Here is a 50,739-nt window from a genome sequence, read left to right on the forward strand (position 1 = left end):
AGTTCCGGGTCGATGACGTCGGAGCCCTTGAGCCACGCGTTCGTGGGCGCGTGCACGACGATCGGCCGGCGACGTTCGAGCACCGGTGCCGTCGACGCCAACGCGTCCACGTCGACGGCGAACGGCAGCCAAGTGGCCGACGGTACGAAGTCCGGCAGGTCCGGCGAGGCGACCCACACCGGCCCGTCGAACTCAGCGACCTTGGCCAGAGTCTGGTCGACGTTGCGCTGCAGCCGCCGGGTCTCGGGCCGGTCGGCGTCGGCGAACACCGAGTAGGGGAACAGATCCCGGTGGCGCTTGGGATCGCGAGCCTCCGAACCGTGCAGGATCAGCCCGACCTGAACACCGGCCTCCCGCAGCATCGCCGCCTCGCCGAGGAAGCCCGTCCCGTTGATCAGCCCCGCGATCGGCCGTGCCGCCTCGACGAGCACGTGTGTGGACTCCGCCACCAGCCGGCGCGCCCGATCGACCTGCCACCCCGGGTCCGAACGGTACCGCTGCTCGGAGACCATCTCGTCGGCCGGGAACACGCGCTCCCCCACCATCAGCGCACTCGCGCCGGCACCCGGAATGTGGCGTTCGACCGCACGCGCCCAGTGATAGCCCTGTCCGGCCATGTTGGTCGGCCCGATCACCACCTGCGGCCCGGAAGCCGTTGGCGCCGTCCTGGGAGCGCTCGGCTGCGCCGCCTCAGGCGATTCAGCGCCGGGAAAGCCGAGCTCGGTGTACACCTGCCGCAACGTCACGGCCTGTCGTTCCCACGAGAACTGCGCCCGCAACTGCGGGTCGGCCACTGCGTCGCGGTAGGGCTTCGGGTCGGCGAGCACCCTGCGCAGCGTCGCCGCCAGGTCCGAGGCGTCACCGGAGGTGAAGGACTCGCCGATGCCGTGCTCGCGCACGAACGAGCCCAGTTGGCGCAGGTTCGTCACCACCAACGGCAGGCCGGCGTGGATGTACTCGAACAACTTGTTGGGCAGCGCCATCTCGTGGTTGGCGAAACCGCCGACCATCGGGTGGACGCCCACGTCGGCGGAGCGCAGGAACGCGACCACGCGGTCGGGGCCCACGGGATCGACAAAGTGCACGCGGCCGGACACCTCGAGCTCGACGGCGCGGCTGCGCAATTGGCGCGCGAACCACGTGTCGCGGTGCGGCACACACACGACGGCCAGATGAACACCGGGGAGTTCGCGTAACGCCTCGATCGCCAGGTGCACCCCGCGCACCTGGGTGAGCCCGCCAGAGTACACCGCCAGTGGCACGTCCGGGGCCAGCCCGGCTGCGCTGCGCACCGACTCGCCTCCGGCATCGGCATCGTGCCGCGCCGGGGCGTTGAGCACGACGCTCGGCTGGGCAGGCAGCGCGTAGCGCTCGGCGATGGCCTCGGCCAGCGCGGGCCCGACGGTGATGACGCGGTCGGCGTCGCGAATGTACTCCGCCTCCAGATCCGCCCATCCGGCCAGGTAGCGCGGGGTCCGACTGCCGTAGGCGGCCAGTCCCGCGACGTACTCGTGCGCGTCGTAGACCACGCGCACGTCGCGCCCGTCGTTGCGGGCCCGGCGGGCCGCCCGGACGGCAACGCCCAGCACATGCATGTCGTGCGCGTGGATCACGTCGGGCTGCAGGGCGTCGAGAACCGGCGCGAAGGCGATGTTGTAGTCGTCGATGTCCGGGTGGATGCGGCGCCAGCTGGCCAGCCAGGTCACCCGGCCGATACGGCGGTCGAAGGCGTTCCACAGCCGGTCGCGTAGCCGGTAGGCCCGGCGCCCGAGCGCGTAGCGCAGCCTGATCCCGGCGCCGATGGCCCGCCAGCGCAGCCACCGCACCCGGCGCCAAGCCGCCCCCGCGGCGCCGCCCCGCCCGGCGTCGTCGGCGATCTCGGCCCGCCGTTCCCGGACCCGGGCCTGCCGCGCGAGGCGAACCCGGTCGTCGGGATAGCCCAGCCACGGCAGCGTGAAACGCCGCCGCGCCTGCCGGCGCCGGGCGTGCTCGTCGCGCAGCCGGAACGCGACCGGCACCCGCACCACGAACGCTGCGCCCAGCACGCCCGAGCGTGGCGCCCGGTCCGAACGCACACCGAGCACCACCACGTCCAGCCCGGCGTCGGCCAACGCGAGCGCTTCCTTGGTGACCCTGGAATCGGCGACGACGTCGTTGGCGACCATCATCACCACGCGGCGACGCGGGCCGGCGCCCGGCGATCCGGTCACGACGACGCCGTCGGCCGGCCGATCACCACGCGGGTCACGTCGGCCCACCGGCCGGGGTCGGTGACGTCCCGCCCGTCGACGAGCACTTTCGCGCCGGGCAGGTCTCCTGCCGAGATCTCGGCGTATTCGGGGTGGTCGGCCTGCACGACGGCCACGTCGGCGGGTTCGCCGAGGTGATAGGGCTCGAAGCCGAATTCGCGCAGTTCGTCGTCGGAGTACAGCGGGTCGTGCACGAGCACCTCGGCACCGGCTGCTCGCAGCGCGGCCACGGTCGGGAAGACACCGGAGAACGCGGTCTCTTTGACCTTGCCGCGATACGCCGCGCCCAGCACGACGACGCGGGCCCCGGCCAGAGACCCGTACGCCGCCTCGACCAGCCCGACGGTGTAGGCCGGCATGGCGGCGTTCGCCTCGCGAGCGGCCCGAACCACGCTGGCGTCGGGGTCGGTCCACAGATACAGCCGCGGATACACCGGGATGCAGTGCCCGCCGACGGCGATCCCCGGCCGGTGGATGTGACTGTACGGCTGCGAGTTCGACGCCTCGATGACCTGGTGGACGTCGATGCCGTGGGCGGCGGCGAACCGGGCGAACTGGTTGGCCAGCCCGATGTTGACGTCGCGGTAGGTGGTCTCGGCCAGCTTCGCCATCTCGGCGGCCTCGGCGCTGCCCAGATCCCAGACGCCGTTGCCGCGCTCGAGGTCCGGACGCTGGTCGAATTCGAGCACCGCCTCGTAGAACTCGCGGGCTCGGGCGGCACCTGCGGGCGACAGCGCTCCGATCAGCTTGGGATAGCGCCGCAGGTCGGCGAAGACCCGCCCGGTGAGCACACGTTCGGGCGAGAAGGCGAGGTGGAAGTCTTCACCCTCGGTGAGCCCGGAGATCTCCTCGATCAGCGGCTTCCACCGAGTGCGAGTGGTGCCGACCGGCAGTGTCGTCTCATAGGAGATCAACGTCCCCGGGGTGAGATGTTCGGCCAGCGAGCGGGTGGCGGTGTCCATCCAGGTGAAGTCCGGCTGCCAGGTGTCGTCGTCGACGAACAGCGGCACCACGATCACGACGCCGTCCGCACCCGGGATGGCCTCGGCGTAGTCGGTGGTCGCCCGCAGCCGCCCGGCCCGCACGGCCGCGCCGAGCTTCGTCGCCAGGTCCGCCTCGCCGGGAAACGGCTCGGCACCGGCATTGACCAGGTCGACGACGCGGCGGTCGATGTCGACGCCCACGACGTCGTGACCACGATCAGCGAACTGCACGGCCAGGGGCAGCCCGATCTTGCCGAGGGCGACGACGGCTACTCTCACGGTGACCTCAAACTCAACAGACGTCGGGGGCGCAAACCGACGTATAGGCTACCGGCGGCGGTCCGCGCCACTGACCCCGCCGGACATCCGATCCCCGCACGTCAAGGACGGCTCATTCATGAAGGTGCTCAGCATCGTCGGTGCACGGCCGCAGTTCGTCAAGCTCGCTCCGATCGCCGAGGCGTTCACGGCCACGTCGCACAGTCACGTCATCGTCCACACCGGCCAGCACTATGACGCGAAGATGTCCGACGTGTTCTTCGCCGACCTGCGGATCCCGGCGCCTGACGTGCACCTCGGCATCGGCTCGGGCAGCCACGGCGTCCAGACCGGCTCCATGCTCGCCGCGTTGGACGGCGTGCTCGACGAGCACCGCCCGGATTGGGTGCTCGTCTACGGCGACACCAACTCCACCCTGGCCGGCGCGCTGGCCGCGGTGAAGCTGCACCTGCCGCTGGCCCACCTGGAAGCGGGCCTTCGCTCGTTCAACCGCGCCATGCCCGAGGAGCACAACCGGGTGCTGACCGATCACGCCGCCGATCTGCTGCTCACGCCGACCCAGCTCGGCATGGACAACCTGGCTCGCGAAGGCCTCGCCGAGCGCGCCGTGCGCGTCGGCGACGTCATGACCGACGTGTGCTTCCGGGTCCGCGACGCCGTCCGGAACGAACCGCCCGCGCTGCCTGACGGCGTGCGCGCCGGCGACTACATCGTCTCGACGGTCCACCGGGCGGAGAACACGGACGACCCGGACCGGCTGCGGGCGATCATCGAGGCTCTCGCCGGCCTCGACCGTCCGGTCGTGCTGCTCGCGCATCCGCGGCTGGTCGCTCGCTGCCACGAGTTCGGTATCAAGCTCGAGCGCCCGGACAGCTCCCTGCACACCGCCGAGCCGTTGCCGTATCCAGGCATGGTCGCGGCGGTACTGCACTCGGCCGGGGTCGTGACGGACTCCGGCGGGCTGCAGAAGGAGGCGTACCTGCTCGGCCGGCCGTGTACGACGGTGCGCACCGAGACCGAGTGGGTCGAGACGCTCGAGGGCGGCTGGAACGTGCTCGCCGAACCGGACGGGCTCGCCGCCGCCGTGCGCCGCCCGGCCCCCACGCACCCACAAGGCGCGCCATACGGCGACGGTCAGGCCGCTACGCACGTGGTCGACGTCCTGACCCGCTGACGGGCGGACACGCCGGCACTCCAAGCCGGCTGAGCCGGCCCGGCCCGGCCGGCTCAGTCGGCGGCGATGTCGACCGTGCGGCCTTCGGCCGCCGAACGCAGGACGGCATCGGCCACGACGACGGTGGCGAAGCCTTGCTGCATGGTCACTATCTCGCTGCTCTTGCCGAGTACCGCGTCACGCAGCGCTTCGTGCTCGGTGCGCAGCGGCTCCGGCTTGGTGATGGCGTAGGTGATGACGTCGCCCTCGCTCACACCGCGGAACTGGGCGACATCGTCCCAGACGGTGGGCACCGAACCGTTGGCGTAGAAGGTCAGGTCGGCGTGCAACGTGTCGGCGACGAACGTGCCCCGCTCACCGGTCACGATCGTCACCCGCTCTTTCATCGGTGACAGCCAGTTGACCAGGTGGCTGGTCACCACGCCGTTGGCCAGCTGGCCGGTGACGGCGACCAGGTCCTCGTGCTCGCGCCCGCTCTTGTGGACCGTGCGCGCCGACACGCTGGCATACGACGAGTCGAGCACCCAGGCGGTGAGGTCGATGTCGTGCGTGGCGAGGTCCTTGACGACCCCGACGTCGGCGATGCGCGCCGGGAACGGGCCCTGGCGTCGCGTGATGATCTGATAGACGTCGCCGAGCTCGCCGTTGGCCAGGCGCGCCCGCAGATTCTGCAGCGCCGGGTTGTACCGCTCGATGTGGCCGACAGCACCCACCAGTTGCGCGGAGGCGAAGGCCTCGGCCAGCTTGCTGGCGCCGTAGGTGTCCTGGGCCAGAGGCTTCTCCACCAACGTGTGGATGCCGGCGGCCGCCAGCGCCAGCCCCTGGTCCTCGTGGAAGGCCGTGGGGGTGGCGATCACGCAGTAGTCCAACCCGGCCGCGATCAACGCGTCGATGTCGGGCAGCACCTCGAGGTCGCCCGCCGCCCCGTGCACGTCACCGTACGGATCGGCGACGGCGACGAGGTCGACGCCGTCAAGGGCGCGCAACACCCGGGCGTGATGCCGGCCCATCATGCCCAGCCCGATGAGACCGGCTCGCAGGTTCGCCATCACGCACCGGCCTTGGCGACGGTGTTGACCGCGGTGACCACGCGTTCGAGGTCGGCCGAGCTCAGCGACGGATGTACCGGCAGCGAGACGACCTCGGCCGCTGCCCGCTCGGTCTGCGGCAGGTCGACGGTCCGCGCGTACGAGGGCAGCCGGTGTACCGGCGTCGGGTAGTAGACCCCGCAGCCGACGCCGTGCTCGTCGCGCAAGGCAGCGACGAAGGCGTCGCGCTCGGCCGGAACACGGATCGTGTACTGGTGGTACACGTGGGTGGCGTCGGCCGCCACGGGCGGTATGCCCACGCCGGCCAGCTCGGCGTCGTAATAGGCGGCATTGGCCTGCCGCTGCTTGGTCCAGCCGGCCAGCTTCGTCAGCTGTACCCGGCCGATGGCCGCGTGCAGGTCGGTCATCCGGTTGTTCACCCCGACCAGCTCGTTCTGGTATTGGGTGGCCATCCCCTGGTTCCGCAGCAGCCGCAGCCGGCGTTCGATGCCGTCGTCGCCGGTGCTCACCATTCCGCCCTCGCCGGCGGTCATGTTCTTCGTCGGATAGAGGCTGAACATCGCGATGTCGCCGAACGTGCCCACCGGCGCGCCGTGCCAGGTGGCACCGTGAGCTTGCGCGGCGTCCTCGAAGATCCGCAGGCTGTGGCGTTCCGCCAGGGCAGCGAGGGCATCCATGTCGGCCGGGTGACCGTAGAGATGGACCGGGACGATGCCGGTGGTCGCCGCGGTGACGGCGGCCTCGACGGCCTCGGGGTCCAGACAGAAGTGGTCGGGCTCGATGTCGGCGAACACCGGGGTGGCGCCAGTCAGCGCGACCGCGTTCGCCGTGGCCGCGAACGTGAACGACGGCACGATCACCTCGTCGCCAGGGCCGACGCCGGCCGCGAGCAACCCCAGGTGCAGGCCCGACGTGCCGGAGTTCACCGCCACGCAGCGACGTCCGCCGACCACCGCGTCGGCGAACTCCTGCTCGAACGCCGCCACTTCGGGACCCTGAGCAAGCATGCCGCTGCGCAGGACCCGGTCGACGGCGGCGCGCTCCTCGTCACCGATGATCGGCCGGGCGGCCGGGATCGGAGGCCGTCTCATGTGTCCTCCCCGGGTTGCGGCACCCGGCGTAGTCGTCCGGCGTCGTCTTCGACGTAATGCTCGTCCGTCCGCGGGCAGCGCCACCGGCCGGCGCCGGCCTCCTGCAACGGCACGCCGGCCCGGCCGACCCACTTCACCCGGCGGGCGGGGTTGCCCACCACGAGGGCATAGTCGTCGACGTCACGCACCACCACCGCCCCCGCGGCCACCATCGCCCACCGGCCCACCGTCACCGGCGCCACGCACACCGCACGCGCGCCGATCGAACACCCTTCGCGCAACGTGACTCCCACGGCATCCCAGTCCGCCGCACTCTTCACGCTGCCGTCAGGGTTGACCGCCCGCGGGAACGTGTCGTTGGTGAGCACCGCCCCCGGACCCACGAACACGCCGTCCTCCAGCTTGGCCGGTTCGTAGACCAGCGCGTAGTTCTGGATCTTGCAGTTGTCGCCCAGCACCACCCCGGTGCCGATGTAGGCGCCCCGCCCGATCACGCAGTCGCGGCCCAGCATCGCGTCGCCTCGCACCTGGGCCAGGTGCCAGACCGTCGAACCCGGGCCGATCTTCGCGCCCGGATCAACGTCGGCACTGGCCATGACGCGGACATTCACGTGCAACGCCTCCCCGACTACGTGGTCAGACCGCGAGCGGCGCGGTCGGCAACCGGCACAGCCTAGCGGTCATCGTCACGCGGGCGCCGCTGCGACGCAGACCCGTTAGGTGATCGTTGTCCGAACCGCGGGCCGTCGCCCGGCCGGTCAGGTCTTCGTCGACTCGTTCTTCCAGTGCCGCGACGACGAATGCCGGGTACCGAACACCTGCTCCACACGGTCGGCGTCGTAGGGCTCGCCCAGCCACTCGAACAGCCCCTGCACCACGGAGCGGTCCTTGACGTAGTCGTCGTAGTGGACGTGGTAGCCGCGATCGCCCCGGCGCCCGACGGTGTCCTTGAGCCGCTCTTCGATCTTCACCAGGTCTTCGCCGGCCTTCGGATTCTTCCGGTACCAGCTGCTCTGGGTCACGTCCTCGTGGTTCCGGGTGTTCAGGATGTACCGGCAGCCGGGGAAGACCTGGTCGATGAAGTCGAGGTACTCCACCGGCTGGGCCATCCACCAGCGGATCTCCTTGAACCCGGACACCCGGGTGTCCGGTTCGGGACGCAGGAGACTGTCGATGACCAGCTGGCGCATCCTGGCCAGGGCGACGTCCTGGGGGTATTCGTCGATGCCGAACCACGGGTGAGTACCGGCCATCGGCTCGGGCGTCGCGTTCGCCGCGGCGGACGTGGTGACCTTGGTCTGGTACTGGAACAGGTCGTACAGAACCCCGGCGTTCTCACCGCGCAGGCAGTACCCGGGAATCGAGTTCAGCAGCCCCATCAGCAACGTCGAACCGGACCGGCCATAGGTCACGACGAAGATGAAGCCCAGATCCTCGCGGAGCGGTCCCGGCTCGTGCGCGGCCAACCGCAGCGCATCACGCTCGTGCGTGGCCCGGTCGAGCTGCCCGCGCAGCTGCTCGTTGTCCTGTTGCAGCTCGTCGACGCGGCTACGCAGGCTGGCGTTCTCGTCAAGGAGCTGTCGACGTCGCTGTCCGAACATAGCGAGGCAGTATAGGCACGCACGTCAGCGCCCACGTCAGCGCCGGGACCGCGGCGCCGGTGCGCCAGGTGATGCGGCCGTGGACAAGAACCCGTTCAACGCTGCCGCGGACGCCCGTCCGTCGTGCACCGCGCGCACGAAGGCCGGTCCGGCCGCCGCGTGGGCACGGGCCCGGTCGCGGTCGTCGAGGAGGCTCTCGACCACGCGAGCGAACGTGGCGGTGTCGGCTTCCACGATCGGCACCTCGACGCCGGTGCTGCGGCGCACATGGGTACGCACGTGCACACCGACATAGGACACGACCGTCCGGCCGGCCGCCATCGCCTCACAGGCCGCGACGCCGTACAACCCCATCCGCAACTGGTCGACCACGATGTCGGCCTCGGCGAGCACCGCCGGCATCTCGGCGGATGCGATGCCGGAGACCCGGCGGTAGTCCACGACGCCACGTTCGGCCAGCCGCGTGAGCTCGGCGTCGACGACGTCGCTGCCCTTGAGCCACGGATTCGACGGGACGTGCACGACCACCGGCCGGGCACGAGTCAGCACCGGGTTTTCACTTCGCCACCGCTGCGGGTCCACGACAACCGGCAACCACACCGCCCGCGGCGCGTCGAGCAGCAGGTCGGGCGTGGAGACGAACACGGTGCCGTCGAACTGGTCGATGATCGTCGCGAACCGCTCAGCCTGGCGTTGGAGTTTCGCGGTGAGCTCGCCGCCGGCCCGGAACGGCGAGTCGGGCTCTCGCTCGGCGTGCCGGCTGGGCACCCGCACGTCGGAGCCGTGCGCCACGAGTGCGGCGGCCAGGCCGTTGCGGCGTAACACCGCCAGGTCACCGCGGCAGTCGTCGCCGTGGCGTGGGCCGAACACCGGCCGCGAGGCCTCCACCAGGACGTGGGTGAACGAACCGAGCACGTACCGTTCCTGGCTGCGTTGCCAGTACGGGTGCCGGTACATCCGCTTCGGCACGTGATAATCGGCCGGAAAGCCGAATCCGCCACCCTCGACGGCCATGGCCACGGCAGCGAGATCACCGAGCTGAGCCTCGCCGGCCCGGGCCCACGCCCAGCCTTGGCCGGCGAAATTCGCCGGAGCGATCAGCAGGCGCCGCGACGCCGCAGGCACCGGCGGGAACACCGGCTCAGGACGCAGCCGGCGCACCGGCGCCGACACCCGGATCGCGGCCCGCCGCAGCGCCCGCAACGAGGGTTTCGCCGACTCCGGAATCGCCTTCGACACGCCTTGGCGCCACCCCACGGCCGCGGCCCTCCCCTCCATCGGTCGTCGACGTCGATGCCCGACGGCACGGCGCCGCAACGATGGCCTAGCCTACGAACACCGATGAACCAGCACACCGAACGCCTCGCCGGGGGCGCCACACCCGGGGCAGGGCACACCGGCCGTCCGCACCTGCTCTACGTGGCCTGGGGGTTCCCGCCATGCCGCAGCGGCGGGGTCTATCGGGCGCTGGCCACCGCCAACCGCTTCGCCGCGCGCGGCTGGCGCGTCACGGTCATCACCGCGCAACGTGAGACGTTCATCCGCTACACCGGCGCCGACACCTCGCTGGAGCAACGCATCGACCCCTCCATCCGGGTCGTCCGGTTGCCGTTCTCGTGGCCGGTGCTGGAGCCGGACCTGCGCCGCTGGTCCCGGTTGCGGATCCAGCGACCGGGGTTGTGGGCCAAGGCGCGTGCCCGGCGCGATCAGGTCCCGTTCCCGGAGATCGGCTACGGCCCATGGCGCCGTCCGCTCGAGGCCGCGGCCGAGCGCATCCACCGGGACGATCCGGTCGACCTGGTCCTGAGCACGGCGAACCCGCACGTGGCGTTCACCGCCGGCTACCGGCTGCATCGACGCCACGGCGTGCCGTACGTCATGGACTACCGCGACGCCTGGCTGCTCGACGTGTTCAGCGGCGAGCGCCTGCACAGGCCCAACAGCCGAGCGGCACGGTGGGAACGCCGGCTGATCGAGTCCGCGCACGAGGTGTGGTTCGTCAACGACCCCATCCGGGACTGGCATCGCCGGCTCTATGCGCGCCACGCCGACCGGATGCACACCGTCGCCAACGGCTTCGACCCCGAGTTCACCGACGCCTACCTGCCGCGTGAGCGTCCCAGCGCCGAGCCGTTGACGTTCGGCTACATCGGCACGGTGACGACCAAGGTGCCGCTGGCGCCGTTCGTGGCGGGCTGGCGCACGGCGCACGAGCGTGACCCTCGGGTGCGTACCGCAACAGCTGCCATCCACGGCTATCTGGGCTTCTATGCCACGCCCCGCCCGGACCTGCTGAAGCTGGTCGAAGAAGCAGCGGACACCGGTGTGTCCTACGAGGGCCCGGCCGGTAAGTCCGACATCGGCGCCGTCTACGACTCGTTCGACGTCTTGCTGCTGATCTTGGGCGCCGGGGCGTACGTCACCAGCGGCAAGGTCTTCGAGTACATCGCCACCGGGTTGCCCATCGTGTCGGTGCACGATCCCGGCAACGCCACGTCGCAGGTTCTGCAGGGCTATCCGCTGTGGTTCCCGGCAGCGAGCCTGGAACCCGGCGACATCGCCGACGCGCTCAGTCGTGCCGCGGCCGCAGCGGTCAGTGCCGGCGGCGAGGTGCGTGACCAAGCGCGCCGGTTCGCCGCGACGTACAGCCGGCCCGGCCAGCTCGACCCGCGGATCGACGCGCTCGCTGCCGCGGTCGACCGGCTCGGGGTCGCGTCGTGAACGTGTTGCTGCTCGTCACCGGACGAGCGCTACCGGTCTCCGTCGTCGACGACGCCCGGCGCGAACTGGCCGATGATTCCCTGGTCGTCGATGTCGTCACCTGGCTGCCGCCGGTGGAGGCGCTCGACGAGGCTGTCGGCACGTGCGTGGTCATCGGTCCGGTCCGCGCCGTGCCCACCAGCGGTGGCACGTCGCCGCCCGTCAGTCGGACCGCGCCCGGCCCGAGCACGCCGACGGCGCAAGCCGCCCCCGCCCGATCACCGTGGGTGCGCACGTTGCGCCGGCCGTTCGGCCGGGCTCGCCGACGCATCGGCCGGACCGTTCGGCGGCTGGTCGTCGGTGGGGTGTCCCGGCAGTTCTGGACGCGGATCCGGCGCGACGGCGAGGCTTCGGCCGTGGCGGCACGTGCCGACGTGATCGTGGCCATGGACACCGGTGCGATACGCGCCGGGTGGCACTTGGCCCGGCGGCATCCGGCCGCAGTCGTCACGCTCGGACTCGCCGCGGCCGCGCGCGAGGTGGAACAGCGCGGCTGAGGTGTCAGTTCGTCCGATCGCTGTCCCCGTGGACCAAGGCCACGATCTCAGCTGCGAGCTCGTCATAGGGGCTCGGCCCGTTGTGCTGGTTCCGGGCCCACTCCAAGGCCGCGCCGCGCAGGGGGTCGAGGCCACTCGGGTCGGCCGACCAGCGGCGCAACAGCGCGGCCACGTCGTCCACCGAGTCGACGACGACTCCAGCGCCGGACTCCTCGATCAGCTTGGCCTGTTTGGGCAGTCGCGTCGACACCGCGGGCATCCCGCTGGCGATGTACTCGGACAACTTCGTCGGCATCGCTTCGAGGAAAGCCGGCGTGATGTGCAGGAGGACGAAACCCACCCAGGAGCCGGCCGCCAGCTGCCAAGCCCGCTCCGGCGGCTGGCGCCCGTGCAGCCGGACCCGGCCGTCGACGTCCGGGCGACTCAATCGCGCCCGCAGGGCCGCCACGTCGGGACCGGCCACCGGGCCGATGAGGTCGAGCGACCAGTCCGGCGCCGCGGCGATCGCCTCGACCATGTCGAACAGGCCGCGACTGGTGCGCAGGTCGCCGACGTACACCGCCCGCGGCTCCCGGTCGCGCGGCACTCCGACCGTCAACAGGTCGACATCCGGCTTGTTCTCCACGACCACCCGTCGCCGTGCCGTGGTCGGCGGGATGTGCTGGTCGGCCACCGACGTCAGGTCGGCACCCGCGGCGAGCCTGGTGCTCAACTGGGCGACGAGGTTGGCACCGGCACCGAGCGGTCCTTTCGCCCATTCGCGGTCGTCGAGCAGGCGGGTGTAGTCCTCGTGTACGTCCACCACGACCTTGCGCCGGCGCAGCACGCAGGCGAGGCGGGCCATCGGGACGAGGTCGGGGTCGACGGTCATGACGACCCGCGCACGGCTGCGCCAGGGCAGCGTCAGCGCGCGGGCCAGTCGAGCGAACAGACCGCGGCGAGGCACCGTGAACGCTCGCGCTCTGGCCGGTGCACCGGCGGGATCCCCGAGGCCGAACAGCTCGACTGCGAGCCCGGAGCGCGCCAACGCCGCGACGATCTTGTGCAGACGGGCATCGGCGACGTCATGGGCAGTCGAGATGATCGCGACGTCGGCCCTCGGGCTGTGCACGGCGCTACAGGTCCTCCAGACTGAAGGCGTCCTCGCCGACCTTGAGGAACTTGTTGTAGGCGACCACGACCTCGCGTGGCTCACCCTTCATCATCAGACGTCCCTTGTGCAGCCACACCACGGTGTCGCAGAGGTCCTGGACACTCTTGAGCGCATGGCTGACGAGGAACATCGTGCGTGCGGTGGTGACCAGTTCCTTCATCTTGGCCGCCGCCTTCTGCTTGAACGTCGCGTCGCCGGCTGAGAGCGCTTCGTCGATCAGCAGGATGTCCGGATCCATGTGCACGGCCACCGAGAACGCCAGCCGCCCGTGCATACCCGAGGAGTACGTGCGCATCGGCAGGTCGATGAACTCACCCAGGTCGGCGAAGCCGGCGATCTCTTCGTAGCGGTGTTCGATCTCCTTGCGGCTCAGCCCGGCGGCCAGGCCGCCCAGGACGATGTTCTCGCGGCCGGACAGTTGCGGGTTGAAGCCCACGCCGAGAGCCAGCAGGGTGCTGACGCGCCCGTTGACCTGGATCCGGCCCTCGGTGGGCGGCAGGATGCCCGCGATCATCCGCATCAGCGTGGACTTGCCGGCCCCGTTCGCGCCGATGACACCGACTGCGGACCCGTGTGGAACCTCGAACGACACGTTCTGGATCGCTTCGACCTGTTTGACCGCACGCTCGCCACGGCCCAGCCGCACGAGAGCCGACTTGAACGTCGGCACGCGCTCGAAGGTCGTGCGGTAAGTCAACGAGACATTCTCGACCTGAACTGCCATTTCCGCAGGGTCGGTGGTGGTCACGCTGCTCACCTCAGAGACGGACGACAAACTCGCGCTCCCTCGACATGAAGAAAATAGCTCCGATCACGAGAACGGGTATGGCCCACGCCGCGGCACCGATCCACATGCCCAGCGGCGGAACCTCGCCGCGGACAAGCGTCTCTCCCCATCCTCCCAGGATGGAGAACAGCGGGTTGGCATACATGATTTCGCCGACATCGCCGAACTTGCTCTCCAGCCGGCCGATCCCCACCTCCGGGAACCAGAGCACCGGCGACATGTACAGCCAGATCCGCACCATGTACGGCAGGAAGCTGGCCGCGTCGCGGAAGTACACCTGGATCGTGGCGAAGATCATCCCCATGCCCGCGCCGAACAAGGTCAGCATGAGCAGGAAGTACGGCGCCAGCAGCATCGCCCAGTGCAGCCGCTGCCCGAAGGTGAAGTGGAGCACGAAGTACACCAGGAGCGTCGGCAGGAAGCGGAAGAACGCCGTGCGCAGCGCCGCCAGCGGCAACAGCAGCCGCGGGAAGGACATGTTCAGCAGCAGCTTGCCGCCACCGACGACGCTGGAGGCTCCGGTCTGCAGCGCACCGGAGAAGTAGAAGAACGCGAACAGCCCGCCGACCAGGTGGACGAAGAAGTCCGGACCCGCATTGCCGCCGCGCAGGATGAACACCAGCGTGAAGTACACACACGCCAGCAGCAGCGGGTTCAGCACCAGCCAGATCTGGCCGAACACCGTGTTGGTGTTGGCCGCGCGCATCGACGCCCGCGACATCTCCGCGGCGAACTGGCGACGCTCCCACAAGGCCCGGAAGTACGGGCGGAGCCGGGGTAGGCCCTTCCGGTGCGGCTCGTAGACGTGCACCGACGAGGTGAAGTCCTCGTCGAGGCGAGTGGCGTTCATGGACGGAATGCCTTTCTGGCGCTGCTGTGTTCGACGCACGGCAGGTGCGCTGGTCGCCTGGTGAGTCTGGTCAAGGGTAGACGACCCGCCGACGACGTCTCGCACCAGCGCGGCGCTGCTTGCTTGTGCCCCCTCACCGTGACTCCAGGCCGGCGTAGACCTCGGTGAGGACCTGCGCGTCGCGCTCCCAGGACAGCGCGGGACGCGCCTTGTGGACGGCGGAGACGTGCTCGCCGTACTCCCGAACAACTGAGCGTACCGCGTCGGCCAGGGAGTTCGGATCTCCCGGCCGGTACAGCCGGCCGAGCCCGTGTCGGAGCACGACCCGGTGCAGCTCCGGGAGGTTGGCCGCCACCACGGGTACCCCGGCCCGCACGGCGTGGAAGAGCTTGTTGGGCAAGGCCAGCCGGTGGTTGTCGCAGGTGTCGGTCAACGTGACGATGGCGATGCCCAGTTCCTGGTACAACTCGTCGACGCTGTTCAGCGACATCGGCGGGACGATCTCCACCCCGGTGTGGTCGAAGCGGTACGCGGGATCGCCAGGTCCGGCCAGCACGGTCCGCAGCGGTCGTAGGCTCGCCGCGGCGCCGACGACGGCTTCGAGATCGCGGCCCGGGCCGATCCGCCCGGCGTAGGCCACCCCAGCCGGGCTGGGCGACAACGGCGGCGGTACGCGGCCGGCGAGCGGGAAAGTGTTACGCACCACGGTGACCTCGGACACGCCCCGGCGGCGCAACCGGTCGGCGATACCGTCGCTCACCGTGAGCACGGCCTGCGCCCGGGCGGCCAGTTGTGCTTCCTTCCGGCGCCCGCGCCACGACCGCAGCGGGGTGGGCCGTCCGGGCAGGCCGCGATCGAACCACAGTTCATGGCTGTCGTACACCAGCTGCGCCGACCATCGCTCGGCCAGCTCGGCGCTGAGGGCCAAGGTGTTGTAGTCGTGGGCGTGCACGACGTCGAACGGGCCGCTGCCGGCCAGCGCTTGGCCGGCTTCGGTACGCCAGGTGCGTTCGGTCCGCTCACGATGCTCCGGCAGCAGGAACCACCGGGCGCCGCGCAGCGCGCGTCCCTTCAACCCGCCTGCGGCGAAGGACGGGACGGATGGGGGCGCGGCCGGACCTGAGTTCGCCGCCCGCGGTGCATCGGTGCGCGGCGAGGCTGCCGTCGCCGACGCCGCAACGGCGCTTCGCGGCTTCATGCCGCGCGAGCGGGCCACCGAGCCCACGGTCACCCCGCCTCCAGGGTCGAAGTCGTCGGGCACGTCACGCCCGAACACGTGGACGTCGTGCCCGGCTTTTCGCAGTGCGGCAGCCTCGCGCAGGACGCGCGAGTCGCCGGCCACGGGCGACTGCACCAGCATGAGAACTTTCACCGCGGCGCATGCTCCAGCGCTTCGGGAGATCGGGCGCCCTGCCGCGGACGCACACCGATGATGAACCCCGTGCCCCACGTCAGGTGCATGGTCGCCAGCACCCCCGGGAGCCAGGCTCGGGCTCGCGGCGGCAGTCCGCGCCCGCCGCTCAACCCGGCAACCAGCACGCCTGCGGCATAGCCGGCCGGGGCCAGCCATCCGATCGCCAGCCAGCCTGGGGCCCCTACGGCGGCGGCCAATCCCGCTAGTGTCCCCCCGGCGACACCTGCGGTGACCACCGGTGCGGCCAGGTAGCGCGGGCTCGCGGTCTCCGGGTAACGCCGGACCACCTCGCGACGCCATTGCCCGGTCTTGAGGAACTGGCGGGCCAGGGACCGTAGGTCCGGACGCGGCCGGTAGCGCACCGACAACTCCGGTGTGAACCACACGGTCTCGCCCGCAGCCCGGATGCGGTGATTGAGCTCCCAGTCCTGGGCGCGCTGAAAGTGCTCGTCGAAGCCCCCGAGCTTGTCCAGCACCTCGCGCCGGAAGACGCCGAGGTAGACGGTATCGGCGGGCCCGGCCTCCCCACCGATGTGAAAGCGCCCGCCGCCCAGGCCGAATCGGGAGGTGTAGGCGCGCGCGACGGCCTGTTCGAAGTCGGTCTGCCCTTCGGCGTGCATGATGCCGCCGACGTTGGCCGCGCCAGTCTGTTCCAGGACCTGTACGGCGGTTCGGATGTAGCCCTCGCACAGCACGCCGTGGCCGTCGACGCGGACGATGATGTTGTGCCGCGCCGCCGCGAGTGCGGCGTTGAGGCCGGCCGGGGTGCGCCCGGCGGGGTTGTCGACCAGCCGGACCCGGGGATCTTCGGCCGCCAGACCGCGCGCGATCTCGTTGGTGCGGTCTCTGGACGGGCCGAGTGCGAGGACGAGCTCAGTCTCGCCGGGATAGTCCTGAGCCATGACTCCGGCGACGGATTCGGCCAGGTGTCGCTCTTCGTCGAGCACCGGCATGATGATCGAGACCGCCGGCCAAACGCGTCCCCCGGGGACGTCGGCGCGGTGGGTCTCAGGTTGATCGGCGGCGGCGTTCATGTCGGCGAGCACCTTACCCGGTACCCCGGACCTGCGTCCGCTTCACCCACACACTCCCCTCCCGCGTGCGTTCGAATGATCATGTTCACTTGGTAATTCCCTGCCACACCACCCATGCACGCCTCGTGATGCAACAGAAAACCTCGTGGCGCACCCCCACCGCGACACGTACCCAGACACCGGCCGCCCGGACGGCCCCGACGAACCCCTACTCGTAGGAGCACGCGGAGGACACTTCCACCGGCTCCGAGGCGTTCGGCGCATCGCCGTCCTCGCCCGCCTCGTCGTCCGCCGGAGCCTCGCCGACACTGTCGTCGTCGCCATCGTCCGCAGCCGGATCGCCCTCGCCGCTGGCATCGTCCTCGGCGTCGCCGCCCGAACCATCGCCGCCCGAACCATCTGCGGCGCCCGAACCATCTGCGGCGCCCGAGTCGTCCGCCGGCTGCGCGGCGGAAGCCACATCGATGTCGCCGTTGAGCAGATCCGACGTCCGCTCCGCGATGAGGTCGAAGTCGGGATCAGCCGGCGCGATGAGCGGCGGCACGAACTGCAGCGCCGTGATCTCCGCGTCCTTCGCCTTCAGCGCCAGGTCGACCAGGTTCGACAGGTCCTCGCGCGGAATGTCGGTGGTGATCATCGATTTCGACGCTTCGGCCAAGTCGAGGAAATTGGCCAGGAGTGTCGGCGGGTCGGCCTCGCGCATCAACGCACCGATGACGCAGCGCTGCCGGGCCATCCGGTCGTAGTCCGACGACCCCTCACGAGACCGCGCGTACCAGAGTGCGTGATAGCCGTCGAGCTCTTGCAGGCCCGGCTCGAGCACGCGGCCCTTGTCACCGATCGGCAACTCCTCGTTGACGCGGAGCGTCACGCCGCCGATGGCGTCGATGATGTCGCGGAATCCGTCGAGGTCGACGGCGACGTAGTAGTGGACGGGGATGCCGAGGGTGCCTTCGACGGCTTGCTTGACGGCGGTGGGGCCGGGCCCGGACGCCCCATCGAACAGCTCCGGGTGCTCCTCCCCGTAGGTCCACGTGGCGTTGAGCAGGTAGTCCGAGCGGTCGCCGTCACCGTCGAACCCGCGCGGAAACTCGTCGTCAGCCGGCGAGCCGGGTGGGAAACGTGCCTTCTCGAGATTGCGGGGCAAGCTGATCATCGACGGCTCGCCGGTGCGAACGTCCACCGACACGAGGTTGATGCTGTCCGGACGCACCCCCACGCGTCCGTCGCCGGCATCGACACCGAGCAGCAGGATGTTCAGTCGTCCGTCGCTGGCGGCGGCGACCTCGCCGGACGGGAACATCTCGACCACCGCGTCGTGTGCGGCCGTCGCATACCGAGCAGCCACGACGAACGGCGTGGACACCAGGCCCGCGAGTGCGATGGTGGCGCCCACCATGATCAGGCGATGCTTCTGGTTGAGGCCGGGTGGGTGCCCGAGGCGCCAGGCGTCGACGATGAGCGCGGCCCAGGCGATGGCCATCCCGAAGGCGATGATCTTGAACCCGGTCAGCAGCCAGGGCTTGACCGCCAGCCCGGCGAGGTCCTGCATCGGCACCAGCCATGCGATGAGCGCGGCCAGCGTCACCAGTCCACCGGCCACGGCCAACGCGATCTTGCCGGTCTTGCGGTGCCCGGCGATGAACTGCGCACTTCCGGGCGCGACGACCGACAACCCGACGAGCGTCAACGAACGCCGGAACCGCCGCGCCTCGGCGCGCTCGGCCCGCAACGCCGCCGTCGTTCGACGCTGGGTCGCAGCGCGCCGGGGACCGGACGGCCGTGCCGGAGTTCCCATTCATATCCCCCAGGACATGTCGAACACGAACGCCCCCGTAGCGCTCGCCACGTCAGTATCACCGCCACGCCACTCGATCACTGTGGAGGCACGCCGACAACGCCCGCCTCGTCCGTCACTTCTGTCACACCGATCCCCGTAAGAATGCGCGAATCGGTACATATCGGGACGACTGCGCGCCGCGCGAAGCTAGCTTTCGCCCCCTGCGGCCGCCGAATCCTGGCGTCGCGAAGCCAGGATCGCCTCGCGGCGGGCCAGGCGGTGAGTACGGCGGATCTTCGCCTCGGCGAAGCGGCGCCGGTCCTCCTCGGTCTCCGGCAGGACCGGAGGGACCAGGCGCGGCGCACCGTCCTCGTCGAGCGCGACGAAGACGAGGTAGGCGGTGGCCACCGCCGCGGCCGGGCGGACCTCGTTCCACGGCTCGGCCACCACGCGTACGCCGACCTCCATCGACGTCCGTCCGGTCCAGTTCACCCGGCCACTGGCGTGCACCAGGTCACCGACGTGGACCGGCTCGAGAAACGTCATCTCGTCCATCGTCGCCGTGACGGCCGGACCACCGGAATGCCGCTGCGCGACCGCACCCGCGACGTCGTCGATCAGCTTCATGATCACACCGCCGTGCACGGTGCCCAGCAGGTTGGTGTCCAACGCGGTCATGATGCGCGACAGGCTCGTCTGCGCAGCCGAGGTGGGCCGCCCCTCCAGCGTCATTCGGTCCTACTCCTTCGCTCGATGCCGGATCAGGCCAGGCGCGCGCAACGGCCGGTCACCTTGCCTGCCACGCCGACTCGATCATGTCGGTGACGGACTTCGTCGCCTTCCACGACAACAGTCGGCTCGCCGTGCCCACGTCGGCCACGACCACGGGCGAATCGCCGGGCCGACGGGCCTCGACCACCGGCTCCAGGCCCGAACCGGTGATCGCCAGCGCCTGCGTGATGATCTGGCGGACCGAGACCCCTTCGCCGGTCCCGATGTTGAGCACCTGACCAGAGGCGAGCTCGTCGTGCGCCAGGGCATGGGCGGCGTGAACGTGCGCGTCGGCGACGTCGGCGACGTGGACGTAGTCGCGCACACACGTGCCGTCGGCGGTGGGATAGTCCGCGCCGAAGATTCTTGGCGGGGTGCCGCGGCGGATCGCGCTGAGCACGAGCGGAACGAGGTTGGTGGCGTGCTGGTCGGCCAGGGCGGGTTCGCCGGCCCCGGCGACGTTGAAATAGCGCAGCGACAGGGTACGCATGCCGGCGACGTCACCGACCGCGCGCACCAGCCACTCACCCGCGAGTTTGGTCTGCCCATACGGCGTGGTGGGCGCACACGAGTCGTCCTCACGCACCGGGGCGGCGGCGGCATGCCCGTAGACCGCCGCGCTGGAGGAGAACACGAACGACCCCACCCCGGCCTCGGCACATTCGTCCAGCAGGATCCGCACCGCTTCGACGTTCTCACGGAAGTACCGTGAGGGCTCCCGTAGCGACTCGGCGACCTGCTTTTTCGCAGCGACGTGCACCACGCCGTCGATGTCGTGATCGTTCAGGACGCGGCGGATGCCGGCTGCGTCGAACAGGCTCATGCGTTCGAACGCGACACCGTCCGGGATGCGCTCGGCCAGTCCGGTGGACAGATCGTCGACGACGACGACATCGTCCCCCGCCGCCGTCAGAGCACGGACGACATGCGCGCCGATGTAACCGGCCCCGCCGGTGACGAGCCAACTCATCGCGCCAGCCTAGAGGACCACACAGCACACCGGTGTGCGTCATCGGCCACACCGGGTGGTACCCGGGTATGGTCGTCTCGATGACGAGACCAGACGGTGGCTCCGATGCCCCTGTCCCACCTCAAGGCGAGGCGGGACAGAACGACGTGTCGCACGTCAAGCGCACCACCTACCGTTCCGGCCACGTGCCAGGGGTGTCGTACCGGGGCGGGCGGCCACACAGCCCCGAAGACGATGACGACACGCCGATCCCGCAGCAGGCGCCCGCACCGGGCGGCACCAGCGTGCTGCCGCCCGCCCAAGAACCGGCCGCCGCGGCGCCGCCTCCGACGTCGCCGCCCCGCCGCAGCCGCCAGCGCGACGACGATCCGCCGCCTCGCCCCAAGAAGCGCCGTTCCGGCATCGGCCGCTTCTTCCGGTGGCTGCTCATACTCCTGCTGATCATCGCCGTCGTGATCGCCGCCTTGCTGTGGTACGTGTGGGGCCGCATCGACAAGGTCGACGCCATTCCGGACGATCACGGCGACGCCCGGTCCGACGGCCGCGTGTTCCTGATCGTCGGGTCCGACAGCCGTGAAGACCTCACCGAGGAAGAACGGTCCGAACTCGGCACCGGCCAAACATCGGGCCAGCGCACCGACACCATCATGTTGCTGCACGTTCCTGGCGGCGGCGACCGCCCGGCCCTGATCAGCGTGCCGCGTGACTCGATCGTCGACATCCCGGGCGAGGGCCAGAACCGCATCAACGCGTCGTTCGCCTTCGGCGGCGCTCCACTGCTGGTGGAGACGATCGAAGCGAACACCGGGGTGGCCATCGACGACTACGTCCAGATCGGCTTCGGCGGCTTCGCCCACATCGTCGACGCCCTCGGCGGCGTGGAGATGTGCCTCGACGAGGCCGTCCAGGACGAGAAGGCGCACATCGATCTCCCGGAGGGCTGCCAGGAACTCGCCGGCTCCGACGCGCTGGGCTACGCCCGCGCCCGCTACTTCGACCCGCGCTCGGACCTCGGGCGCGTGGAGCGTCAGCGCGAGCTCATCTCCGCGATCTCGGACAAGGCGCTGTCGGCGGGCACGCTGCTCAACCCGCTCGAGCTCACCCGCACCGCGCTGGCCGGCGGTGACGCGCTCGTCCTGGACGAGGACACCGGCCCGCTCGACATGTTCAGTTTCGTGCGTGGCATCGGCGCCGTGTCCGGTGACGGCGGTGACACCCTCACCGTCCCGCTGGGCGAGGTGGGCAACACCGTCACGTGGGACAGCGAGCAGGCGGAGCTGTTGTGGACAGCGCTGCGCGACGGTACCGAAGTCCCGCCGGAGCTGCTCGAGCAGGACTGACGCCGTCGTCGTGGATGCGCGGGTTCAGTCCTTCTCGACCGCGAGGTTGGGGGTCAGGAAGGTCCACTCCTCGTGGTCCTGTTCGCTCGGCTCGTAGTCGTCCGGTACGAGCCGAACTTGCACACCCTCCGCTGTCATCTGCATTCCATCTCCCGAGATGCCGCCACATCCGAGGTACCAGGTCCAGTCGTCTTCGGGCCGTGCGTTCAGCTTGTCCGTCGGCACCGTCATCAACAGACACGCGTAGCCGTCGGCCGACACACCGGTCCAGTACCGCTCAGTGTCGTGTTCAGCGAGGAAGCGCACGGATTCGGGGACCAGCTGCGTATCGGCGAAGACGGGGTCTTCTGTCACGTCAACCGGAAGCCGGTCCTCGGCCTCCCGCGGGGTGTTCAAGATCGCCAGCATGTCCCGCGGGTCGGCGGGAGCCGCGGCGGCCGGGCGCGGTGGCTCGGATGCGTCGTTCGTATCGGCAGGCCACACCACCGACCCGACGACGACGGCTGCGGCCGCGGCGAAACCCGAGGCTGCCCACGCGCGCCGTCGACGCACTGCTTTCGCCCGCACGCGTTGCAACGACGTGTCCAGATCGAACGGGGTGGGCGGGACGGTCTGCTTCTCTGCTTCGCGCAACAACTCAGGCACACCAGGCACGATGATCAACTCTCTTCGGCGTGGCTCGGTTCCGGACCGACGGTCTCGTGAACATCGAGCTGTCTTCGCAGGTGGGCGGTAGCGTCGTGGCACTGCCGCTTGACCGTGCCGGGCGCGATACCGAGAATCTCGGCCACCTCGGCAACCGGGCGGTCCTCGACGAACCGCAAGACCACCACGGCCCGCTGCTTCACCGTCAGCCCGCTCAGCGCATGCGCAAGATCAACTCGATCAACGGCTTCGTGAGCACGATCACCAACCGGCTCATCCGGCAGGTCGTCGGTCACGCGTTCCCGACGCCACCAGGATCGCCGAGTCTCGCTGATCGCCAGCCGCGACAACACCGTCCGGGCGTACGCACCCGGATTGGATACGTCGTGGATCCGTGGCCACTTGCGGTACATCCGCTCGAACGTGGCTTGCACCAGGTCGTCGGCCCGGGCCCAGTCACCGCATACGGCGTAGCCGAACCGCCGGAGCCCGGCCAGTTCCGCCGCGGCCAACGCTGCGAACGATTCGTCGAGCTCCGCGCGCATGCCCATGTCCGTCCGTCGGGGTCACTTCAGAATGCTGACGCCCCGACACGGCCGCCCGGTTGTGTCCGGTGTCGACTTTCTACGGGCGGCCGAGCCCCCGGTAGGTCCAGCCGGCGGCGCGCCATGCGTCGGCGTCGAGGCAGTTGCGGCCGTCGACGACGACCGGTCGCTCGACGACACCGCGCAGTTCGACCGGGTCGATCACGCGGAACTCCTGCCACTCGGTGAGGTGCAGGACGACGTCGGCACCACGGCAGGCGTCGACGGCGGACTCGGCGTACTCCAGAGTCGGGTAGATCCGCTCGGCGTTGGCCATGGCGCGCGGGTCGTACACCGCGACGTGAGCTCCCTCGAGGTGCAGTTGTCCGGCCACGGCCAGCGCGGGCGAGTCGCGTACGTCGTCGGAGTTCGGCTTGAACGCCGCGCCGAGGACGGCGACCCGGCGCTCGGCGATCGATCCGCCGACGACCTCGCGGGCCAGTTCGGCGACCCGTTCGCGGCGGCGCAGGTTGATCGCGTCGACCTCACCGAGGAAGGTCAGTGCGTGAGCCGCGCCGAGTTCGCCGGCGCTGGCCATGAACGACCTGATGTCCTTGGGCAGACAGCCGCCGCCGAATCCGAGTCCGGCGTTGAGGAACTTGCGCCCGATGCGGGCGTCGTGGCCGATGGCGTCGGCGAGCTTCGTGACGTCGGCGCCGGTGATCTCGGCGATCTCGGCGATGGCGTTGATGAACGAGATCTTGGTGGCCAGGAATGCGTTGGCCGCGGATTTCACCAGCTCCGCCGTGGCCAGATCAGCGACGACGACGGGGGTGCCGTCGGCGATGGTCGCCGCGTACACCTCGCGCAGTCGCTGCTCGGCCGCCTCGGAGGTGACGCCGAAGACCAGCCGGTCCGGATGCAGGGTGTCCTCGACCGCGAAACCTTCACGCAGGAACTCCGGGTTCCAGGCCAGTTCGGCGTCGGAGCCGGCCGGCGCCAGCTTGACCAGCCGCTCGGCCAGCCGCTCGGCCGTGCCGACCGGAACGGTCGACTTGCCCACGACGAGGCACGCGCGGGCGAGGTGCGGCGCAAGAGCGTCGACGGCGGCGTCGACGTAGGACATGTCGGCAGCCAGTCCGTCGTGGCGCTGCGGCGTGCCGACGCAGATGAAGTGCACGTCAGCATCAGCTGCGGCCTCGATGTCGGTGGTGAACCGGACCTTGCCACTCGCGAGGTGCTTGCTCAGCAACTCGTCCAGGCCGGGCTCGTAGATCGGCGCCTCTCCACGGCTCAACGCGGCGACCTTCTGGTCGTCGACGTCGACTCCGACGACGCTGTAACCCAATTCGGCCATGCCAACGGCATGGACCGCACCGAGATAGCCGGTGCCGATGACAGAGATGCGCAGGGGCACGACGTGTTCCTTTACCCATGAGACCGGTGTATCGACGACCAGATGAGCGTACAAGGGAAGTTTTCTGTCGGGCACGCACCGTGGGCGCCTGCTGCGGTTGCCCGCCACGCACTACTCACGAGTAGCATCGGGCCATGCATGCCGAGAACGCCGACTTCGACCTGTACCGGCTGTCTGAGGATCACGAGGCGATCCGCGCCGCCGTCCGAGAGATCTGCACCGACAAGGTCGCACCTCATGCGGGTGAGGTCGACGAGCAGAGCCGGTTCCCGCAGGAGTCCTACGACGCCCTGCGGGCGGCGGACTTCCACGCACCGCACATCCCCGAGCAGTACGACGGGCCTGGGGCGGACGCACTGGCCACCTGCATCGTCATCGAGGAAGTCGCCCGCGCCTGCGCGTCGACGTCGCTGATCCCAGCGGTCAACAAGCTCGGCACCATGCCGTTGTTGCTCGCCGCCTCCGACGACGTCAAGGCTCGCTATCTGCCGCCGGTCGCGGCCGGTGAGGCGATGTTTTCCTACGGGTTGTCCGAACGCGAGGCCGGCTCCGACACCGCGTCGATGACGACTCGCGCCACCCGCGACGGCGACGACTGGGTGCTGAACGGGCAGAAGTCGTGGATCACCAACGCCGGGGTCTCGAAGTTCTACACGGTGATGGCTGTCACCGACCCGGAAGCCGGTTCTCGCGGCATCACCGCGTTCGTGGTCGAGGACGGCGACGACGGCTTCACCTACGGCGCGCCGGAGAAGAAGCTCGGCATCAAAGGCTCCCCCACCCGGGAACTGCTTTTCGAAAACTGCCGGATCCCCGGCGACCGCGTGGTCGGCGAGCCCGGCCAGGGCTTGAAGATCGCGCTGCGCACGCTCGACCACACCCGCGTCACCATCGGCGCGCAGGCCGTCGGCATCGCCGCAGGCGCGCTGGCTGCGGCGACGTCGTACGTGCAAGACCGCCAGCAATTCGGCCGGCCGGTGGCGGACTTCCAGGGCGTGCAGTTCATGCTCGCCGACATGGCCATGAAGGTCGAAACCGCCCGCCAGATGGTCTACCGCGCGGCCGCGGCCAGCGAGCGCGACGAGGCGAACCTCTCGTTCCTCGGCGCCGCCGCGAAGTGCTACGCCTCCGACGTCGCCATGGAGGTCACGACCGACGCCGTCCAACTGTTCGGCGGGTACGGTTACACGCGCGACTATCCCGTCGAGCGCATGATGCGCGATGCCAAGATCACCCAGATCTACGAGGGCACCAACCAGATCCAGCGCCTCGTCATGGCCAGGCAGCTGCTCAAGGGCAACGTGAGCTTCTGACCGGGCATGTCGCGGGTTCCCAGGCTTACGAGTTCCCCCCAGTCACCTTGGACCCGAACTTGCGCTGAGCGGCCTGGCGGGAAGTTCCGAGCACGGCACCAATGGCTGTCCACGAGTCCCCAGCAGCACGCGCATCCGTGATGGCCTTCTCCAGTGCACGCTCAGCATCTTCAAGGTTGGCGAGCGCCTGGCCGATCTCCCGAAGGTGTCGGGCATCCTTGGCGGGCGTCGTCGCCGGGTCCAGGGTGTCCAGCCACCCCTCAACGTCAGACTTGTGCTGCGTCCTGGCCATCGTCATCACCCCTTCACAGGTAATCGTAGAATTTCGGGCGCATCCGGTCAGCGTGAATCACCCGCTGAGGCTGGTCAGTGGGCACGACGACCACCTCCAACAGGCGCCCTGTCCGATCGGCACCCAGAATCAACAACCGCAGCTCGCCCTTGTACTCCTGCTCGACGTAGCGGAACGGGTTTCGTATGGCATGCAGCATGTCATCGTCATCGATGCCGTGCTTTCGAGCGCTGTCCGCGATCTCCACCGGCGTCATCATAATATTGACAACTCGGCATCAGTGTCAACATTTTGTTGACAGTCCAGCGGCCGACGCAGCCCTCGGTCAGCGCGTGGCGGCTGCAAGGCAGGGTCACCGCGACCCCCGGTAGGGTCGGGCTCGTGCATCCCTTTCGAGCCGCCGTCGAAGCAGGCGACATCGACGCCGCCGTGGATCTCCTCGCCGACAACGTCGTCTTCAACAGCCCGGTGGCCTTCGAGCCCTACCGTGGCCGCGAGTCGGTACGCCCGATCCTGCGCGCGGTTGCGCAGGTGTTCGAAGACTTCCGCTACGTGCGCGAGATCGGTGCGCCGGACGCTGCCGATCATGCCCTGGTCTTCACCGCCCGCGTCGGCGACCGTCAGCTCGACGGATGTGACTTCGTGCATGTCGACGCCAACGGCATGATCGACGAGTTCACCGTCATGGTTCGCCCGCTCAGCGCGGCGATCGCCCTCGCCGAGACGATGCAGGCCCGCCTCTCTAACCAGCGGTGACGTCGCGGCGACAGGGTCGCTGCATGATGACCTCGCGGCGCACACCGTCGGGCATCAACTGGGTCTCGCCGGTATACCCGAAGCCGTGCCGTTCGTACAGCGCGGCAGCCGGCCGGTTGCCGTCGGCCACAGCCAGGCGCACCAGGTCGGCGCCGCGCTCTTCAGCCCACTGCGTCACCGCCGACACCAGCCGGTCACCGACACCGCGCCCGCGTGCTTGCGGAGCGACCCACATCGACAGCAGTTCGACGATGCCGTCCCGCTCGGTGGGCATGCCACTGGCCATGCCGACCGGAACGCCGTCGAGCAGCGCCACGACGTGATAGGAACCCGGAACCGCCAGGCGGGCACGCCACCGTTCCTCGCGATCGCCGGCGACTTGCCAGTCGGCCAAGCTCGCCCCGAACGCTTCTGGCGCGTCGGCCAGGGCCGCCAGCCGGAGCTCTCGCCAGACCGGCCAGTCGTCCGGGCTGAGCACACGCAGGTCGATCATGCGGCGAGTGTGCCATGCGGACCCAGGCGAGCCCACCGGTTGAATCAGGAGCGCACCAGGCGCGCGATGGCGTCGGAGGCCTCCTTGATCTTCTGGTCCGCCTCCTCGCCGCCGACGCGAGCGGCCTCGACCACGCAATGGTTAAGGTGCTCGTCGAGCAGCCCCAACGCGACGGACTCCAACGCCTTCGTCATCGCGGAGACCTGGGTGAGGATGTCGATGCAGTACTTCTCCTCGTCGACCATGCGCTGCAGGCCCCGCGCCTGACCCTCGATGCGGCTGAGCCGCTTCAAGTACTCGTCCTTGCGGTGAATGTAGCCGTGCGTGCTGCCCTGAGCGTCGCTCATGCCCGTCTCCTCATGTCCTGACCCAACTCTCAAGATACCCCCGATGGGTATCGCGCCCTGATGACTCGCCCGCCGGAGCAATCTAACGAGCGCGTGAGCCGTCATCATATTTATATGTCGTGACATTTAATGTCGCGCCATATAGTGTTGCCACATGGACACCTCCTGGGGGCGATCCCCCGACACGGTCAACACCGGCTCTATCCGTCACCGCCGCATCACCGTGGACCGCTTCGGCGGCCCCGAGGCGCTCCGCGTCACCGACGGGGAGACACCACCCCCGGCCCCGGGTCACACCCGCATCCGCGTCCTCGCCGCGGGCGTCGGCCGGACCGACCTGATGGCTCGATCCGGCGACTACATCCTTCAGCGCAGGGCCCCGTTCACCCCGGGCTACGAATTCGTCGGCGAAGTCGTCGACCACGGCGACGGCGCGGCCGACGACGCCCCGGCTCCAGGCACGATCGTGGCTGCGGCGCTTCCGGCGATGGGCGCCTATACCGAGTACGCGTCGGTACCCACCTGGCTGCTGATCGAGGTTCCGGCCGGGATGAGCCCGCACACAGCGGCCAGCATTCCGCTCGACTACCTGACGGCCACCAGCCTGCTCGACACGCACGCGCGCGTTCATACCGGCGACACGGTTCTCATCCAGGGCGCCAGCGGATCGGTCGGCGCCGCACTCGTCGGGCTCGGCCACGCACGCGGCCTGCGGATGTACGGCACCGCGTCCGTGCCCGCGGCGATCGAGCGGCTCACCGGCGAGGGCGTCACGATGATCGACTATCGGCGCCAGGACTTCGAAACCGCCATCAAGCAGCAGGAACCCGCGGGCATCACGGCCGTGTTCGATCACCTCGGCGGCGCCGGCGTGCGCAAGGGCTTCCGCCTGCTCGGCCCCGGCGGCGTCCTGGTCAGCTACGCCTTCGCCGGGCGCCCCGGGTACATGGTGGCCGACACCGTTCGCGGCGCCGCACTGGTCAGCTTGATGGGACTGCGGCCCCGCCGCCGGACGGCATTGTGCATGGTGCCGCGCGAGATCCGCGCTGATCACGCATGGTATCGGCGCACCATGCACGCCCTGCTCGACGCCGTAGGGCGCGGAGACATCGACGCGCCGCCGACGACGACGTTTCCGCTGCGCGAGGCCGGTGCGGCCCACGCAGCTCTGGAGCACCGAGAAGTATCCGGCAAGATCGTGCTCACCACGGCATGATCGCGGAGATGACGGAGCACCAACGCCGATGAACGAGGTCGAGGAACTGCGGTACCTGATCCTGGCGCTGCAGCGCGAGGGCAACCGCATGCTCGCGGCCGCGCTGCGCCCGCTCGGGCTCACGCCTGCCCAAGGCGAAGCGCTGGGTCTCATCGCCAGGCACGAGCCGGTCACGTTGAGTGGACTCGGGGCCCTGCTCGTCTGCGAGTCCGGCACGAACCCGAGCCGCATCGTCGACCGGCTCACCGGCACCGGGCTGGTCCGACGCGACACCGATCCGGACGACCGCCGCCAGGTACGCCTCACTGTGACCGCACGTGGCCGTCAGATCGCCGAGCAGGTCACGGTCGCCGAGAACGCCCTGCACGAGCGGCTCACCGCGATGATCGCCGGACACCAGGTCGGACCGGCGCTCGAACTGCTCCGCTCGATGGCCGGCCGGCTCCCGGCCGGGCAGTCGCTCGAACGCCGCAAGACGCTGCGAGCCGACGACCCGTCGTGATCAGCGGGCAGGCGGACGCAACCGCGACGCGAGCAGGTCGGCCGCTGCCTCCGCGGTGATGCGCGCGGCACCGTGCGCCAACACGTAGCGCTCCCCCAGCACTTCCGGAGGCGTACCGGTGCCGTGATCGACGACGATCGCCTCCGGTCGCGCTGCCCGAACGGCCCGCACCACGTCGGCCTGCCAGGGCTGGCGGCGTACCCCGCGCACGGCGACGACGACCGGCCGGCCCGGGTGCGCGGTCAGCGCGTGCCGAGCATCCGGCCCGGACTCGTTCACCGGAACGACGACGGTGCCGTCCAGCCGCTCCGCCAGCTGCCGACCGACACCCCAGGGCACGGCCCCGGCGGCGATGGACGGCCGGTCCTGCAGCTCGATGACCACCGGCGCGTCGGGAAGTGCGACGTCGCCGCTGGTGGTCACCGCTCGCACTGCGGCGTTGGCGGCGGCACCGCGGGCCAGGGGCGCCGGCGTGACGGCGCGCAGTCTGCGCCGCAGGGATCGCACCCGGAAAGCGGCCTCGGCCAAGCGCCGTTCCGGCAATCTCCCGGATCGAACAGCGTCGACCATGGTGTCGACGATGCGCTCCAGCGGCTCAGGCCCGACGGTGTCGCCGCCGATGCACAGCGCGTCGACGCCGGCCAGCAGAGCCTGTACCGCGGCCTCGGCGTGCCCGACGGTGCGACTGATCGCGTGCATGTCCAGACCGTCGGTCATCACCACGCCGTCGAAGCCCAGTTCGTCCCTGAGCAGGCCGGTGATGGCTGGCGCGGACAACGTCGCCGGGGCATCGGGGTCCAGCGCCGGAACCCGGATGTGCGCCGTCATGATCACGCCGACGTCGGCCTTGATGGCCGCCTGGAACGGCGGTAGCTCGCGTTGCCTGATCACCTCGAGAGCGGCATCGAGCACCGGTTCGGTCAGATGACTGTCTTCGCTGGTGGCGCCATGCCCGGGAAAGTGCTTGGCCGTCGCGGCGACACCCTGGCTCTGCTGCCCGGCGACGAACGCCGCGACGTGTCGGGCGACGAGCTCGGGGTCGAAGCCGAACGAGCGCACGCCGATGACCGGATTGTCCGGATGCGCGTCGACGTCGGCGACCGGGGCGAAGTTCAGGTCGATTCCACAGGCGCGCAGGCGCGAACCGAGTTCAGCGGCCACCTGCTCGGTGGCGGACGGGTCGTCGAGCGCGCCGAGTGCGGCGTTGCCTGGCAGCGACGAGCCGTGCGCGACGTCGAGCCGGGTGACGTCGCCACCTTCCTCGTCGACCGCGATCACCAGATCCGGGCCGGCATCGTGCAACGCGGCCGCCAGGCGCGCCACACCGGCGTCACCGTGCTCGGGATCGATGTTGCGCCCGAACAGCACGACACCGCCGAGACCTTCGGCGGCCATGCGCCGTAGCCAGGCCGGCGGCTCCGACCGCCCCTCGAAACCAGGGAAGAGGGTGCCCAGGGCCAGGCTCCGCAGCTGCGCGGACCCGCGACGCGACGGCGTCATGTCAGCCGTCCCGCGATGGCGGCGCACGCGGCGCGACTGCGGCTGCCAGGTGGTGAGCACGTCGCTCGGTTCACGAGTACCTCCAGAGTGTTCGCCGACGGCGTGCGCGCCGGTTTCGGGGTCGCAGGTGCTGTTCTGACGGCGCATCGCACCCTACCGTAAAGTTTGTTGCCAGTATGTTCAGGCGGCGTTGGGCGGCTCTGCGCGGAGACGGACGCCGCTGTCGAGCTGCGCACCACCAGGCGTTGTGCTGCACCACGAGGCGTGTATGGGTGGTGGGGCAGGGAATTACCAAGTGAACATGATCATTTGGAAGCCGGGGGTCAGGTGGCGGCGAACAGGTCGTCGCGGGCGTGCTCGACCGCCCGCAACACTGCGCCACGCAGCACCGGCGCCTCGTCGACGGCGGTGGGCACGACCTGCGGATGAACCGGGGCGATACGCCGCACCGCGTCTGCGACCATCGCGGCCAGCCGCTCGCCGCCGGCCGACCCGACCTCCCCGGCCAGCACCACCAGCGCTGGATCGACCACCGCACACACCGACGCCACACCCAGCGCGAGCCGCTCGGCCAACTCGTCGAGGAACTGCGTGCCCGCGGCGGCGCCGACCGATGCGTCCTTGATCGCTGCCGCTGCGTCGGCGGCCACGATGCCGTGCTCGGCTGCCAGTTCGACCACGGCCGCGGCTCCCACCAGGCTCTGCAGGGCACCGCGAGCAGGACGTTCGACGTCAGCCGGCGATGGCGCACCGGGCATCGGCAGGTAGCCGATCTCACCCGCCGCGCCGGTCGCCCCTCGGTGCAGGTGCCCGCTGAGCACCACGGCCAGGCCCACACCGCGCCCGACCCACAGCAACACCATGTCGTCCACGTTCCGCGCCGCGCCTTCGGCGCGCTCGGCGATCGCAGCCAGGTTGACGTCGTTGTCGAACGTGACGTCACACCCCAGATCCGCTGCCAGGAGAGCGCGCAAGCCGCGCTGCCACCCGGGCAGGTCGAACGAGAGCTCGATGTCACCGGTGGCCGGATCGACCACGCCCGGCATACCGATCACGACCGCGTCGACGTCCTGCACCGCAACCCCCGCCTCGGCGGCGACGGCGACGGTCGTGTCGTGGATGAGCTGCCTCGGGTCACCGGCGCCCTCGGCGCTGCGCTGGACCTGTCCTGCCACAGCGCCGGTGACATCGGCGACCGCGGCGCGCACCCCGTCGGGGTTCATCTGGACACCGACGGCGTACGAGCACCCCGGACGCAGCGCATACAGCTCCGCGCTGGGCCCGCGTCCGGTCGAGCGGGTGCCCACCGCCTCCACGAGCTCGCGCTCCTGTAGGCGGGCCAGCAACTGCGAGGCGGTCACCTTGGAAAGCCCGGTGCGCTTGCCCAGCTCGACCCTGGTCAACGGCCCTTCACGCAACAGCAGCTCGAGGGCGCTGCGGTCGTTCATGACGCGCAGCAGGCTGGGCGTGCCGGGTTGTCGCGACATGTCACCTCACTATGGCCCGCACGTCGCAGGTCCGTTCTCAAGATTGCCGACATCGTAGTTGGCGCCGACTCGACGGGTCACGGCCCGGTTGGACACCGGGCCCCTCGGTGATGGCATCCTGTGCGGGTGACCGGGGGGACCGAGCCGACTCTAGACCAACTGGCCGGCGACGCGGCCGTGGTCCGGTTGTACCGCCAGGTCTTCGCCGTGCTGGCCCGCGAGTCCGGCGCGATGATCGCCGATTCCGGCATGCTCGACGTCGACGAAGCGATTCTGGACGCGTTTGCCGACGCCGGCCGTGAAGGCCTGACGCTCGACCAGGCCGTGGCCGCGTGCCGCCCGCTCGACGCGAGACTGGTGACCCGCCGGTTCGAGGTGCTGCGCGAGTACGGCGCCATCAGCAAGGTCGTCGATCGGCCCAACGAGCGCTTCCACCGCGCGGCCTTCGCGCCGTACGTCATGTTGCTGTTCCTGCGCCGGATGGCCGAGCAGGGCGGGCAGGCCGAGCTGCACCAGCTGCTCACGCTCGAGCACGTCAACGTGCAGGAGCCCGACGCCACGGCCGAGGTCGGGCGCACCTCGGTCAGCCGGCTGAGCCGCATCTTCCGGCACCTGGGCAACGAGCTGGCGATCCTGGCCGCCGGCAGCACCGCCGAAACCCTCGGCGACCACGCGCAACTGCTGTGGGGCAACAAGTCACTGATCACTCAAGCCGAGCACGTCCACGCCGTGGTGATCGAGCGCTGGCCACAACTGCACGGTGAGTGTGCCACGTTGCGCCTGGCGCTGGCGGCCTACGGCGACGCCGTGGAGACCGCCGCCGGCCGACTCATCGAGCAGGCGGGCACCACCCGCGCACTCGGATTGCTGCCGGTGGAGACGTGGGTGAGCTTCGCCCGCGGCTCCGATGCCGACACTCTCGCCGGCGTTCTCGACGGGTTCGTCTTCGACGCCCCGGCGCCGTGGTTCTCACCACATCAGCTCACCGAAGCCGTCGAATCCGGCCGCCAGACCGGTGGTGCTCGCCAGCCCCCGCCGCGGCCCGAGGCCGGCGCCGCACCGCCGCCGGAAACCACCGTGGCCCCCGCCGACGACGCCGACCACCTACGCGACCTCGCCGAACGCCTCTTGGGCGACACGACGTCGGTGCCGGTCACCGAGGTCCTCGACGACTCCGGCGACTGGCCCGCCGCGCGCCGCGTTCTGGCCGACCTGACCGCGCTGCACCATCACCCCGACCTGCCCTACGAGCTGGTCTGGAGCGACGGACTGCGCATCGACGTCACCGCCAGCCCCTCCTGGACGTCGCACGGCTCGCTCGTGCGCGTCGCCGATGCGGAAGCCGAGAAATAGATGAGCGACGACGACGCCCTGTGGTGGGCGAGGCTGCGCTCGGGCGGGCCCCGACCGGTCTCGCCGGACAGCGCCTACCCAGCCGGCGTGCGCCGGCTGGTGGAGCCCGACGCGGGCGCGGTGTGGCTGGTGCCCGACCTGCCCGACGGTGCCAGGCCCGACGTCCTCGACGAGCTGGGCCTTCCCGGCGCCCATGTCGATCAGCGCGGCGACACCGCCCGGGTGCTCGCGGCCTGCTTGCGCTGCTGCTGGACCGAACCGTCCGGGCCGGTCTGGCCGGGCGTGGGAGCCCAGCTCGACAACGTGGCGACGGCGTTTCGGTCCATCACCGACAACCGCGACGAGCGGGCGCTGCATGCGGCCCTGCTCGGCGCCGTGCGTCGCCTGGCCGGGTCCGGCTGGCTGATCTTCGACGAGGACCAGCGCGTCGTACGTCTCGGCCCGCGGGTCGCGATGTGGAACGCAGCCGAGCTGAGCAGCCTGCGCGAGCTGTGGCGGTCGATGCCGCGATGACGGCGAGTATCGACGACGGGCGGCATCCGGTGTTCGAACCCGTGCTGGCCGAGCTCAGCGAGCGGCACCGCGACGAGGTCCTCACCGCCTTCGCCGCCGTCGAGCACAGCCGCGACCCCGTTCCTGAGGCGCAACTGGCCGCCCTACGCGATGCGACCCTGCGCCGGCATCTGCGCCAGCTGCTCGGGCGGGTCGGGCGCACCCTGGTGCCGGTCGCTGGCGGGCAGTGGACGTCCGGATACACCGACGACGTCGCCGCCCGCTTGACCGCCGACGGCTGGAACGCCTTGCCCGGCATCGACCGCGCCGTCCTCGTCCTCGTGCTGATCCATTCGGTCGCGATCCCGCGCAGTCAGGGCCTGCTCGGCGGTGACTCCTGGACTTCCGGGCATCCCACGTCGGCCGACGAGCTCATCAGGTACTCCCAGTTGCCGCGCGGCGAGATCCGCCCCGCGCTGGGCCGGTTGCGCGCCGCGGGACTCGTTCAGGCCGCACCGTCACGCGGGCGCCAGGCCGACATCGGCACCGCCTACCTGCCTGGACCGGCGTTGCACCGGCTCACCCCGGCGGCCCGGCAACGGTTGGAGCACCAGCTGATCCTCGCCGCGGCCCCGGAGAGCCCACTGGCCGCGGCGATCCGCGCCCGGCAGGTGGTACCACCGGACATGGACGGAGACGAATGAGCACAGCACGCCGCTCTTCAGGCGTACCGACGGACGGGCCGTTCGATGTCGTCGGCGAACGCGTCCTGGTCGGTATCCAGGTCGTCGACATCTCCCGGCTGTCCACGCACCCGGTCCCGCTGACCACGCAGGGGCTGGTGACGGTGGCCGGTCAGGGCCCCAAGGACTCCAACGGCGCCGGCAAGTCGTCGTTCATCGCGGCGCTGAGTCTGCTGCACGCCGATGAACAGTGGAAGCTGGCCAGCGGTGCCGCCGGCGCGGCCGAACTGCTGTTCACCGCGGAGCTGGCGGCGCAGGAGAGCCGGTGGTCCAACGTCGACCGCGGCTACGTCATCGGCGTGTTCGCCCCGCCGGCCGCGGCGAGTACCAGCGACGTGGCCGGTCAGTGCGTCACCGTGTGGCTGCGCATCAATCGCAAGGCGCCCTACCTCGACCTGCGCTGGCACGACGGGTTGCACCTGCCGTACGGCTCGACCGAGCAGGAACGTGCGGGGCGGGCCGACGAGCTGTGGCGAGCGCTGCCGCGCAGCAACGGTCGCACCGACTTCCACGCCAACCAGCTGTCCAAAGTGCTGTTCGGCCGGCATGCGCGCTGTGTGTCGTTCCTGTCGACGTCGGTGCGTTCCAGCCCGACGGCCAACCTGCTGGCGCAGCCGCTCAACGATCTCGCTCCGCACCGCATCTTCGACGCGATCGCGACGCTGACCGGTCTCGACCGCGAGCTCGACCATGAGCAGGTGCTGCGCTCGGCCGAGCACACCCACCGCACGACAGTGCTCGATGCCGAGCGCGACCTCGCGGAGTGGGATCGTGAGATGGCCGTGGTGGAGGCCGGCATCGCCCGGCGGGTCAAGGCACGCGAGTTGCTCGACGCCGCACGCGACGCCTGGCGAGCCCGGTGCGCACGGCACCTGCTCGACGGCATCGAGGAAGCCGGCCACCTGCGCTCACAACTCAACACCCTCGACGAGTCCATCGCCGAGTTGCGCGCGGAGATCAATGCCGTCGACGACAAGCTCGCCACCCTCACCGACGACGACGGCGCCATCCGCCGCTTCGACGCGGCGCGCCAGCAGCGCCAGGAGCTACTGGCCCGCGATCGCGAACTCGACGCGAGTCACCAGGCCACCACGCAGAACCTCGAACGGCTGGTGGCCCGGGCCCGGGAACTCACCGAGCAGGCCAGGTCCGCCGACGGACGCGACGCGGAGACCGCACGGGCCGAGGAGGCCGCGGCCAGGACGGCGCTGGAGCAGGCGATCGCCGCTCACGGTGTGGCCCGGGCCGCAGAGGCCGCTGCTCGTCGGCGGGCCGAGGCGGCAGCAGACGGCGACGACGTGGCTGCTGCCCAGCTGCAGCGGCTGCGTGCCGCGCAGATCCCCGCTGCGGCGTTGGTGGACGTCGTGCAGGTCGACGAAGCCGAACGCGTTACGTGGGAGCCGCGGTTGATCCCGTACCGCGACGCGACCGTCGTGACCCGTGCCGACGTCGACCGTGCCCGCACGGCGTTGGCGGATCTCCCCGGGTCGGTGCTCGTCATCGCCGACGCCGCGGACGCGGAGTCCGGCCGGTTCGACGTCTCGGGGTTCCTCGACGCGATCGCCGCGCGGGCCGGTGCTGCCTCCGACGTCGACACCCAGGCCGGCGTCATCGTCGTCGGCGGCTTCGCCGAGCCGTTCACCGGCCGTGCGGCACGAGTGGCCACGGCCGAGGACGAGCTGCGCGTCGCAGCCGACGCCGTCGCCGAGGCCGCCTCTGCCGTCGAGGCAGCCCGCGCCAAGCTCGACGCGGCCGAGGCACGCACCCGCGCGGCCGCAGCCGCAGCGGCCGCCGAAGCCGTGCAGCACGAGATCGCCGAGTTGCGCGCGGCCAACGACGAACGCCAGGAACGCCGCGACGCGCTGGCGCCACAACTGGCCGAAGCCGAGGAGGCCTACGCGCGTGAGCTCGGAGTACGAGATTCGCGCGACGAGCGCATCGCGAGCTTCCGCGGCACCCGCAAGCGGCTGGAGCAATCCCTCGCCGAACGCGAGGCCGAGGTGTTCCGGCTCACCGAGGCGCGCGACGCGTTGCACCTGCTCGACCGCGAGAAGGCCTGGGGCGACTCCCCCGAGGCTGCTGAGCGCCACCTGGCCGAGCTGGACGACCAGGCCGGCTGGACCTTGGCGCAGTGGAACGACCATGCCTGCAGCCTGACGAACGAGGTGGCCATCCGCTGCTTCCCGCCGAGCACCCCCGCCAACGAGATGACCGCTGAGCTGCGCGAGCTGTTGGTCACCCAGAACTGGCACAATGCCAGCCTGGACACCCGGGTCGGTATCGTGCAGCCGCTGCAACGGGCGCTGCGTTCACACCTCGACGACACCGCCGAGCACGACCACCATCAGCTCCGCCAGATCACCGAGCAGCGCACCCGCCGCAGCAACGACCTGGCCGCCGCGCGCCTCGGCCTGGCCGAGGCCGAGCAGACCGCCCGGGCGCACCGCTCCACCCTCGCCGCCGGCATCAAAGCCATGCTCACCAAGGTCGCCGCCGAGTTCGACCGGTTGGACCAGGACTACGGCGGATACGGCGCGGGTCTGGACTTCCCCGAACCGGAACCGCCGTCGGAGCCGGACAAGCCGTGGCGCTGGACGGTCAGCCCCAAGTGGCGCCGCGCCGAGGGCCAGCGGATGTCGTCCTACACCTTGCGGACGAACACCGCGCAGATGGACGAAAAAGCGGTCAAGCTGGTGTGCGCTGCGGCATTGGCGCGCGGCAGCGACCGGCCGATGCTGCTGATCCTCGACGAGCTGGGGCGCAACCTGGGCAAGCAGCACCGCCGCGAGGCCGTCGCGCTGTTCGAACGCATCGGCACCGACCACAACATCACCGTGGTGGGAGCGTTGCAGGACGACATGGAGCGCTACGCCATCGAGGCTTCCGGGCTCTACATCAAGCTGCGCCGCCGCTCGGACACCATGGCCTACAACGAGGAGCCGGTCATCGTCGGTGACGAGGCCAACCGCGAACGCGTCGAGCTGCTGCGCGACTGGTTCGCGTCGTACCGTCCGGGGACCGACCGGGAGCTGCTGTCGCCAGAGCAGTAGCGATCGCTGTTGATCACCGAGTGTGCGAGAGTGCGGTTCATGACGTCCACGCCCTCCATGCCGCCGGTGCCCGGGAAGCACGTGAACGATCCCGAGGTGATCCGGCGCCTGCTCACCACGCCTGCCACCTGGGCGATCGTGGGCCTGTCGGCCAATACCGCTCGGACCGCCCACGGCGTCGCGCAGTTCATCCGCGACCGGCTTGGGATGCAGATCGTGCCCATCCACCCGCGCGGCGAAGACACTCTGGGTGCGACGGGCTACCGGAGCCTGGCCGACGCTCCGGCGCCCGTCGACGTGGTCGACTGCTTCGTGAACAGCAGCCGGGTCGGCGACGTCGTCGACGAAGCCATCGCGCAGCGCGAGCGGCTGGGTATCAGCGCCGTCTGGCTGCAGCTCGGCGTGATCGACGAGGCCGCCGCCGAACGCGCGAAAGCCGCCGGACTCGACGTCGTCATGGACACCTGTCCGGCCATCGAGGCCCCGCGCCTCGGCTTGTGAACTGCCCTCGCCGCTGTCGCCGCGCCGCTCACCGGACGTCGTCCAACGGCGTCGCCTGTGTCCACAGCACCTCGAACGCGACCTTCAACGTCGCCGCCAGCGCCTGATTGTGCACCACCAGCGTGGTGGCCGAACTGTCGGCGTCGGCGGCATGAGGCAGATTGAACGCGACCGACCGCTCGTCGACGATGGTGAGCTTCAACGGCAGGTTCTCCGCGACCCGCACCTGCTCACCCAGCGCCGCGAACGTGTGCACCAGCTCCGAGGTCCGTTCGTCGTCGAGCATCGAGCGCTCGTAGATCGCCCGCTCGACGACCTCGGGCACGGTGGCCTCCTCGGGCACCGGTAGCGCCAGGTACGGCGAGCGGACCAGCGAGACGACCTCGCGGCGCGCCTCGGCCCACAGCTGTTCCACGCGTTGCACGGCATGCTCGGCGTCGCGCAGCACCTCCACGTAGTCGGTGTGTTCGGCGTGCGCGAGGCCGCTGCGGTACTGCGGGAGCAGTTCGCCCGCGATCACCGTCGCGGTGTCGGCCACGCGGTCGAGCTCCCGGCGCCGGATGGCGATCAACCGCTCGGCGACCCGGTCGGGCGGCTGGGCCCGGTAACGCAATGTCTGACCAGGCACGTGGACGACGACACCGCGCTCGGCCAGTGAGGCCAGCACGTCGTAGACCCGCTGGCGCGGGATCGGCGTGCTCCGCGCGATCTCGGCCGGCGTGGCGTCCTGGCGGCCGATGAGAGCCAGGTAGGCGCGCGCCTCGTACCGGGTCAGCCCGAGATCGACCAGGCCGGCGACATTCGCGGCGGTGTCCATACAAATCAGCCTACTGTCACCATTGACAGTGGTGACATGCTTCGTTACTTTCGCCGGAAAGCCCGGGGGGCGGCTCCGCGCAGGCGCGGGCTCACCTGCCAGGTCCTGGTACCAAGGAGGCCCGTGTTGCACTCGATGCCGCGTCGTCACGGGCATTCTCCGGCGGATCCCTCCGGTGTGTTTCTCACCGCATCCGGCAACCACGCCGCTCGCGGCCGGTCATGTCGGCACCCTGCCGGCACCGGTGATCTGACCCCAGGTCGAACACCCCTCGACACCCTGTGGGTCGACCAGTAAGGAGCCACGATCATGCGTCGAACCCTGACCCTGTCCGCCGTGGCGGCGCTCACCTTGGGCTTGATCCAAGGCGCCGGCGCCGCACCAGCCGACCCGGATCCGCCGAATCCGGACACCCCCGTCGAAGTCACCGACGTCACCTCCCACGGTGCCGACAAGACACCGGTCATGACCCTCGGCAGCGCCGCCGACGAACCCGAGCTGTACATCGTCCAGCTCGCCGACCCGGCCGTGCCGGCGTACGAGGGCGGCGTCGACGACATCCCGGCCACCTCGCCCGAGGCCCGCGGGACCAATCGTCTTGATGCCGACACCGCGGCCGTGCGCACCTACCGCGACCACCTCGAAGCGGCCCAGGCCGACCTGGTCGCAGCGATCAGCGACGAGACCGGCCGCTCCCCCGAGGTCGTGCACACCTACACCAACGCCATCAACGGCATCGCGGTGACGCTGACCCGCGACGAAGCGCGCGCCGTGGCCGACCTACCCGGCGTCGTCGCCGTCCAGGTCGACGAGCAGCGCGAACTCCAGACCGACCACGGACCGGAGTGGATCGGCGCGCCCGCCCTCTGGGACGGCTCGGGCACACCCGGTGGCGAGCAGAGCGCCACGAAGGGCGAAGGCGTCGTCGTCGGCATCCTCGACAGCGGCATCAACCCGGCCAACCCGTCCTTCGCCGACTCGGTCCCCGAGGCCGACGGCGGCGACGGCTACGACCACACCAACCCGCTGGGCTCCGGTAACTACGTCGGGGTCTGCGATCCGGCCAACACCGACATCTACGTGCCCGACTTCGGCTGCAACGACAAGCTGATCGGCGCGTGGGGCTTCACCGTCGGCGAGCCGACCAGCCCGTACGACGACAACGGTCACGGGTCGCACACGGCGAGCACCAGCGCGGGCAACCAGGTCGACGCCACCACCTACAGCGCGCCCGGCACCGACCACGAGTTCAGCGCCACCCGCAACATCAAGGGTGTCGCGCCGCACGCGAACATCATCGCCTACGACGTGTGCACCACCTCCGGCTGCTCGATGGCCGCGATCACCGCCGCCATCGACCAGGCGATCGCCGACGAGGTCGACGTCATCAACTACTCGATCGGCAGCGACGCCGCCTCGGCGCCGTGGGCGGACGTCGACTCCATCGGCTTCCTCAACGCCCGCGCCGCCGGCATCTACGTCGCCACGTCGGCCGGCAACGAAGGCCCCGGCGCTCACACCGTGGGCTCCCCCGCCGACATTCCGTGGATCACCTCGGTCGGCGCCTCGCAGCACAACCGGCAGTGGCAGGCCGAGGTCCAGGACATCAGCGCCGATGGCGGCGAGACGATGCCCGCGATCCAGGGTCTCGGTTTCAGCTCGCCCACCGACGGCACCCACCCGCTGGTCTACGCCGGCGATCTGGGCAGCCCGCTGTGCATCGCCGACGAGATGGCCGGCCTCGACCTGACCGGGCAGATCGTGGTCTGTGACCGCGGCGAGACGGGCCGGGTCGAGAAGGGCGGCGTCGTGGCGGCGCTCGGCGCGGCCGGCATGATCCTCGCGAACGATCAGGCCAGCGGCGACTCCCTCAACGCCGACGCACACTTGCTGCCCGCGGCGCACATCACCTACGACGACGGCGTCGCACTGAAGGAGTGGATGGCCGAGGTCACCGGCGAGCAGGCGAGCCTGTCCGGCGGCCTCGAGGTGATCTCCGACGATGTCGCCGACATCATGGCCGCCTTCTCCAGCCGCGGCCCCAACCGCGCCGTCGACGTCCTCTCGCCCAGCATCACCGCCCCGGGTGTGGACATCCTCGCCGCCGCTGGCGCCGACAACGAGACCGTCTGGCAGTTCATTTCCGGCACGTCGATGGCCAGCCCGCACATCGCTGGCTCATTCGCCCTGATCAAGGCGATCCACGGCGACACGTGGTCGCCGGCCGAGGCGCAGTCCGCGCTGATGATGACGTCGCACACCGACGTCACCGACAACGACGGCACCCCGGCGGACTGGTTCGACATGGGTTCCGGCCGGGTCGACCTGAACGTCGCTGCGCAGGCCGGTCTGGTCATGGACGAGACCTACGCCGACTACATCGCGGCCGACCCGGCCCAGGGCGGAGACGTCAAGGCGCTGAACATCCCCAGCATGGCGAACAGCCAGTGCCTGCAGGCCTGCACGTTCACCCGTACCGTCACCGGCACGTCGACCGGGGAAGGCACGTGGACGGTGACTGCTGAGAACCTCACCGACGGCGTCACCGTCTCGGTGGAGCCCTCGACGTTCACCATCGCCGAGGGCGAGGACGTCGAGCTGACCATCACCGCCGACGTCGCGGACGCGAGCACCGAGGCATACCAGTTCGGCAACGTCGTGCTGACGCCGCCGGATGGTTCGACGGCGCCGGAGGCGCACTTGCCGCTCGCGGTGCTGCCCTCCACCGGCGTCCTGCCCGGCAACATCGTCATCGACACCCGCCGCGATGCCGGCTCCCAGGAGTCGGTGCCGATGGAGGCCATCGAGATCACCGACCTGACGACGTCGGTCGCCGGTCTGGTGCCTGCGGCCGAAGAGGAGCTGTCCATCGACGAGGACTCGACGAACTCCGACCCCTTCGACGGCAACGGCAGCCACACCGCGGTGATCGAGGTGCCCGAGGACGCCTCGCGGTTGGTGGTCTCGCTCACCGACTCCACGGCCAACGACATGGACCTGTTCGTGGGCACCGGCTCCGAACCGAGCCCAGCAGCCGTGGTCTGCTCCAGCACGACCCCTGGTTCGAACGAGTTCTGTGACGTCACCGATCCCGAAGCCGGTACCTGGTGGGTGCTGGTGCAGAACTGGGAGGCCTCCGAACCGGGCGGCACCGACGTGGTCACGCTCGGCACCGCCGTCGTGGCCGGAGACGCCGGAAACCTCAGTGTCGAGGGCCCGCAGCAGCAGCCCGAAGGCGAACCGTTCACCATCCGCGCTCACTACGACGAGCCCGACCTGGAGCCTGGCCAGACGTGGTACGGCGCGATCACCCTGGGGTCGAGCCCGGACTCGCCGGGCGACATCGGCACCGTGCCGGTGACGGTGAAACGCCATGCCGACGACGTCACCAAGACCGCGTCGGTCGACACGGCCGGCCCGGGCGACACGGTCAGCTACACGATCACCGTGCAGCCCAACGTCACCCCGGTCGACCTGTCGTACTCCATCACCGACACGATCCCCGACGGCATGACCTACGTCGAGGGTTCGGCCACTGGTGGGGCCACGGTCGCCGACGGCGTGCTCGAGTGGGAGGGCACGATGCCCACAGCCGTCGGCATCCAGGGCGACTACGAGATCACGACCAGCGCGGACGACTCCGCCTGTGTCAACCCGTTCACCGGGACCGCCGAGTACACGAACCTGGAAGAGTTCGGCATCCCGGCCAACCCGGGGGTCACCGGTGACGGCGTGGCCTACACCGCGTTCGCGGGCACGGCGTTCGGGTTCTACGGTGACCTGTACGACGGCTTGGGCTTCAGCGACGACGGCTTCCTCATGTACGACGTCCCCGCGAACTACGGCGGCCAGCCGGGCCTGCCGCAGTCGCTGCCGGACCCCGCGAAGCCGAACAACGTCGCCGCGATGCTCTGGCAGGACATGAACATCACCTACGACGCCGCCACGAACACCGGAGTCTCGCTGGCCACCGCCGGCGACCTGGCGATCGTGGAGTACGACAACGTCCGCCTGTCCAGCGACCCGGACGGCGAACAGGGCACCTACGACGTCGAGGCCTTCGTCCTGGCCGGCAGCAACGACATCGTGTTCGCCTACGACAACGTCACCGGACCGCTGGACGGACCGTTGACCATCGGGACGGAGAACTCCGACGGGACCTCCGCGACCACGCTGGTCGACAACGGCAGCGCCGACGGCGTCATCTCCGACGGCACGGTCGTCTGCGCGACGTATGCCGGCCCCAGCCTCGACCCGGTGGAGATCACCTACGACGTCACCGTCGACGCCGATGTCGCCGACGGGCAGGTGCTCACCAACTCCGCCGTGCACGTCACCGACAACCCCGGCGCGCAGCCGGTCACCGCGTCGGCCGACGTGACGGTGGAGGCGCAGGAGCCGGTCACGCCGGCGGTGACGGTCGAGGGCACCACCGACGCGGCGGAGCCGGGCACCGACGGCGTGTTCACCTTCACCCGGCCGGCCGACGCTGCGGCCGGTGAGGTCACGGTGTCGTACTCGGTCACCGACGGCCGTTACACCCGGCCCGGTCGCGACTACGAACCGCTCGACGGCGAGGTCACCTTCGCCGCCGGTGAGACGACGGCGACCGAGGTGGTCGGCGTGATCGACCGGCGCGGGCCCAGCCCGAAGGAGCGGTACGTCGAGATCACCATCGAGCCCGGCGACGGCTACGAGGTCGGCGATCCGGCCACGGCCAGGGTGAACATCGTCAGCGACGGCAGGCCCGGAAACTGACGAGCTGATCAACGCAACCATCGAGCCGGCCGGCAGCCCAGGTGGGTTGCCGGCCGGCTCACGTCGTGACCCCGCGGACCGCGGCGCCGTACCGCCGGCCGAACGCCTTCCACCTATACGAACGCTGCACCGTACGATGGATCGGTGGCAGAAGTGCAGTTCCAGCCGGTCAAGTCCGCCGACCGGACACTCGAGATTCTCGAGGTCCTGGCCGACTCCCCGGAGCGGATCGGCCTTGGCGACCTGGCCAGACGACTGTCGATACCCAAGAGCAGTCTGCACGGCATCCTGCGCACGATGGTGCGCCGGGGCTGGGTCGAAACCGACGAGTCGGGCCTGCTGTTCGGGCTGGGGGTGCGCTCGCTGCTGGTCGGCGCGTCGTACGTGGAGCGCGACGATGCCGTCGCCCGGACGCAACCGCTGCTGGACTGGCTGAACTCCCAGGTCGACGAGACCGCCCATCTGGGTCGCCTGGACGGCACCGACGTCGTCTACCTGGCCAAGCGCGAGTCGCGCCATCCGCTGCGGCTGTACTCGGCGATCGGGCGCCGGCTGCCCGCACACGCCACCGCGCTCGGCAAGGCGTTGCTTGCTGCTCGCGATGACGCCGAGGTGGCCGACCTGCTGCCCGCCAAGCTGGCCACGCTGACACCCAACACCATCGACCGTCGCGACGGCCTGCTCGCCGAACTCGACCGCATCCGTGCCGCCGGCTACGCCGTGGATCGAGAAGAGAGCAGCGAAGGCATCCGCTGCTTCGCGGTGAGCCTGCGGACGAGCCATCCACCGGTCGACGCCGTCAGCGTGTCGGCTCCGGTTCTGCGCCTGGACACGCGGATCGAGCAGCGCATCATCGACGCGCTCGGCCAGGCCAACGAACGGTTGCTGTCGCCTGGGGCCTGACGGAGCGCACCGCCCGCGACCAGCTCAGCCTCCCTCGCAGGGATTGACAAGATTCCGCGGATCCAGCACTGTTCATGTACATGACCGCCATGCGCAAACATGAACGGCGACCTCGCCGAGTGCGTCTCCTGGCGACCGGCCTCGCAGCGCTCATCGTCCCCGCGGCCTTCACCGCACCGGCGGCGGCCGCAGAACCGCCCGAAGCCATCACCGTGGTCGAGGTGACGGCGTCGAGCAGCGACGGCAACCTGCCGGAGAGCACGATCGACGGCGACCTCACGACCCGCTGGTCCGCGCAGACAACAGATCCGGCGGGCCCGGAGTGGATCCGGTGGGACCTGGGCGAAATCCGCCAGGTGGGCTATCTCGGGCTGGCCTGGCACCAGGGCGATCGCCGGACCTCGCAGTTCGACCTCCAGGTCTCCGACGACGGCGCGACCTGGACGACCGTGGTCGCCGCGGCGAGCAGCGGCGGCGAGACCGTCGACCTGGAGGCGGTGGAGCTCGGGGTGCCGCCGGAGTCCGGCCTCCAGACGCGCTACCTGCGCTATCTCGGCCACGGCAACAGCTCCGGCAACGGCTGGAACTCCATCAACGACGTACGCGTCTACCCGCCGAATCCGGACGGCGCCGTCGTCGAGGAATTGGCGTCCAGCTTGCCCGAACCCGACCCCGACGCCGAACCATGGACGACACCCGGGCTGGTCGAGCCGGACGGCGAGCCGTACGCACTCACCCCGCCGGCGCCGGCGACCGGGCAGACGGTCAACGTGCTCGACCATGGTGCCGACCCGGCCGATGGCACCGGGGACGACGCCGCGGCCATCCGCGCGGCCGTGGCCGCGGCCGAGCCAGGTGACGAGGTGTACCTGCCACCGGGCGTCTACGACCTGGACACCACCGTCCCGGCCGACCCCACCACCAACATCGCCTTGCGCTCGGGCATCCACCTGCGCGGCGCGGGTGCCGACGAGACCATCCTGCGCTCGGCCCTCACGCCGCAGACGCCGTCGGGGAAGGTCCTGCGCGGGATGGGCATCACCGACGTGGTGGTCGCCGATCTCACCGTCACATCCACGTTCGACGGCGAGTTCTCCGACGATCCCAGCGCGGACGCGGGCGGCGGTCCGGCCTACGGCATCTTCGTGTCCAATCTCGGCGTGCGTCCGAGCCTGCGGGTCGTGATCGACGCGGTCACCGTCGAGCGTTATCAACGCATGGGCGTACGGATCGAGAAGAGCCGCGACGTCGAGGTCCGCGGCTCCACGTTCCGCGACGCCACCAGCGTCGGCGGCGGTGGCGCCGGTTACGGCGTGACCATCCAGGGCACGCCGCTGGAGGACAGGTACGCCTACCCGGACGACTCGCGGCACAACGTCGTGCGCGACAACACCTTCGAGGGCCCGTACCTGCGCCACGCGATCCTGTTGCAGTACTACACCCACAACAACCTCGTCGTGGGCAACCGGATCACCGGGACCGTGCTCGATGCGATCGATCTGCACGGCGAGGACGAATACCTCAACGAGGTCCGTGGAAACACGGTCATCAGCAGCCGCGCGGCGGGTATCGCCCTGGGCAACACCGGCGGGACGGCGACGCAGCACGACGCTTCCGGCCCGGGCAACTGGATCCACGGCAACGTGCTGCAGGGCAACCGCGAGGGCGTGCTGGTCCACATCGGCTCGCCGGAGACGTTGATCGAGAACAACGTGGTCGTCCGCGGGCATCGATCGCCGGCCAGGGTGGGCATCGAGGTGCGCCATGCCCCGAGGACCGTGGTGCGGGCCAACACGATCACCGGTAACCGCGCCGACGGCTTCTGGGGTATCCGCCTGACCGACGACCCCGGCGACGACGGTCACGGCGCCGGTATCCCGACCGACGTGCTCATCGACGGCAACGTCGTCGCGGCGAACTCCAACGGCGTACGGATCGACGCCGGCAGCGGCATCGTCCTCGACGACAACATCGTGCGCGGCAACACCGGCGAACAGGTCCGCATCGACGACGACGCGGACGTCGTCACCGAAGGCGAGCCTGGCGGTGACCCGGCCTGCGACGCCCCGTCGGACATCCTGGACCTGACGGACTGGAAGCTCACGCTCCCGGTCGACGATCCGGACGAGGACGGCCAACAGCCGCTGGAGATCACTCAACCCGAGCTGGACGGCTACACCGCCGAGCCGTGGTTCGTGCCGCTGCCGGACTGCGACGGTGTGCGGTTCCGCAACTCGGTCGACGGTGTCACCACGCCCAACTCTTCGTACTCCCGGTCCGAGCTGCGCGAGATGACCGACGGCGGGTCGGAGCTGGCGGGCTGGTCGTCCACCTCGGGAACACACACGATGGTCATCGACCAGGCGATCACGCACCTGCCCAACGACAAGCCGCACGTGGTGGCCGGCCAGATCCACGACTCCGACGACGACGTGACCGTGTTCCGGCTGCAAGGCACCAGCTTGTACGTCACCGACGGCAACACCAGCACCTACCACCTGATCACCGACGAGTACGAACTCGGCACCAGATTCGAGGCGAAGTTCGTGGTGAGCGACGGCGCGGTCCGGGCGTACTACAACGGCGAGTACCAGACCACGATCGAGAAGGACTTCGACGGCGCCTACTTCAAGGCCGGGGCGTACACCCAAGCGAACTGCGGCAACTCGCAGCCGTGCGACTCGAGCAACTTCGGTGAAGTGGTGGTCTACGACGTCACCGTGACGCACGAGTGACCTCCTGGCTCAGCCGGCCTCGCGACCGCGACCGACACCGGCGGCCGCGAGGCCGAGCCAGACCGGCACCGACAACCCGAAGAACGGAATGATCGTCGGCAGCAGCACACACGTCAGCCCGAACGCCACCACCAGCACCACCAGCACGACCGAGGCGAGGGGCCGGGTCACCGCCAGCGTGACCGCGTCGGTCAGCCACTCCCGCATCGCCGCCTCGGGTCGGCCCGCCGCGGCGACCGGCAGCATCACGGCCACGACGAGGCCCGCCACCCCCACCGGCAGCATCGCCATGGCCAGCAAGAACGCCACCGGTGTATCGCGACTACCGAGAAAGATCAGGTTCACGACGAACATGGCGGCGACCACCGTCGCCACCAGCCCGGCCGGCACGGTCCGGCGCCACGTCGCAGCGAACTCACGCAAAGTCGTGGTGAACACGCGATCGTCGCCCTCGGTGAGCCAGCGATGCAGCGCCCGCCCGGCAGCCACCCAGGCCGGTAGCCAGGTCACGATCGGCACCGTCAGCAGGAATGCCGCCACGCCGGCCAGCGCCAGGTTGGCGGGATAGGCGAGCACGGCGAGGACCCGGTGCTCCCACCGGGTCCGGCTCGCGCCGTCCGCGCCCGCCATCGACGTCACGTCCGCGACTCCGAGCGGGCCGCGAACCCCTCACCGGCGATGTCGGCGTCGTCGCCGAGCGCACCGGAGGGATCCTTGCCGTCGAGCTCGATCGCCACCGTCTCCACGTCGCCGCCCCGCTCGACCTCGACGACCAGGCACCGACCCTCTGACCGCACGTCCACCGTCGAAGGCTCGACGTCGTCCCAGGCCAACGGCTCACACACGGTGACGAACCGAGCTTGCTCGACCGGGCCGCAATGCCGCCGCAGCGTGTGCTGGACCTTCTCGATGACCAGGCTCGGCGTGCTCGACGTCGGGTTGGCATGGATGGGCGTGGCGACCACCTCGGCATCGAGGTCTGCCGGTTCCAGTGCGGTGATCCGCAGCCGGCCCGAGCCGGCGGCGGCCTCCCATCGCCCGGTCCCGGTGGACTCGGCGGGGTTGTCGGTCTGCAGCAACCAGGTCCATCGCCGCGGCACGCCGGCGGCCAGGTCGTCGATCAGGACGAGCGTGCCGCGCGGCGACATGACCAGATGCCGGTCCAGGCGATGGACCTGCAGGTCTGAGTCGTACATCGCCGCGGACTCACTGACCGCGTACACCCAGCCGTCGCCGACGGTCGCGGTCCGGATCCGGGCGACGTGCTCGCGCAGCAGGTCCTTGTAGACGTGGTAACGGTCTTCGTTGACGAAGCCGTGCCCGTCGACGAGCACGCTGTTGTGGTGCTCCGCGCGCTTGCGGTTGGAGTAGCCCTCGTCGATCGCGAGATACGAGCCGTGCCCCAGGAGCACGAAACTGCCCGCGTCCGGGTGATGGTGCCCAGCGTTGAGCGTCGACCACCCCTTCTCGTCGGCCAGCCGGTGCGAGGTCTCCCACGCCTTGTGCCCGCCGCCGGGTGCAGCCTTGAACGACACCAGGCACGCATCCGGCTCCCAGGACGTCCGGCCGGTGACCAGGCCCAGGTCGGGGAAGACCCGGCCCAGCGGCAGCGCGTCCAGGCCGGTCGCCGGAACCGTCGGGTCGTACCAGAGCAGTTCCTGGTAGGCCTCCGGCCGGACCCCCGGCTTGACGCCGCTCTCGTACGCCTCTCGCCAGAAGAACCGGTCGGCCACGCGCTCGGCCAGCCACTGCGCCTGCGGGATCCGGTACTCCGCAGCGAGCTTGTAGTACAGCGCGACCGAGTGGCCGCTGCGCCGGTCGTGGCAGTCGCCGTGGTCGACGATCCGCTCGAGGTCCGGCGCCGCCTGGTAGAGGCGATACCAGAACGTCTCGCGCAGGTACGCACTGCGCGGAAACCAGTCGTTACCTTCGGCGGCCTTCAGCACGTCGAGGTAGCTGACGATCCACGGCACGCCGTATCGCCAATAGACCACGCCCTCGCAGTTGGAGCCGTCGTCGGGCAACAGGTCCAGCACCGTGGCGAAGTTCTGCTTGGCCCGCTCGGTCCAGGCCTGCGCCGGCGCGTGCTCGGCGGCCAGGACATAGCCGACCGTGGCCAAGCCCGCGTAGCAGATCCAGTTGTGGTTCTGCCAGTACGACGCCGACCACCACTGGCCTTCGGACTCGACCGCGAAGTCGTACAGTCGCGTGCCCTGGAGCACGAGCTTGTCGAACAGCGCCGTCCGCTCGTCCTCGGGCAGGTCCGAACCGGCCCACGCGTAGGCCAGCGCCAGGCCGTGGCACAGCCAGCCGGCGTCGAGATCGTGGTCGGGCATGTGCGCCTTGCCCCAGTGCGGGAACGACACCGGCGGCGCCAGCCAGCGGCGTAGTTCCTCCAGATAATGCCGCTGGCCGGTGAGGCGGTAGGCCAGCGCGAGGTTGGCCGCAGCCGGCCCGAAGTAGGTGATGCTCGCCCGCGGGTGTTCAGCCGGCAGAGCCTCGCCGCGGTAGCGCTCGCACTCGTCCAGCAGGCGCCGGAACTGCCGGGCGCGTGTCCCGGAGGCCTCCCGCCGAAGTTGGTCGAGGCGCCCGGCCAGCAGCAGCGGTTCGATACTCACATGTCCTCCCGGGGATGATCGTCGATCTGGCCGTCGGCTCGGTGCACGCGGACCACATCCGGTAGCACCTCCAGCGCCGCGACCCGGCCCTCGTCACCGGGCCAATAGACGCTGGCGAACGTGACGTCGGTGGCGGTGGCTGTCCAATCGGCTGCCGCGACGACGGCGGCCGGATCGTCCGACGGTCCGCGGGCGGGCACCACCGCCAACCCAGCCGGACCGGACGCCGTGTGGATGGCGTGCAACGAGGTGCCGCCGCGCCGCGGCGCCCAGTGCGTTCGCCAGTCGGTTCCCGTGGCCCGGACGTCGAGTCCGGTAGCGGGCCGGAACCCCAAGGTGACCGTGCGCTCGTCCCCGGAGCCCGATCGTGCTCGTACGACGTCGAGCAGGTAGTCGGCGGTCATGATCAGCCAGCGGCGCAGCGCAACGCCCGGGAACGCGTCGTCGGCGCGTAGCACCGCGCGGGCCGGCGGTCCGGGGTCCCAGCGCTCGACG

General features: G+C 70.2%; 43 protein-coding genes and 1 pseudogene. 16 read left to right on the forward strand and 28 right to left on the reverse strand.

What is annotated here, in order from left to right; translation table 11 throughout:
- Window positions 1–2,210: glycosyltransferase family 4 protein (locus tag M6444_RS14225; protein ID WP_298328581.1), on the reverse strand; the 2,210-nt coding region annotated here is incomplete at its 3' end.
- A complete protein-coding gene (locus M6444_RS14230) occupies window positions 2,207–3,511 on the reverse strand; it encodes a nucleotide sugar dehydrogenase (protein WP_298328583.1) in 1,305 nt (434 codons plus the stop codon). The genes M6444_RS14230 and M6444_RS14225, both read right to left, overlap by 4 nt.
- Before the next feature lie 118 nt (window positions 3,512–3,629).
- On the opposite strand from M6444_RS14230, the gene wecB reads away from it, so the two are divergent.
- Window positions 3,630–4,685 (forward strand): UDP-N-acetylglucosamine 2-epimerase (non-hydrolyzing), encoded by a 1,056-nt coding sequence (gene wecB / locus M6444_RS14235; protein ID WP_298328585.1) that lies wholly within the window; start codon window positions 3,630–3,632, stop codon window positions 4,683–4,685.
- A 53-nt stretch (window positions 4,686–4,738) separates the two neighbouring features.
- Here the strand turns inward: wecB and M6444_RS14240 are convergent, their stop codons facing one another.
- From M6444_RS14240 to M6444_RS14260, 5 genes are all read right to left on the reverse strand, one after another.
- Window positions 4,739–5,734, reverse strand: coding sequence for a Gfo/Idh/MocA family oxidoreductase (locus M6444_RS14240; protein ID WP_298328587.1), 996 nt, complete (start codon window positions 5,732–5,734; stop codon window positions 4,739–4,741).
- Window positions 5,734–6,825, reverse strand: a complete 1,092-nt coding sequence (locus tag M6444_RS14245) for a DegT/DnrJ/EryC1/StrS aminotransferase family protein (protein WP_298328589.1) — start codon at window positions 6,823–6,825, stop codon at window positions 5,734–5,736. The genes M6444_RS14240 and M6444_RS14245 overlap by 1 nt, the downstream gene beginning before the upstream one ends.
- Window positions 6,822–7,436 carry a DapH/DapD/GlmU-related protein gene (locus M6444_RS14250; RefSeq protein WP_363326376.1) on the reverse strand — a complete coding sequence of 205 codons (615 nt, stop codon included), beginning with the start codon at window positions 7,434–7,436 and terminating at the stop codon, window positions 6,822–6,824. The genes M6444_RS14245 and M6444_RS14250 overlap by 4 nt, the downstream gene beginning before the upstream one ends.
- Window positions 7,437–7,583: 147 nt before the next feature.
- A complete protein-coding gene (locus M6444_RS14255; protein ID WP_298328593.1) occupies window positions 7,584–8,426 on the reverse strand; it encodes a sulfotransferase in 843 nt (280 codons plus the stop codon).
- Between the two features lie 36 nt (window positions 8,427–8,462).
- Window positions 8,463–9,683, reverse strand: coding sequence for a glycosyltransferase (locus M6444_RS14260; protein WP_298328594.1), 1,221 nt, complete (start codon window positions 9,681–9,683; stop codon window positions 8,463–8,465).
- 84 nt (window positions 9,684–9,767) lie between these two features.
- Between M6444_RS14260 and M6444_RS14265 the strand changes: the two genes are divergently transcribed.
- Window positions 9,768–11,147, forward strand: coding sequence for a glycosyltransferase (locus tag M6444_RS14265; protein ID WP_298328596.1), 1,380 nt, complete (start codon window positions 9,768–9,770; stop codon window positions 11,145–11,147).
- Window positions 11,144–11,683: a hypothetical protein gene (locus M6444_RS14270; RefSeq protein WP_298328598.1), complete on the forward strand. Its 540-nt coding sequence runs from the start codon at window positions 11,144–11,146 to the stop codon at window positions 11,681–11,683. Before M6444_RS14265 ends, M6444_RS14270 begins: the two co-directional genes overlap by 4 nt.
- Before the next feature lie 4 nt (window positions 11,684–11,687).
- Here the strand turns inward: M6444_RS14270 and M6444_RS14275 are convergent, their stop codons facing one another.
- The 8 genes from M6444_RS14275 to galE all read right to left on the reverse strand — a co-directional run bounded on the left by M6444_RS14275 (window position 11,688) and on the right by galE (window position 20,442).
- A complete protein-coding gene (locus tag M6444_RS14275; RefSeq protein WP_298328600.1) occupies window positions 11,688–12,794 on the reverse strand; it encodes a glycosyltransferase in 1,107 nt (368 codons plus the stop codon).
- Between the two features lie 4 nt (window positions 12,795–12,798).
- On the reverse strand, window positions 12,799–13,560 hold the full coding sequence (locus M6444_RS14280; protein WP_298328602.1) for an ABC transporter ATP-binding protein: 762 nt from the start codon (window positions 13,558–13,560) through the stop codon (window positions 12,799–12,801).
- A gap of 34 nt (window positions 13,561–13,594) precedes the next feature.
- The gene (locus tag M6444_RS14285) at window positions 13,595–14,473 is read right to left on the reverse strand and encodes an ABC transporter permease (RefSeq protein WP_298328605.1); all 879 of its coding nucleotides are present in this window, start codon (window positions 14,471–14,473) and stop codon (window positions 13,595–13,597) included.
- Between the two features lie 133 nt (window positions 14,474–14,606).
- A complete protein-coding gene (locus M6444_RS14290) occupies window positions 14,607–15,845 on the reverse strand; it encodes a glycosyltransferase (RefSeq protein WP_298328608.1) in 1,239 nt (412 codons plus the stop codon).
- Window positions 15,842–16,921: a glycosyltransferase family 2 protein gene (locus M6444_RS14295; RefSeq protein WP_298328611.1), complete on the reverse strand. Its 1,080-nt coding sequence runs from the start codon at window positions 16,919–16,921 to the stop codon at window positions 15,842–15,844. Before M6444_RS14295 ends, M6444_RS14290 begins: the two co-directional genes overlap by 4 nt.
- 208 nt (window positions 16,922–17,129) lie before the next feature.
- Window positions 17,130–18,719: an LCP family protein gene (locus tag M6444_RS14300; protein WP_298328613.1), complete on the reverse strand. Its 1,590-nt coding sequence runs from the start codon at window positions 18,717–18,719 to the stop codon at window positions 17,130–17,132.
- A gap of 189 nt (window positions 18,720–18,908) precedes the next feature.
- Window positions 18,909–19,433: an acyl-CoA thioesterase gene (locus M6444_RS14305; RefSeq protein ID WP_298328616.1), complete on the reverse strand. Its 525-nt coding sequence runs from the start codon at window positions 19,431–19,433 to the stop codon at window positions 18,909–18,911.
- Between the two features lie 55 nt (window positions 19,434–19,488).
- Window positions 19,489–20,442 carry a UDP-glucose 4-epimerase GalE gene (gene galE / locus M6444_RS14310; protein WP_298328619.1) on the reverse strand — a complete coding sequence of 318 codons (954 nt, stop codon included), beginning with the start codon at window positions 20,440–20,442 and terminating at the stop codon, window positions 19,489–19,491.
- Between the two features lie 80 nt (window positions 20,443–20,522).
- On the opposite strand from galE, the gene M6444_RS14315 reads away from it, so the two are divergent.
- Entirely contained in the window at window positions 20,523–21,782 is a 1,260-nt protein-coding gene (locus M6444_RS14315; RefSeq protein WP_298328622.1) for an LCP family protein, read from the forward strand.
- 24 nt (window positions 21,783–21,806) lie between these two features.
- Here M6444_RS14315 and M6444_RS14320 read toward each other — a convergent pair whose 3' ends face one another.
- The 3 genes from M6444_RS14320 to M6444_RS14330 all read right to left on the reverse strand — a co-directional run bounded on the left by M6444_RS14320 (window position 21,807) and on the right by M6444_RS14330 (window position 24,368).
- On the reverse strand, window positions 21,807–22,427 hold the full coding sequence (locus M6444_RS14320) for a hypothetical protein (RefSeq protein WP_298328625.1): 621 nt from the start codon (window positions 22,425–22,427) through the stop codon (window positions 21,807–21,809).
- 14 nt (window positions 22,428–22,441) lie between these two features.
- Window positions 22,442–22,972 carry a SigE family RNA polymerase sigma factor gene (locus tag M6444_RS14325; protein ID WP_298328628.1) on the reverse strand — a complete coding sequence of 177 codons (531 nt, stop codon included), beginning with the start codon at window positions 22,970–22,972 and terminating at the stop codon, window positions 22,442–22,444.
- Window positions 22,973–23,051: 79 nt separating this feature from the next.
- Window positions 23,052–24,368, reverse strand: a complete 1,317-nt coding sequence (locus M6444_RS14330) for a UDP-glucose/GDP-mannose dehydrogenase family protein (RefSeq protein WP_298328631.1) — start codon at window positions 24,366–24,368, stop codon at window positions 23,052–23,054.
- A 134-nt stretch (window positions 24,369–24,502) separates the two neighbouring features.
- Here M6444_RS14330 and M6444_RS14335 point away from each other — a divergent pair, with 134 nt between their 5' ends.
- Window positions 24,503–25,681: an acyl-CoA dehydrogenase family protein gene (locus tag M6444_RS14335; RefSeq protein ID WP_298328634.1), complete on the forward strand. Its 1,179-nt coding sequence runs from the start codon at window positions 24,503–24,505 to the stop codon at window positions 25,679–25,681.
- A 25-nt stretch (window positions 25,682–25,706) separates the two neighbouring features.
- Here the strand turns inward: M6444_RS14335 and M6444_RS23020 are convergent, their stop codons facing one another.
- Together M6444_RS23020 and M6444_RS14340 are read right to left on the reverse strand one after the other, a co-directional pair.
- Window positions 25,707–25,979, reverse strand: a complete 273-nt coding sequence (locus tag M6444_RS23020) for a hypothetical protein (RefSeq protein WP_363326377.1) — start codon at window positions 25,977–25,979, stop codon at window positions 25,707–25,709.
- 7 nt (window positions 25,980–25,986) lie between these two features.
- Entirely contained in the window at window positions 25,987–26,220 is a 234-nt protein-coding gene (locus M6444_RS14340) for a DUF4258 domain-containing protein (protein ID WP_298328637.1), read from the reverse strand.
- A 134-nt stretch (window positions 26,221–26,354) separates the two neighbouring features.
- On the opposite strand from M6444_RS14340, the gene M6444_RS14345 reads away from it, so the two are divergent.
- Window positions 26,355–26,729, forward strand: a complete 375-nt coding sequence (locus tag M6444_RS14345; protein ID WP_298328640.1) for a nuclear transport factor 2 family protein — start codon at window positions 26,355–26,357, stop codon at window positions 26,727–26,729.
- On the opposite strand, the gene M6444_RS14350 is transcribed toward M6444_RS14345, so the two are convergent.
- Both M6444_RS14350 and M6444_RS14355 read right to left on the reverse strand, forming a co-directional pair.
- Entirely contained in the window at window positions 26,716–27,222 is a 507-nt protein-coding gene (locus M6444_RS14350) for a GNAT family N-acetyltransferase (RefSeq protein ID WP_298328642.1), read from the reverse strand. The two genes, M6444_RS14345 and M6444_RS14350, sit on opposite strands and share 14 nt — an antisense overlap.
- Window positions 27,223–27,266: 44 nt before the next feature.
- Entirely contained in the window at window positions 27,267–27,569 is a 303-nt protein-coding gene (locus tag M6444_RS14355) for a metal-sensitive transcriptional regulator (protein WP_298328645.1), read from the reverse strand.
- 154 nt (window positions 27,570–27,723) lie between these two features.
- Here M6444_RS14355 and M6444_RS14360 point away from each other — a divergent pair, with 154 nt between their 5' ends.
- Both M6444_RS14360 and M6444_RS14365 read left to right on the forward strand, forming a co-directional pair.
- Window positions 27,724–28,785 (forward strand): zinc-binding dehydrogenase, encoded by a 1,062-nt coding sequence (locus M6444_RS14360; RefSeq protein ID WP_298328648.1) that lies wholly within the window; start codon window positions 27,724–27,726, stop codon window positions 28,783–28,785.
- A gap of 28 nt (window positions 28,786–28,813) precedes the next feature.
- The gene (locus tag M6444_RS14365; protein WP_298328650.1) at window positions 28,814–29,287 is read left to right on the forward strand and encodes a winged helix DNA-binding protein; all 474 of its coding nucleotides are present in this window, start codon (window positions 28,814–28,816) and stop codon (window positions 29,285–29,287) included.
- Here M6444_RS14365 and M6444_RS14370 read toward each other — a convergent pair whose 3' ends face one another.
- Window positions 29,288–30,934, reverse strand: coding sequence for a glycoside hydrolase family 3 protein (locus M6444_RS14370; protein ID WP_298328654.1), 1,647 nt, complete (start codon window positions 30,932–30,934; stop codon window positions 29,288–29,290). It abuts the gene before it with no gap.
- Between the two features lie 176 nt (window positions 30,935–31,110).
- Window positions 31,111–32,274, reverse strand: coding sequence for an ROK family transcriptional regulator (locus M6444_RS14375; protein WP_298328657.1), 1,164 nt, complete (start codon window positions 32,272–32,274; stop codon window positions 31,111–31,113).
- Window positions 32,275–32,400: 126 nt separating this feature from the next.
- Here M6444_RS14375 and M6444_RS14380 point away from each other — a divergent pair, with 126 nt between their 5' ends.
- From M6444_RS14380 to M6444_RS14400, 5 genes are read left to right on the forward strand one after another with little or no spacing between them, the layout of a single operon-like run.
- On the forward strand, window positions 32,401–33,627 hold the full coding sequence (locus tag M6444_RS14380) for a hypothetical protein (protein WP_298328660.1): 1,227 nt from the start codon (window positions 32,401–32,403) through the stop codon (window positions 33,625–33,627).
- Window positions 33,628–34,140 (forward strand): hypothetical protein, encoded by a 513-nt coding sequence (locus M6444_RS14385; RefSeq protein WP_298328662.1) that lies wholly within the window; start codon window positions 33,628–33,630, stop codon window positions 34,138–34,140.
- A complete protein-coding gene (locus M6444_RS14390; protein ID WP_298328665.1) occupies window positions 34,137–34,823 on the forward strand; it encodes a hypothetical protein in 687 nt (228 codons plus the stop codon). Before M6444_RS14385 ends, M6444_RS14390 begins: the two co-directional genes overlap by 4 nt.
- Window positions 34,820–37,912: a hypothetical protein gene (locus M6444_RS14395; RefSeq protein ID WP_298328668.1), complete on the forward strand. Its 3,093-nt coding sequence runs from the start codon at window positions 34,820–34,822 to the stop codon at window positions 37,910–37,912. The genes M6444_RS14390 and M6444_RS14395 overlap by 4 nt, the downstream gene beginning before the upstream one ends.
- Window positions 37,913–37,951: 39 nt before the next feature.
- Complete coding sequence (locus tag M6444_RS14400; protein ID WP_298328671.1) at window positions 37,952–38,413, forward strand: CoA-binding protein; 462 nt, start codon at window positions 37,952–37,954, stop codon at window positions 38,411–38,413.
- Between the two features lie 28 nt (window positions 38,414–38,441).
- Here M6444_RS14400 and M6444_RS14405 read toward each other — a convergent pair whose 3' ends face one another.
- Entirely contained in the window at window positions 38,442–39,230 is a 789-nt protein-coding gene (locus tag M6444_RS14405; protein WP_298328674.1) for a helix-turn-helix domain-containing protein, read from the reverse strand.
- A gap of 309 nt (window positions 39,231–39,539) precedes the next feature.
- Here M6444_RS14405 and M6444_RS14410 point away from each other — a divergent pair, with 309 nt between their 5' ends.
- From M6444_RS14410 to M6444_RS14420, 3 genes are all read left to right on the forward strand, one after another.
- On the forward strand, window positions 39,540–43,988 hold the full coding sequence (locus tag M6444_RS14410; RefSeq protein ID WP_298328677.1) for a S8 family serine peptidase: 4,449 nt from the start codon (window positions 39,540–39,542) through the stop codon (window positions 43,986–43,988).
- A 144-nt stretch (window positions 43,989–44,132) separates the two neighbouring features.
- On the forward strand, window positions 44,133–44,891 hold the full coding sequence (locus M6444_RS14415; protein ID WP_298328680.1) for an IclR family transcriptional regulator: 759 nt from the start codon (window positions 44,133–44,135) through the stop codon (window positions 44,889–44,891).
- 119 nt (window positions 44,892–45,010) lie between these two features.
- Entirely contained in the window at window positions 45,011–47,626 is a 2,616-nt protein-coding gene (locus tag M6444_RS14420; protein WP_298328684.1) for a polysaccharide lyase family 7 protein, read from the forward strand.
- Between the two features lie 9 nt (window positions 47,627–47,635).
- On the opposite strand, the gene M6444_RS14425 is transcribed toward M6444_RS14420, so the two are convergent.
- The 3 genes and pseudogenes from M6444_RS14425 to M6444_RS14435 all read right to left on the reverse strand — a co-directional run.
- A complete protein-coding gene (locus M6444_RS14425; protein ID WP_363326378.1) occupies window positions 47,636–48,256 on the reverse strand; it encodes a hypothetical protein in 621 nt (206 codons plus the stop codon).
- Window positions 48,257–48,261: 5 nt separating this feature from the next.
- Window positions 48,262–50,244, reverse strand: coding sequence for a DUF4962 domain-containing protein (locus M6444_RS14430; RefSeq protein ID WP_298328689.1), 1,983 nt, complete (start codon window positions 50,242–50,244; stop codon window positions 48,262–48,264).
- A pseudogene (locus M6444_RS14435) lies at window positions 50,241–50,739 on the reverse strand (hypothetical protein); the annotation flags it as partial. The pseudogene M6444_RS14435 and the gene M6444_RS14430, both read right to left, overlap by 4 nt.

Origin of the sequence: Haloactinopolyspora sp. (assembly GCF_027324685.1) — a bacterium.
In the GTDB taxonomy this organism is placed as follows: domain Bacteria; phylum Actinomycetota; class Actinomycetes; order Jiangellales; family Jiangellaceae; genus Haloactinopolyspora.

Bases quoted from the DNA above. Each gene is read 5' to 3' on its own strand.
- M6444_RS14315 (WP_298328622.1), top strand. From the start codon at position 20,523: ATGACGAGACCAGACGGTGGCTCCGATGCCCCTGTCCCACCTCAAGGC.
- M6444_RS14325 (WP_298328628.1), bottom strand. From the start codon at position 22,972: ATGCGCGCGGAGCTCGACGAATCGTTCGCAGCGTTGGCCGCGGCGGAA.
- M6444_RS14360 (WP_298328648.1), top strand. From the start codon at position 27,724: ATGGACACCTCCTGGGGGCGATCCCCCGACACGGTCAACACCGGCTCT.
- M6444_RS14280 (WP_298328602.1), bottom strand. From the start codon at position 13,560: ATGGCAGTTCAGGTCGAGAATGTCTCGTTGACTTACCGCACGACCTTC.
- M6444_RS14410 (WP_298328677.1), top strand. From the start codon at position 39,540: ATGCGTCGAACCCTGACCCTGTCCGCCGTGGCGGCGCTCACCTTGGGC.
- galE (WP_298328619.1), bottom strand. From the start codon at position 20,442: ATGAGTTGGCTCGTCACCGGCGGGGCCGGTTACATCGGCGCGCATGTC.
- M6444_RS14350 (WP_298328642.1), bottom strand. From the start codon at position 27,222: ATGATCGACCTGCGTGTGCTCAGCCCGGACGACTGGCCGGTCTGGCGA.
- M6444_RS14335 (WP_298328634.1), top strand. From the start codon at position 24,503: ATGCATGCCGAGAACGCCGACTTCGACCTGTACCGGCTGTCTGAGGAT.
- M6444_RS14245 (WP_298328589.1), bottom strand. From the start codon at position 6,825: ATGAGACGGCCTCCGATCCCGGCCGCCCGGCCGATCATCGGTGACGAG.
- M6444_RS14240 (WP_298328587.1), bottom strand. From the start codon at position 5,734: ATGGCGAACCTGCGAGCCGGTCTCATCGGGCTGGGCATGATGGGCCGG.
- M6444_RS14285 (WP_298328605.1), bottom strand. From the start codon at position 14,473: ATGAACGCCACTCGCCTCGACGAGGACTTCACCTCGTCGGTGCACGTC.
- M6444_RS14355 (WP_298328645.1), bottom strand. From the start codon at position 27,569: ATGAGCGACGCTCAGGGCAGCACGCACGGCTACATTCACCGCAAGGAC.
- M6444_RS14370 (WP_298328654.1), bottom strand. From the start codon at position 30,934: ATGCGCCGTCAGAACAGCACCTGCGACCCCGAAACCGGCGCGCACGCC.
- M6444_RS14265 (WP_298328596.1), top strand. From the start codon at position 9,768: ATGAACCAGCACACCGAACGCCTCGCCGGGGGCGCCACACCCGGGGCA.
- M6444_RS14390 (WP_298328665.1), top strand. From the start codon at position 34,137: ATGACGGCGAGTATCGACGACGGGCGGCATCCGGTGTTCGAACCCGTG.
- M6444_RS14385 (WP_298328662.1), top strand. From the start codon at position 33,628: ATGAGCGACGACGACGCCCTGTGGTGGGCGAGGCTGCGCTCGGGCGGG.
- M6444_RS14295 (WP_298328611.1), bottom strand. From the start codon at position 16,921: ATGAACGCCGCCGCCGATCAACCTGAGACCCACCGCGCCGACGTCCCC.
- M6444_RS14405 (WP_298328674.1), bottom strand. From the start codon at position 39,230: ATGGACACCGCCGCGAATGTCGCCGGCCTGGTCGATCTCGGGCTGACC.
- M6444_RS14305 (WP_298328616.1), bottom strand. From the start codon at position 19,433: ATGACGCTGGAGGGGCGGCCCACCTCGGCTGCGCAGACGAGCCTGTCG.
- M6444_RS23020 (WP_363326377.1), bottom strand. From the start codon at position 25,979: ATGACGATGGCCAGGACGCAGCACAAGTCTGACGTTGAGGGGTGGCTG.
- wecB (WP_298328585.1), top strand. From the start codon at position 3,630: ATGAAGGTGCTCAGCATCGTCGGTGCACGGCCGCAGTTCGTCAAGCTC.
- M6444_RS14395 (WP_298328668.1), top strand. From the start codon at position 34,820: ATGAGCACAGCACGCCGCTCTTCAGGCGTACCGACGGACGGGCCGTTC.
- M6444_RS14365 (WP_298328650.1), top strand. From the start codon at position 28,814: ATGAACGAGGTCGAGGAACTGCGGTACCTGATCCTGGCGCTGCAGCGC.
- M6444_RS14400 (WP_298328671.1), top strand. From the start codon at position 37,952: ATGACGTCCACGCCCTCCATGCCGCCGGTGCCCGGGAAGCACGTGAAC.
- M6444_RS14375 (WP_298328657.1), bottom strand. From the start codon at position 32,274: ATGTCGCGACAACCCGGCACGCCCAGCCTGCTGCGCGTCATGAACGAC.
- M6444_RS14300 (WP_298328613.1), bottom strand. From the start codon at position 18,719: ATGGGAACTCCGGCACGGCCGTCCGGTCCCCGGCGCGCTGCGACCCAG.
- M6444_RS14255 (WP_298328593.1), bottom strand. From the start codon at position 8,426: ATGTTCGGACAGCGACGTCGACAGCTCCTTGACGAGAACGCCAGCCTG.
- M6444_RS14425 (WP_363326378.1), bottom strand. From the start codon at position 48,256: ATGGCGGGCGCGGACGGCGCGAGCCGGACCCGGTGGGAGCACCGGGTC.